Annotated in this window: 62 protein-coding genes, 1 other RNA gene and 2 pseudogenes (1 of these 65 running past the window's edge); 25 read left to right on the top strand and 40 right to left on the bottom strand. The window is 33.7% G+C overall.

Translation table 11 applies throughout. The features are described 5' to 3' along the window. From hisD to IEV15_RS09110, 3 genes are all read right to left on the bottom strand, one after another. Positions 1-184 carry the 5' end (the start) of a histidinol dehydrogenase gene (gene hisD, locus IEV15_RS09120; protein ID WP_188362216.1) on the bottom strand. 1,106 nt of this gene lie to the left of the window's left edge, so only the first 184 of its 1,290 coding nucleotides appear in the window; its start codon is at positions 182-184; the stop codon falls past the left edge of the window. Positions 185-269: 85 nt separating this feature from the next. Further along, entirely contained in the window at positions 270-1,127 is an 858-nt protein-coding gene (gene hisG / locus IEV15_RS09115) for an ATP phosphoribosyltransferase (protein WP_188362215.1), read from the bottom strand. A gap of 239 nt (positions 1,128-1,366) precedes the next feature. Continuing rightward, complete coding sequence (locus tag IEV15_RS09110; protein WP_188362214.1) at positions 1,367-2,185, bottom strand: prohibitin family protein; 819 nt, start codon at positions 2,183-2,185, stop codon at positions 1,367-1,369. Positions 2,186-2,295: 110 nt separating this feature from the next. Here IEV15_RS09110 and IEV15_RS09105 point away from each other — a divergent pair, with 110 nt between their 5' ends. Further along, on the top strand, positions 2,296-3,030 hold the full coding sequence (locus IEV15_RS09105; protein ID WP_188362213.1) for a YoaK family protein: 735 nt from the start codon (positions 2,296-2,298) through the stop codon (positions 3,028-3,030). Here IEV15_RS09105 and IEV15_RS09100 read toward each other — a convergent pair. From IEV15_RS09100 to IEV15_RS09040, 13 genes are all read right to left on the bottom strand, one after another. After that, positions 3,027-5,054, bottom strand: a complete 2,028-nt coding sequence (locus IEV15_RS09100) for a hypothetical protein (protein WP_188362212.1) — start codon at positions 5,052-5,054, stop codon at positions 3,027-3,029. The genes IEV15_RS09105 and IEV15_RS09100 overlap by 4 nt on opposite strands. A gap of 254 nt (positions 5,055-5,308) precedes the next feature. Further along, the gene (gene fabG / locus IEV15_RS09095; RefSeq protein ID WP_188362211.1) at positions 5,309-6,055 is read right to left on the bottom strand and encodes a 3-oxoacyl-[acyl-carrier-protein] reductase; all 747 of its coding nucleotides are present in this window, start codon (positions 6,053-6,055) and stop codon (positions 5,309-5,311) included. Positions 6,056-6,208: 153 nt separating this feature from the next. Beyond that, the gene (locus IEV15_RS09090; RefSeq protein ID WP_188362210.1) at positions 6,209-7,087 is read right to left on the bottom strand and encodes a pirin family protein; all 879 of its coding nucleotides are present in this window, start codon (positions 7,085-7,087) and stop codon (positions 6,209-6,211) included. 114 nt (positions 7,088-7,201) lie between these two features. After that, positions 7,202-7,735, bottom strand: coding sequence for a DUF1697 domain-containing protein (locus IEV15_RS09085; protein ID WP_188362209.1), 534 nt, complete (start codon positions 7,733-7,735; stop codon positions 7,202-7,204). A 47-nt stretch (positions 7,736-7,782) separates the two neighbouring features. Then, positions 7,783-8,211: a hypothetical protein gene (locus IEV15_RS09080; protein ID WP_188362208.1), complete on the bottom strand. Its 429-nt coding sequence runs from the start codon at positions 8,209-8,211 to the stop codon at positions 7,783-7,785. A gap of 77 nt (positions 8,212-8,288) precedes the next feature. After that, complete coding sequence (sucD, locus tag IEV15_RS09075) at positions 8,289-9,161, bottom strand: succinate--CoA ligase subunit alpha (protein WP_188362207.1); 873 nt, start codon at positions 9,159-9,161, stop codon at positions 8,289-8,291. Between the two features lie 99 nt (positions 9,162-9,260). After that, positions 9,261-9,623: a nuclear transport factor 2 family protein gene (locus IEV15_RS09070; RefSeq protein ID WP_188362206.1), complete on the bottom strand. Its 363-nt coding sequence runs from the start codon at positions 9,621-9,623 to the stop codon at positions 9,261-9,263. A gap of 1 nt (position 9,624) precedes the next feature. Continuing rightward, positions 9,625-10,554, bottom strand: coding sequence for a UDP-3-O-(3-hydroxymyristoyl)glucosamine N-acyltransferase (locus tag IEV15_RS09065; RefSeq protein ID WP_188362205.1), 930 nt, complete (start codon positions 10,552-10,554; stop codon positions 9,625-9,627). 56 nt (positions 10,555-10,610) lie between these two features. Further along, positions 10,611-11,177, bottom strand: coding sequence for an elongation factor P (efp, locus tag IEV15_RS09060; protein ID WP_188362204.1), 567 nt, complete (start codon positions 11,175-11,177; stop codon positions 10,611-10,613). Between the two features lie 88 nt (positions 11,178-11,265). Further along, positions 11,266-12,051 carry an acyl-ACP--UDP-N-acetylglucosamine O-acyltransferase gene (gene lpxA, locus IEV15_RS09055; protein ID WP_188362203.1) on the bottom strand — a complete coding sequence of 262 codons (786 nt, stop codon included), beginning with the start codon at positions 12,049-12,051 and terminating at the stop codon, positions 11,266-11,268. A gap of 10 nt (positions 12,052-12,061) precedes the next feature. Continuing rightward, the gene (locus tag IEV15_RS09050) at positions 12,062-13,450 is read right to left on the bottom strand and encodes a bifunctional UDP-3-O-[3-hydroxymyristoyl] N-acetylglucosamine deacetylase/3-hydroxyacyl-ACP dehydratase (RefSeq protein WP_188362202.1); all 1,389 of its coding nucleotides are present in this window, start codon (positions 13,448-13,450) and stop codon (positions 12,062-12,064) included. 11 nt (positions 13,451-13,461) lie between these two features. After that, a complete protein-coding gene (lpxD, locus tag IEV15_RS09045) occupies positions 13,462-14,481 on the bottom strand; it encodes a UDP-3-O-(3-hydroxymyristoyl)glucosamine N-acyltransferase (protein ID WP_188362201.1) in 1,020 nt (339 codons plus the stop codon). Between the two features lie 27 nt (positions 14,482-14,508). Then, positions 14,509-15,750 (bottom strand): HD domain-containing protein, encoded by a 1,242-nt coding sequence (locus IEV15_RS09040; protein ID WP_188362200.1) that lies wholly within the window; start codon positions 15,748-15,750, stop codon positions 14,509-14,511. A 158-nt stretch (positions 15,751-15,908) separates the two neighbouring features. Here IEV15_RS09040 and IEV15_RS09035 point away from each other — a divergent pair. From IEV15_RS09035 to IEV15_RS09015, 5 genes and pseudogenes are all read left to right on the top strand, one after another. Further along, positions 15,909-16,301: pseudogene (locus IEV15_RS09035) on the top strand (DUF1398 domain-containing protein). A 141-nt stretch (positions 16,302-16,442) separates the two neighbouring features. Continuing rightward, positions 16,443-17,996, top strand: coding sequence for a T9SS response regulator signal transducer PorX (gene porX / locus IEV15_RS09030; RefSeq protein ID WP_188362199.1), 1,554 nt, complete (start codon positions 16,443-16,445; stop codon positions 17,994-17,996). Between the two features lie 22 nt (positions 17,997-18,018). Further along, positions 18,019-18,423 carry a tRNA (adenosine(37)-N6)-threonylcarbamoyltransferase complex ATPase subunit type 1 TsaE gene (gene tsaE, locus IEV15_RS09025; protein WP_188362198.1) on the top strand — a complete coding sequence of 135 codons (405 nt, stop codon included), beginning with the start codon at positions 18,019-18,021 and terminating at the stop codon, positions 18,421-18,423. A gap of 88 nt (positions 18,424-18,511) precedes the next feature. After that, positions 18,512-19,705: an alanine dehydrogenase gene (locus IEV15_RS09020; protein WP_188362197.1), complete on the top strand. Its 1,194-nt coding sequence runs from the start codon at positions 18,512-18,514 to the stop codon at positions 19,703-19,705. Positions 19,706-19,767: 62 nt separating this feature from the next. Next, positions 19,768-20,151 (top strand): DUF4258 domain-containing protein, encoded by a 384-nt coding sequence (locus IEV15_RS09015; protein WP_188362196.1) that lies wholly within the window; start codon positions 19,768-19,770, stop codon positions 20,149-20,151. Between the two features lie 36 nt (positions 20,152-20,187). Here the strand turns inward: IEV15_RS09015 and IEV15_RS09010 are convergent, their stop codons facing one another. Both IEV15_RS09010 and IEV15_RS09005 read right to left on the bottom strand, forming a co-directional pair. Next, positions 20,188-21,363 carry a proline dehydrogenase family protein gene (locus tag IEV15_RS09010; RefSeq protein WP_188362195.1) on the bottom strand — a complete coding sequence of 392 codons (1,176 nt, stop codon included), beginning with the start codon at positions 21,361-21,363 and terminating at the stop codon, positions 20,188-20,190. 143 nt (positions 21,364-21,506) lie between these two features. Further along, positions 21,507-21,977: a DUF6252 domain-containing protein gene (locus IEV15_RS09005; RefSeq protein ID WP_188362194.1), complete on the bottom strand. Its 471-nt coding sequence runs from the start codon at positions 21,975-21,977 to the stop codon at positions 21,507-21,509. A 172-nt stretch (positions 21,978-22,149) separates the two neighbouring features. Between IEV15_RS09005 and aroB the strand changes: the two genes are divergently transcribed. The 5 genes from aroB to IEV15_RS08980 all read left to right on the top strand — a co-directional run bounded on the left by aroB (position 22,150) and on the right by IEV15_RS08980 (position 26,430). Next, positions 22,150-23,217: a 3-dehydroquinate synthase gene (gene aroB, locus IEV15_RS09000; protein ID WP_188362193.1), complete on the top strand. Its 1,068-nt coding sequence runs from the start codon at positions 22,150-22,152 to the stop codon at positions 23,215-23,217. A gap of 57 nt (positions 23,218-23,274) precedes the next feature. Beyond that, positions 23,275-23,454 (top strand): hypothetical protein, encoded by a 180-nt coding sequence (locus IEV15_RS08995; RefSeq protein ID WP_188362192.1) that lies wholly within the window; start codon positions 23,275-23,277, stop codon positions 23,452-23,454. Positions 23,455-23,509: 55 nt separating this feature from the next. Beyond that, positions 23,510-24,910 (top strand): arginine decarboxylase, encoded by a 1,401-nt coding sequence (locus IEV15_RS08990; RefSeq protein WP_188362191.1) that lies wholly within the window; start codon positions 23,510-23,512, stop codon positions 24,908-24,910. Positions 24,911-25,000: 90 nt separating this feature from the next. Next, the gene (locus IEV15_RS08985; RefSeq protein WP_188362190.1) at positions 25,001-25,975 is read left to right on the top strand and encodes a deoxyhypusine synthase family protein; all 975 of its coding nucleotides are present in this window, start codon (positions 25,001-25,003) and stop codon (positions 25,973-25,975) included. An 11-nt stretch (positions 25,976-25,986) separates the two neighbouring features. Then, positions 25,987-26,430, top strand: a complete 444-nt coding sequence (locus IEV15_RS08980; RefSeq protein ID WP_188362189.1) for a DNA primase — start codon at positions 25,987-25,989, stop codon at positions 26,428-26,430. Positions 26,431-26,465: 35 nt separating this feature from the next. Here IEV15_RS08980 and IEV15_RS08975 read toward each other — a convergent pair whose 3' ends face one another. From IEV15_RS08975 to IEV15_RS08960, 4 genes are all read right to left on the bottom strand, one after another. Further along, entirely contained in the window at positions 26,466-26,981 is a 516-nt protein-coding gene (locus IEV15_RS08975) for a DinB family protein (RefSeq protein WP_188362188.1), read from the bottom strand. A gap of 32 nt (positions 26,982-27,013) precedes the next feature. Further along, positions 27,014-29,587, bottom strand: a complete 2,574-nt coding sequence (locus IEV15_RS08970) for a phosphoenolpyruvate carboxylase (RefSeq protein ID WP_188362187.1) — start codon at positions 29,585-29,587, stop codon at positions 27,014-27,016. 121 nt (positions 29,588-29,708) lie between these two features. Then, on the bottom strand, positions 29,709-30,188 hold the full coding sequence (locus IEV15_RS08965; RefSeq protein WP_022828573.1) for an Lrp/AsnC family transcriptional regulator: 480 nt from the start codon (positions 30,186-30,188) through the stop codon (positions 29,709-29,711). A gap of 69 nt (positions 30,189-30,257) precedes the next feature. Further along, entirely contained in the window at positions 30,258-31,412 is a 1,155-nt protein-coding gene (locus IEV15_RS08960) for a M14 family metallopeptidase (protein ID WP_188362186.1), read from the bottom strand. Between the two features lie 306 nt (positions 31,413-31,718). Between IEV15_RS08960 and IEV15_RS08955 the strand changes: the two genes are divergently transcribed. After that, positions 31,719-32,132 (top strand): helix-turn-helix domain-containing protein, encoded by a 414-nt coding sequence (locus IEV15_RS08955; RefSeq protein WP_188362185.1) that lies wholly within the window; start codon positions 31,719-31,721, stop codon positions 32,130-32,132. A gap of 5 nt (positions 32,133-32,137) precedes the next feature. On the opposite strand, the gene IEV15_RS08950 is transcribed toward IEV15_RS08955, so the two are convergent. After that, the gene (locus IEV15_RS08950; RefSeq protein ID WP_229734124.1) at positions 32,138-32,650 is read right to left on the bottom strand and encodes a 1-acyl-sn-glycerol-3-phosphate acyltransferase; all 513 of its coding nucleotides are present in this window, start codon (positions 32,648-32,650) and stop codon (positions 32,138-32,140) included. 97 nt (positions 32,651-32,747) lie between these two features. Between IEV15_RS08950 and IEV15_RS08945 the strand changes: the two genes are divergently transcribed. Continuing rightward, positions 32,748-33,413, top strand: a complete 666-nt coding sequence (locus IEV15_RS08945) for a spermidine synthase (protein WP_188362183.1) — start codon at positions 32,748-32,750, stop codon at positions 33,411-33,413. On the opposite strand, the gene kdsB is transcribed toward IEV15_RS08945, so the two are convergent. The 3 genes from kdsB to IEV15_RS08930 are packed head-to-tail and all read right to left on the bottom strand — an operon-like array spanning position 33,405 to position 36,152. Then, entirely contained in the window at positions 33,405-34,130 is a 726-nt protein-coding gene (kdsB, locus tag IEV15_RS08940) for a 3-deoxy-manno-octulosonate cytidylyltransferase (protein WP_188362182.1), read from the bottom strand. The genes IEV15_RS08945 and kdsB overlap by 9 nt on opposite strands. Before the next feature lie 30 nt (positions 34,131-34,160). Then, positions 34,161-34,721, bottom strand: coding sequence for a DUF4126 domain-containing protein (locus IEV15_RS08935; RefSeq protein WP_188362181.1), 561 nt, complete (start codon positions 34,719-34,721; stop codon positions 34,161-34,163). Positions 34,722-34,730: 9 nt separating this feature from the next. Next, complete coding sequence (locus IEV15_RS08930) at positions 34,731-36,152, bottom strand: ATP-dependent DNA helicase (protein ID WP_188362180.1); 1,422 nt, start codon at positions 36,150-36,152, stop codon at positions 34,731-34,733. Positions 36,153-36,272: 120 nt separating this feature from the next. Between IEV15_RS08930 and IEV15_RS08925 the strand changes: the two genes are divergently transcribed. From IEV15_RS08925 to IEV15_RS08910, 4 genes are read left to right on the top strand one after another with little or no spacing between them, the layout of a single operon-like run. Next, positions 36,273-37,034: a hypothetical protein gene (locus tag IEV15_RS08925; RefSeq protein WP_188362179.1), complete on the top strand. Its 762-nt coding sequence runs from the start codon at positions 36,273-36,275 to the stop codon at positions 37,032-37,034. Next, complete coding sequence (locus IEV15_RS08920; RefSeq protein WP_188362178.1) at positions 37,018-37,836, top strand: DUF3822 family protein; 819 nt, start codon at positions 37,018-37,020, stop codon at positions 37,834-37,836. The genes IEV15_RS08925 and IEV15_RS08920 overlap by 17 nt, the downstream gene beginning before the upstream one ends. Beyond that, positions 37,833-38,417 (top strand): 16S rRNA (guanine(966)-N(2))-methyltransferase RsmD, encoded by a 585-nt coding sequence (gene rsmD / locus IEV15_RS08915; RefSeq protein WP_188362177.1) that lies wholly within the window; start codon positions 37,833-37,835, stop codon positions 38,415-38,417. The genes IEV15_RS08920 and rsmD overlap by 4 nt, the downstream gene beginning before the upstream one ends. After that, positions 38,407-39,009: a hypothetical protein gene (locus IEV15_RS08910; RefSeq protein WP_188362176.1), complete on the top strand. Its 603-nt coding sequence runs from the start codon at positions 38,407-38,409 to the stop codon at positions 39,007-39,009. Before rsmD ends, IEV15_RS08910 begins: the two co-directional genes overlap by 11 nt. A 79-nt stretch (positions 39,010-39,088) precedes the next feature. On the opposite strand, the gene IEV15_RS08905 is transcribed toward IEV15_RS08910, so the two are convergent. The 4 genes from IEV15_RS08905 to IEV15_RS08890 all read right to left on the bottom strand — a co-directional run bounded on the left by IEV15_RS08905 (position 39,089) and on the right by IEV15_RS08890 (position 41,800). Beyond that, the gene (locus IEV15_RS08905; protein ID WP_188362175.1) at positions 39,089-39,904 is read right to left on the bottom strand and encodes a T9SS type A sorting domain-containing protein; all 816 of its coding nucleotides are present in this window, start codon (positions 39,902-39,904) and stop codon (positions 39,089-39,091) included. Positions 39,905-40,158: 254 nt separating this feature from the next. Continuing rightward, positions 40,159-40,484: RNase P RNA component class A (rnpB, locus tag IEV15_RS08900), an RNA gene on the bottom strand. Between the two features lie 16 nt (positions 40,485-40,500). Continuing rightward, positions 40,501-41,274 (bottom strand): DUF3667 domain-containing protein, encoded by a 774-nt coding sequence (locus IEV15_RS08895; protein ID WP_188362174.1) that lies wholly within the window; start codon positions 41,272-41,274, stop codon positions 40,501-40,503. Between the two features lie 85 nt (positions 41,275-41,359). Continuing rightward, a complete protein-coding gene (locus IEV15_RS08890) occupies positions 41,360-41,800 on the bottom strand; it encodes a hypothetical protein (RefSeq protein WP_188362173.1) in 441 nt (146 codons plus the stop codon). Between the two features lie 321 nt (positions 41,801-42,121). Here IEV15_RS08890 and rlmH point away from each other — a divergent pair, with 321 nt between their 5' ends. Further along, on the top strand, positions 42,122-42,595 hold the full coding sequence (gene rlmH / locus IEV15_RS08885; RefSeq protein WP_188362172.1) for a 23S rRNA (pseudouridine(1915)-N(3))-methyltransferase RlmH: 474 nt from the start codon (positions 42,122-42,124) through the stop codon (positions 42,593-42,595). Here rlmH and IEV15_RS08880 read toward each other — a convergent pair. Continuing rightward, positions 42,589-43,302 carry a hypothetical protein gene (locus IEV15_RS08880; RefSeq protein WP_188362171.1) on the bottom strand — a complete coding sequence of 238 codons (714 nt, stop codon included), beginning with the start codon at positions 43,300-43,302 and terminating at the stop codon, positions 42,589-42,591. The two genes, rlmH and IEV15_RS08880, sit on opposite strands and share 7 nt — an antisense overlap. 3 nt (positions 43,303-43,305) lie before the next feature. Next, the gene (folP, locus tag IEV15_RS08875; RefSeq protein ID WP_188362170.1) at positions 43,306-44,127 is read right to left on the bottom strand and encodes a dihydropteroate synthase; all 822 of its coding nucleotides are present in this window, start codon (positions 44,125-44,127) and stop codon (positions 43,306-43,308) included. Between the two features lie 87 nt (positions 44,128-44,214). Between folP and IEV15_RS08870 the strand changes: the two genes are divergently transcribed. From IEV15_RS08870 to tpiA, 7 genes and pseudogenes are all read left to right on the top strand, one after another. After that, positions 44,215-44,760, top strand: a complete 546-nt coding sequence (locus IEV15_RS08870; protein WP_188362169.1) for a DUF1599 domain-containing protein — start codon at positions 44,215-44,217, stop codon at positions 44,758-44,760. A 52-nt stretch (positions 44,761-44,812) separates the two neighbouring features. After that, on the top strand, positions 44,813-45,919 hold the full coding sequence (locus IEV15_RS08865) for a BT_3928 family protein (protein ID WP_188362168.1): 1,107 nt from the start codon (positions 44,813-44,815) through the stop codon (positions 45,917-45,919). A 1-nt stretch (position 45,920) separates the two neighbouring features. Continuing rightward, entirely contained in the window at positions 45,921-46,124 is a 204-nt protein-coding gene (locus IEV15_RS08860; RefSeq protein WP_188362167.1) for a hypothetical protein, read from the top strand. Between the two features lie 8 nt (positions 46,125-46,132). Next, on the top strand, positions 46,133-47,197 hold the full coding sequence (locus tag IEV15_RS08855; protein WP_373282155.1) for an ABC transporter permease: 1,065 nt from the start codon (positions 46,133-46,135) through the stop codon (positions 47,195-47,197). Positions 47,198-47,226: 29 nt separating this feature from the next. Continuing rightward, positions 47,227-47,637 (top strand): annotated as a pseudogene (locus IEV15_RS08850) (GxxExxY protein). Between the two features lie 1,126 nt (positions 47,638-48,763). Then, positions 48,764-49,264: a TlpA family protein disulfide reductase gene (locus tag IEV15_RS08845; protein WP_188362165.1), complete on the top strand. Its 501-nt coding sequence runs from the start codon at positions 48,764-48,766 to the stop codon at positions 49,262-49,264. Then, complete coding sequence (gene tpiA, locus IEV15_RS08840) at positions 49,264-50,013, top strand: triose-phosphate isomerase (protein ID WP_188362164.1); 750 nt, start codon at positions 49,264-49,266, stop codon at positions 50,011-50,013. The genes IEV15_RS08845 and tpiA overlap by 1 nt, the downstream gene beginning before the upstream one ends. 344 nt (positions 50,014-50,357) lie before the next feature. On the opposite strand, the gene IEV15_RS08835 is transcribed toward tpiA, so the two are convergent. The 8 genes from IEV15_RS08835 to IEV15_RS08800 form a co-directional block, all read right to left on the bottom strand. Further along, positions 50,358-50,936, bottom strand: coding sequence for a fasciclin domain-containing protein (locus IEV15_RS08835; protein WP_188362163.1), 579 nt, complete (start codon positions 50,934-50,936; stop codon positions 50,358-50,360). Between the two features lie 349 nt (positions 50,937-51,285). Beyond that, the gene (locus IEV15_RS08830; RefSeq protein WP_188362162.1) at positions 51,286-51,783 is read right to left on the bottom strand and encodes a hypothetical protein; all 498 of its coding nucleotides are present in this window, start codon (positions 51,781-51,783) and stop codon (positions 51,286-51,288) included. Between the two features lie 47 nt (positions 51,784-51,830). After that, positions 51,831-52,439, bottom strand: a complete 609-nt coding sequence (locus IEV15_RS08825) for a hypothetical protein (protein WP_188362161.1) — start codon at positions 52,437-52,439, stop codon at positions 51,831-51,833. Positions 52,440-52,641: 202 nt separating this feature from the next. Continuing rightward, positions 52,642-53,175 carry a hypothetical protein gene (locus IEV15_RS08820; protein ID WP_188362160.1) on the bottom strand — a complete coding sequence of 178 codons (534 nt, stop codon included), beginning with the start codon at positions 53,173-53,175 and terminating at the stop codon, positions 52,642-52,644. 233 nt (positions 53,176-53,408) lie between these two features. Continuing rightward, positions 53,409-54,302, bottom strand: a complete 894-nt coding sequence (locus IEV15_RS08815; protein WP_188362159.1) for a tetratricopeptide repeat protein — start codon at positions 54,300-54,302, stop codon at positions 53,409-53,411. Positions 54,303-54,443: 141 nt separating this feature from the next. After that, entirely contained in the window at positions 54,444-54,971 is a 528-nt protein-coding gene (locus tag IEV15_RS08810; RefSeq protein ID WP_188362158.1) for a toxin-antitoxin system YwqK family antitoxin, read from the bottom strand. 50 nt (positions 54,972-55,021) lie between these two features. Continuing rightward, a complete protein-coding gene (locus IEV15_RS08805) occupies positions 55,022-55,534 on the bottom strand; it encodes a hypothetical protein (RefSeq protein WP_188362157.1) in 513 nt (170 codons plus the stop codon). A gap of 298 nt (positions 55,535-55,832) precedes the next feature. Continuing rightward, positions 55,833-56,927: a DUF695 domain-containing protein gene (locus IEV15_RS08800; protein ID WP_188362156.1), complete on the bottom strand. Its 1,095-nt coding sequence runs from the start codon at positions 56,925-56,927 to the stop codon at positions 55,833-55,835. Between the last annotated feature and the right edge of the window lie 101 nt (positions 56,928-57,028).

Below are 57,028 nucleotides of genomic sequence, written 5' to 3'. Positions count from 1 at the left end.
CGAGAAAATTTTCTAATTTAATTCCGTCAAACAACGAAGTATATTTTGCAACTGCTGTATCGCCTTTGGTTTGAATTTCTTTGAAAATGGATTTAACTGTTTCTTCAATTTCGGCGAATGATTGGGTGGGTCGTTGGGTTAACGTTGACCATTGGGATTGGGGTGGATTTTTATATTTTTTCATTTTTATTTTAACATTAAGGTATTAAGGGTGTTTTCATTAAGTTTCATTAAGACTAATTACTATTCACTAATTACTAATCACTTTATCACAAAACCATCTTTTCAATCGGGCAAACCAAAATTCCTTCTGCTCCGGCGGATTTAAGTTGATCGATGACTTCCCAAAAAGTATCTTCTTCGATGACAGAGTGAAGGCTGCTCCACCCCGATTCTGCTAACGGCATAATGGTTGGACTTTTTAAAACCGGAAGAATTTGGCTGACTTCTTGAATTTTATCATTCGGCACATTCATCAAAATGTATTTGGATTTTCTGGCTTTGAGTACGGATTGAATTCGGAATTGAAGCTTATTTAAAATTTCTTGATTTTCTTTTGAAATTGTTGGCGAAACGGCTAGAACAGCTTCACTTTTCAGAATGACTTCTACTTCTTTCAGGTTATTTTTGAATAAAGTACTTCCGCTGGAAACGATATCCACAATTGCATCTGACAAACCGATGTTCGGAGCAATTTCAACCGAACCGGAAATTTGGTGAATATCAATCGAAATGTTTTTCGACTTAAAAAAGTTTAAAACCGTTGTAGGATAAGATGTCGCCACTCGCAAATTATTCAAATCTTGAATAGAATTGTACTGAAAATTTTTAGGAACGGCCACTGAAACGCGGCATTTAGAAAAACCTAATTTCTCGGCAACTGTGATGTTCTGACCTTTTTCAACTAAAAGATTATCACCAACAATGGCGGCATCAACCACTCCATCGATGAGATATTGTGGAATGTCTGAATTTCGTAAAAACAAGATTTCTAACGGGAAATTTGATGCTTCAGCTTTGAGTTGGTCGTTGCCATTGTTAATGGAAATTCCACAATCTTTTAGAATTTGAAGACTTTCTTCGTTGAGTCGACCTGATTTTTGAATCGCAATTTTTAAGGTGTTCATTTTTTGTTTTTTTTTAAAATGAGTACACCAAAGCGGAGAGCAACAAAAAACCCGTTTGATGTACTCAAACGGGTTTTAGATATATGAATTAATTACATAACATCATTACTTCGCTTGAGCGGAGGTGTGATGATGATGATGTAATTGAATTGAAAACATTTTTTCTGTTTTGATGTTGCAAATGTAACGACTTAAATTTTTAGAAAACAAAAAATTTAGAAACTTTGTGATTTGTTGAACTACTGATTCCCCAAAATAATCGGCATTCCGTCTTTCCCAGAACCAATTACAATTACTTTCGAATTTTGAGACTTAGACAATTCAATGGTGGCTTGAATGCCTTTTTCTTGCAAAATTTTATCGGTTAGTGAAGCACTTAAAATTTGGTTGGCTTTCGCTTTTCCTTCTGCTTCAATACGTTGGCGTTCCGCTTCTTTTTGAGCTTTTTCTAAACGGAATTCGTATTCCAAACTTTCTTGTTCCTGTTTTAATTTGGTTTCAATGGCCGTTTTGATTGTAGAAGGCAACGTAACATCACGTACTAAAATTTCGTTCAATTGAATGTATTGATTGGCTAAAATCTTTTTCGTTTCCGTGAAAATCTCATCTTGAATAGCATCTCTTTTGGTAGAATACAGTTGTTCCGGAGTATATCTTCCCACCACACTTCTAGCGGCAGAACGAATAGCAGGACGAATCACTCTTTCGATATAATTTTCGCCTTTTTCCTGATGTAATTTTCCTGTAAATTCATATTGAGGATGAAACCAAGCCGTAGCATCGAGTTTGATTTCCAAACCATTGGATGACAATACCTGCATTTGTTCCGACAATTCTTGTTGGCGAACTTCATAGATAAACACTTTGTTCCAAGGAGCTACAATGTGAAAGCCTTCGCCCAAAGGTGGTTCATTAGTTACCACACCATCAGAAAATGTTTTATATAAAACGCCTGCTTCTCCCGATCCAATCGTAACAGTTGATTTAAAAAGAAAAATAAGTAAGACGATTATTCCAATAATCATTGGAATAATTTTAGGATTGAATTCTTTGTTCATGATATTTTTTTGATTTTGATAAAGATACAAAATGAAATACAATTTTAAAAAAAGTAAATGAAATTGAAAACTTAATGAAAAATGAATTTACCTTTGATTAAAACCTAATCATGTTCCGACACCTGGGAAATAGCCGAACTTTTAAACACAACCTACGCTTAGCGACCACGCTTTCTATGGTTGCAGGAATTGTAAACGTTTGTGGACTATTGGCTTTTGGTGTGTTGACAACGAATGTTACAGGACATTTTGCGTTTTTTTCTGAAGAATTATCAAGGAAGGATTATGCTACCGGATTGGTTTTTTTGCTATTCACATTGTGCTTTTTGGTTGGTGCTTTTATATCTAATTTATTGACAGAATTAGCTTTAAAGAAGAAAAGTAAAAATCCTCACTTTTATCCATTATTAGTAGAAATTTTACTGATTACGTTAGTAGGTTTCGCATTTTTTGAAAAAAATTTAACTATCATAAACAGTCAATTTTTTACGTATGCTTTACTTTTAGCAATGGGAATTCAAAATGCTTTGGTTACCAATGTTTCCAAATCTGTTGTGAGAACAACGCATTTAACAGGGCTATTTACAGATTTAGGAATCGATTTATCGCAACTCATTTTTAGAAAAAATGAAGGTGAAAAAGTAGTTTTAGAAAAGAATATCACGTTGCGAATTTCAATCATAACTTTCTTTTTTGCAGGCTGTTTGATTGGTGGAATTTTATTTCACTATTTCCAATTAAAAACACTTTTAGTAGCTAGTGTTTTATTGATTATGGCACTTTATTTTGACTTTTTACGCTTTCGATATTATATATTGAAACGCAAAATTTTTAGAAGAAATTAGAGTAATCCGTTATATTTTCGAATAAACCACTCCGAAGCTAAGGCAATTGAAATTAAAACTAACAACCAAACCCAATCGATAATAGGCGTCTTTTTTACTATTTCTTTTTGAACTGCATTGTATTCCTCATTTTGCATGAGTGATTCAATTAAAGTTTCAGTCTGACTAGGAAGAAAGACAGCTCCATTAGTTTGTATCGCCAACTGATTTAACTTGGCAAAATCAGGGTTTACAAATTGTTTTTCAATTTCAAAATCCAATACTTCAAAAAAGCCGGAATAGGATGTCTTGGAATTATTTTCGGTTACCGTAAACGAATAATTTCCGGCAGCAAGACCGTCTAAATTTACTTTATAGGAATTTGTAGCTTTTAATAAATCGTACGATTTGGTTTGATTCGAAGCTTTATTTTTTACTGTAATTGACAATCTGGCATTCTCATCAAACTCATAATTTTTGTTGAAAAACTGTGCATTTATTTCAATAGCATCTCCTGAGTTATAAAAATTTTCATGGGTAACCATTAATGATTTTCTGGCATTATTTGAAGCTAAAAACTGAATGGTTTTATCTATAAAAATATCGAACTTTTCAAAATTTTGATGATCAACATGACTTTGCAAACGCCATTTCCAAATGTTTTCACCAAACAAAAAAGCAGTTCTAACGCCACTATTTTCATCATAAGCCAATAAAGGAGTGTCTAAATCAACATTTCGAATTCTGGAACCCAACAAGGTTTCAAAAGTTCTTTTAGCTGTCATGTTTCCAAAAACATTTTGCAATGGTGGGAAGTTTTCAAAACCAATATTATCAGTAGCAAACAAGTTGAATTGTGATGAAAATGTAGCCAGATAATCTTCGCGTTGTTGAATCATTTTGAATTCAAAAACTTCTTGTGTTTGATTTAAAAAAGCATAATCTGTATTCACTCCGGTAATTATCCAAGCGTTCAAATTAGCTACTTTGTTTTTATCAAAAACAGATTTAAATTCCGCTGTTGGTTGATAAAGTAACAACACATTAAAATCTTGCAATGATTGAACTTGATTGGGTTTTAGGACCGTTACTTTTCGTTGTTGGTTGGTTTCAATTGATCGTTTTAAAGCTCCAATATCAGGATGATTGATCGACGAAATAATAGCAACTTCCGATTTTTGATCAATCACTTCAACTGCAAAGTTTTTACTGTTATTATAGGTGTTTTTTTCTGTTTCAGAAGAGGTAATGGATGCTTTAAAAACTTGCACACCTATTTTTTCTGCCGGCAACAAAACTGAGATTATTTGAGCTCTTTGATTGGGAGAAAAAGAAACCGATTGTCTGCTAACTATTGTATTTCCTTGTGAAATTGAAAAATTGGCTGTTACATTTTTATTTCCTGAATAGTTTAAAAAGACTTCAACCGGAAACTTATTTTTTAAAAACGCGTATTTGTTTACGTTGAGTTGGCTGATTTTTAAATCAAAAACGGCAGTCGTGTCTCCAATTACAACCGGAAAAACCTTTTTATTTTCATCAAAAGAATAGACATAATCATTGCCTTGCGTTTGATTTCCATCAGTCAAAACAATCGTTGGATGGTTGCTGTTTTTTAAATTATTTTTTAATCCGCTCGCAACAAGATCTAATCGGGTTTGATTTCCTTTAAAATCAATTTCTTCAGACGCCTCAAATTCATTAGAAAACCGATAGGGTTGTATGTCAAATTTCTCTTTGAGTTTAGCATTTGACACCAGCTCTTGATACACTTTTTGAACTGTTTCTTTGGAATTAAGAGCGTCAATTGAAGAAGAATTATCAACAACAATAGGTAACGGCATTTTTATGGTTTCAAATGATTTTTGAATCAATCGCGGATTTATAAGTAACAATAACAAACCCAAAATTGCACAAAAACGCAAAAAAGCCAAAAACCAATTTATTTTAGAATTGGAATTGGCTTTGTAAAAATATTGGAAATACGAAATAAAACCAGCTATCAAAACTGACAAGAGCAAAAGCAATACGGTGGAATTATTCATATTATTGTAGAAAATTATTATCTACTGGTTAACTATTTATTCAAAAAATTATTGTCATTATTACTGAGGAGCTTAAATATAAAAATAATTCCAGCTATAATTTTTGTAAACATTCCAATTGTCAAAATGAGATTTCCCGTTAATGGACCTATTTCAAAATGTATAATTTTTAATAAAGATCCAAAAATTGTTAGGATAAAACCTAGAATGAAAAGTACAATAATTTGTTTATTTTTCATGATTAAAAAATCAAATTAAGTCAACATTCCACCATCCACATTCATCACTTGTCCGGTTACATAAGCACTCAAATCGGAAGCTAAGAAAAGACAAGCATTAGCAACGTCTTCCGGTGTTCCGCCACGTTTTAATGGGATGGAATCTCTCCAACCTTGCACGACATCTTCGTTTAATTTTCCGGTCATTTCAGTTTCGATAAATCCGGGAGCAATGGCGTTGCAACGGATGTTACGCGAACCTAATTCTAACGCAATTGATTTTGTAAAACCTATCATACCAGCCTTTGAAGCAGCATAATTAGCTTGACCGGCATTTCCTTTCACACCAACAACTGAACTCATGTTTACGATAGAACCTTTACGGTTTTTCAACATGATTTTTTGAACCGCTTTAGTCATATTGAAAACCGATTTTAAGTTGATTTCGATTACTTTATCAAAATCTTCTTCAGACATTCTCATCAAGAGGTTGTCTTTTGTTATTCCGGCATTGTTGATTAATATATCGATAGTGCCGAACTCAGCAATTACATCTTCGGCTAATTTTTGAGCATCGTTAAAATCGGCTGCGTTTGATTTGTATCCTTTGGCTTTGATTCCTATTGCATTTAATTCATTCTCTAAAACCAAAGCAGATTCTGCAGACGAACTATAAGTGAATGCAACATTTGCTCCATGTTGAGCAAAAACTTTAGCGATGCCACTACCAATTCCGCGACTGGCTCCGGTGATGATGGCTACTTTTCCTTCTAATAATTTCATACAATGTTAGTTTGTTTTGTTAGATTTAAACCACAAATATAAGTAATTCTTTTGGCAGAATTGACTGGACTATCTGTGTTTTGTAGTTAAATAATATACAATTCTGTATATTTATTTTGATGTTGAATTAAAAATTAAATTTGAATTTGAATTTTAAAAACCTTCGGGTAAAGGAACATAACTATTGTCGTTTTGCACTCTTGGAAAGGTTTTATTCTTCCAATTTTCTTTTGCCTTTTCAATAGTTGATGCATCGGAAGCTACAAAATTCCAAAATATATGACGTTCTTGTTCAAATGGTTGTCCGCCAAAGAGAATGATGTGCGAGTTGGGATGAATCGTCAACGAACACGCGTCTTCCGTTTTGGAGACTAACATATTTCCTTTTTCTACGTGATTGTCACAGGCTTGAATGGAACCTTCAACGATGCAAATTCCGATTTCGCCTCGCACTTGTCCATTGATTTGAAGTAGGTATTTTTTTTCGGCTTTAATCTCCACCATAAAAAGATCTGAAAATACAGGAACGGGCGAAGTTTTTCCGAAAGCGGTTCCGGCAACGACTTTAAATTGCGTGCTTCCCTCCTGCCATTGTGGTAATTCGTTCGCATCAAAATGATGGAATTCGGGCGTCATAAATTCTTTTTCTTTGGGAAGTGCGACCCAAATTTGATAGCCGTGCATCGTAAAAACGTTTCCGTTTCTGAGTTCTTGTGGTGTTCGTTCTGTGTGTGTGACGCCGCTTCCTGCAACCATCCAATTCACCGATCCGGGTTGGATTTTGACTTTGGTTCCTAAACTATCTTCGTGCATAATCGCTCCTTCTAACAAAAATGTCAATGTTGCTAAACCAATGTGAGGGTGCTGATCAACATCCATATATTTTTCAGGCCCTAATTCTGTTGGTCCCATATGATCGATAAAAATAAAAGGGCCGACCATTCTTTTTTTACGAAAAGGAAGAATTCTACCTACCAAAAAATCGCCGATATCGCGACTTCGTTCTTCAATAATTAAATCAATATTTGACATGATGGAAGTTTTTATAAAAATAAAGAAAACTTAGGACATAAAAAAAGCTCTATCGATGTAGAACTTTTAAACCTTTAAATTCTTAAACTTTTAATCCCTTAAACTATTAACCTCCTAAAACAACTCAATCAACTTATTCACCGTATTCCAATTTCGACTTGTAGCCGTTACATTCAACTTTTTTTCGATGTATTTTTGAGTTAATCGTGTATTTCCCGCACCGGTTTCTAATTTCATGTAGATTCTATTTCCATCTATAAAAGCTTCATCGGGTTTGAATTGACTTATTTTTAATTCGTTCAATGCAGAATTGTTTAATTCTTTTGAAATAAAGGCCACGTATAGTTTCTTTGTATCCACCTCTTTTTTATTAAAGAAAGGATTATTAGTCAGGCATTTTTCTAAGTCAGTTTTACTGATTACTATGACCGGAACATCTAAACCTAATTGTTTTGCAATTTCTTGTTTAATAGTAAAACCAACACTTTGAGCATTTACATCATCCGATTCTAAAAACACATTTCCGGATTGAACGTAGGTTTCCACATTTTTAAATCCAACATTTTCAAGTAGGTTTTTTAAAATATCCATTTTAATCATGTTGTGACCGGATACGTTGATGCCTCTTAATAGTGCTAAGTGTTTCATTAGAATTGTTTATTGATTTATTAAAAATAGTAATTTACTTAATCTTTTTAAAAAGCCACATTCCACCTCGGCAACTTTCCGTTCTCCTTTAAAAACAATTGCAAAATTTGTCCTTCCACAAACGTTGGAATTACTTTGGTTTTGCTGTTATAAGTTTCATACCAAAAAACCTCAACCGCTTCAATTTTCTCTAGTTTTAATTGGGTTTTCCAAGAATATTTTCGTGCGGTTTTAGCAAATTGATGACCGTTTACGATTTTATCATACAGGCCACCATTTTTAGCTTTCAACGTTCCATCATTTTGAACTGTTCCGGTAGAACCGACCATGATTAATTCTCTATTTTCTTCTTGAATAGCATAAACCAAAAAAACGCCACTGGCATCATTCGGTGCATTACAAACCATTTCCAAATCATCGCTTGACGAAAATTGAAAACTGCCACTATTTTTAAATTTGCTTACTTCTTTATACATTTTATTCTTCTATTTTATATTAAAAAAAATAAGCCCTGACTAATCAAGGCTTATCATAACTTTATATTTTTGGATGATTATCCTAAAACTTCTTTTACTTTTTTACCAATTTCAGCCGGTGAATCTACTACGTGAATCCCGCTTTCTCTCATGATTCTTTTCTTAGCTTCGGCTGTATCATCTGCACCACCAACAATAGCACCTGCGTGGCCCATTGTACGTCCTTTTGGAGCCGTTTCACCAGCGATAAAACCAACAACTGGTTTGCGGTTTCCGTCAGCTTTAATCCATTTTGCAGCATCGGCTTCTAATTGTCCTCCGATTTCACCAATCATTACGATACAATGTGTTTCTGGATCATTCATTAATAATTCTACTGCTTCTTTGGTTGTAGTTCCGATGATTGGATCTCCACCAATTCCGATAGCGGTGGTAATTCCTAATCCTTGTTTTACAACTTGGTCTGCCGCTTCATAGGTTAACGTTCCTGATTTTGAAACGATACCCACATTTCCTTTTTTGAAAACAAAGCCCGGCATAATACCTACTTTCGCTTCTTCAGGAGTGATAACACCCGGACAGTTTGGACCGATTAAACGACAACCTTTAGTTTTTATATAAGCATATGCTTTAATCATATCAGCAACAGGAATTCCTTCTGTGATTGTAATAATTACTTTAATTCCGGCATCAGCAGCTTCCATAATGGCATCAGCAGCAAAGGCAGGTGGTACAAAAATAATAGTGGTATCAGCTCCGGCTTGTTCTACAGCATCTTTCACTGTATTGAAGACAGGACGGTCTAAATGGGTTGATCCTCCTTTTCCGGGAGTAACTCCTCCAACAACATTAGTACCATATTCAATCATTTGTGAAGCGTGAAATGTTCCTTCACTACCTGTAAAACCTTGAACAATTATTTTTGAATCTTTATTAACTAAAACGCTCATGATATTTTTATTAAATTATATTTAAAATGGTGATGCAAAAGTAGGTTTTTGATGCGAAATTCTCAAGTAAATTTTTATTAATTAAACATTTAATTTTAACTAAGGTAATTGACTCATTTGATAACCTTTAAAAAGTTTACCGTCTTGAACTTCCCAAACAACAAAAAAATTAGCTAAGACATTGATGTGATTTGGATTTTCTATTGTTGTGGCAAAATGAGTATATCGAACCGCAACCTCATTGTTTTCTGCTACAATATGATGAATTTGTACAATGGAAGAAACATAAGCAATTTTTAATTCTCCAGCCAATGCAAGTAAATCCTCTCGTGATTTTTTCACAAAACCTTTACTACTGTTCCATTCTAAAACAACATCAGGATGCAAAAAAGAATCCATTAATTCGGGATTAGATAAAGCATCTGAATTATAAAAATCTAATACAATTTCTTTAGCATTCATCTTATTTCAATTTTTCTAAAATTTCTGGTATCCTTTTTACGTAAGCCAATTCTTTTAACTTTTCTCTGGATTCTTCAATTGGTGTTCCAAAATAAGTTTTTCCACCAGGTACTGATTTAGTTACACCGGTTTGCCCCATAATTACAGCTTTGGTTCCTATAGTTATTCCACTTGTAGTACCAACTTGTCCCCAAAGTGTTACCTCATCTTCAATAATTACGCAACCGGCAATTCCGGTTTGAGCAGCAATCAGACACTTATTTCCGATAACAGTATCATGACCAACATGTACTTGGTTATCAATTTTTGTTCCGGCTCCAATTGTAGTATCTCCTGTAACGCCTCTGTCGATGGTACACAAAGCTCCTATTCCAACATTATCCTTCACCACTACTCTTCCTCCTGATAATAATTGATCAAAGCCTTCCGGACGTTTTTTATAATAAAAAGCATCAGCTCCGATAATGGTTCCGGCTTGAATAATTACGTTATCACCAATTATACAATGGTCATAAATAGTGACATTAGCATGAATCAAACAATTAGACCCGATTTTCACATGATTTCCAATGAAACAATTGGGTTGAATTACAGTTTCCGCACCAATTTGAGCGGAAGATGCAATAGATACATTTGAAAAAGTAAAAGGTCTGAAATGATTGGTCAATTTATTAAAATCACGAAAAGGATCATCAGAAATCAACAACGCTTTTCCCTCCGGACAATCAACTTCTTTGTTAATTAAAACAATTGTTGCCGTAGATTTTAAAGCTTTGTCATAATATTTTGGATGATCAACAAAAACAATATCACCGGGTTCAACCACATGAATTTCATTCATACCTTGAACCGGAAAATTTTCATCACCAACAAATTCACTACCAATAATTTGAGCTATTTCTTTAAGCGAATGTGTTTTTGGAAATTTCATAAAACTTGAAATTTGTTATTGAAATTGATTTTTGTAATTGAAATTGATTTTTGTAATTATTCTTTTACACGCTCCATGTAATTACCCGAAGCGGTATCTATTTTAATTTTATCACCTTCATTAATAAACAACGGCACATTTACAGAAGCTCCTGTTTCTACTTTTGCAGGTTTTGTAGCATTTGTAGCTGTATTTCCTTTAACTCCAGGTTCTGTGTAAGTTACTTCTAAAATAATTGAAGCCGGCATATCAACAGACAATGGCAAATCAGTTTCCGTATTGATTTGAACCATTACGTTGGTTCCTTCTTTCAATAAATCCGGTGCATCTAATACATCTTTATTCAATGTAATTTGCTCGAAACTTTCAGTATTCATGAAATAAAACTCAGTTCCTTCAGAATATAAAAACTGAAAAGTATGTGTTTCAACACGAACAACATCAATTTTATGACCGGCTGAAAAAGTATTATCTAAAACTTTTCCGTTAGTTAAACTTTTTAATTTTGTTCTAACAAAAGCCGGACCTTTACCCGGTTTCACGTGAAGAAATTCAATGATTTTATAAATATCGTGGTTGTGTTTGATACATAATCCGTTTCTAATATCTGATGTACTTGCCATTACTTTTTTATTTTGAATTTTAAATTTAATTTTTTTTGAACGTAGAAAAAACGTTCCTATTACCCATTGCCTTTTACCAATTAACTCATTAATAAACCCCTGTGTATCCTTTCATAACTCCTCTTGACGAGTTTCGAATAAATTGAAGAATCTCATCACGTTCCGGAGAAGCAGCCATTTCGGCTTCTATAATGCTTACAGCTTGTGATGTATTGTAATTCTTTTGATATAGTATTCTGTAAATTTCTTGAATCTCTCTAATTTTTTCTGAAGTAAAACCTCTTCTTCTCAAACCAACTGAATTAATTCCCACATAAGAAAGTGGTTCTTTTGCTGCTTTTGTAAAAGGTGGAACGTCTTTTCTCACTAAGGAACCTCCCGAAATCATAGCATGATCTCCAATATTTATAAACTGATGTACTGCTGCTAAACCGCCAATGATTGCAAAATTTCCAACTGTAACGTGTCCTGCTAAAGCAACGCCGTTTACTATAATCGCATTATCACCAATATGACAATCATGAGCAACGTGAGCCGTTGCCATAATTAAACAATTCTTACCAATGGTTGTCTGACCGGAAGCAACTGTTCCTCTATTAATCGTTACACATTCTCTAATTGTTGTATTATCACCAATTATGGCCAGTGAATCTTCACCGCCAAATTTTAAATCTTGTGGCACAGCAGAAATTACGGCACCTGGAAATATATTACAATTCTTTCCAATTCGGGCACCTTCCATGATGGTAACATTGGAGCCAATCCAAGTGCCTTCGCCAATTATTACATTATTATTGATAGTAGTAAAAGGTTCGATTACTACATTTTTTGCAATTTTTGCTCCGGGATGGACGTATGCTAAAGGTTGATTCATACTTACTTTATTAGTTCTTTTTTGCTATTTGTGCCATCAATTCTGCTTCAGCAACTAATTTTCCGTTAGCATAAGCGTTGGCTTGCATGTGACAAATACCTCTACGAATAGGTGATATTAAATCACATTTAAAAATTAAGGTATCACCGGGTAATACTTTATGTTTGAATTTCACATTATCAATTTTCATAAAATAGGTCAGGTAATTCTCCGGATCCGGTACTGTGCTTAAAACCAAAATTCCACCGGTTTGAGCCATCGCTTCAACAATCAAAACGCCAGGCATTACAGGAGCATCCGGAAAGTGGCCTATAAAAAACGGCTCATTCATTGTTACATTCTTCAAACCTACAACATGTTTATCTGATAATTCAAATATTTTATCAATCAATAAAAATGGTGGTCTATGGGGAAGCATTGCCATGATTTTATGTATATCCATCAAAGGTTCTTGATGTAAATCATAAGTTGGCACTTGATTGCGTTGTTCTATTTTAATAATCTTAGATAGTTTTTTTGCAAATTGTGTATTGACAAAATGTCCGGGTTTGTTTGCAATTACCTTCCCTTGAATTCGTGTTCCAATCAAAGCCAAATCACCCACCACATCTAATAGTTTATGACGTGCCGCTTCGTTTGGATAATGCAAGGTTAAATTATCTAAAATTCCGTTTGGTTTAACTGATATTTTATCTTTTCCAAAAGCAACTCTAAGGTTTTCCATTGTTGATGGCGATATTTCTTTATCCACATAAACAATAGCATTATTCAAGTCGCCACCTTTAATTAGTCCGTTTTCTAAAAGGGTTTCCAATTCATGCAAAAAACTAAACGTTCTCGCATTGGCAATTTCTTTTTTGAAATCAGATACACATTTCAAATTAGCATTCTGTGTCCCTAATACTTTCGTACCAAAATCAACCATTGCAGTTACTTGATAGGTATCACAAGGCATTACTAAAATTTCACTTCCTGTAGATTCATCAGTATAAGAAATAACTTCTTTTACTACATACACATTTCTTTCGGCATCTTGTTCAACAACTCCTGCTGTTTCTAGTGCTTCCACAAAATATTTTGAAGAACCATCCATGATTGGAGGCTCAGATGCGTTTAATTCAATTATCAAATTGTCAATATCACAACCCACACAAGCAGCAAGAACGTGTTCGGAGGTTTGAATTTTAACCGCATTTTTTTCTAAGTTAGTTCCTCGTTGTGTATTTACAACATAATTAGCATCAGCCTCAATGATTGGACTTCCTTCTAAATCAACACGAACAAAAGTAAAGCCATTATTTACTGGTGCCGGTTTGAATGTCATAGTAACTTCTTTACCCGTATGTAAACCAACACCTTTTAAAGTAATTTCGTTTTGAATGGTTTTTTGCTTAACCATAATTTTAAATTTTATTTTATATCTTTTTTAATTTGTTCTAAGTCATTAATCAGTTTTGGTAGGTTCTTAAAATGAACATACGACTTGGAAAAGTCACCATAATTGAATGCCGGAGAACCTTGAACTGTTTCTCCTTCTTTTAAGTTTTTACCAATTCCGGATTGAGCTTGTATTCTTACACCATCACCTATCACTAGATGACCTGCAATTCCTACTTGTCCGCCAATTAAGCAATTTTTACCAATTTTTGTAGAACCTGCAATACCGGTTTGAGCCGCTATCACTGTATTCTCTCCAATTTCAACATTATGAGCCACTTGAATTTGATTGTCTAATTTCACTCCTTTACGAATGATGGTTGACCCTAAAGTTGCTCTGTCTATTGTGGAACAAGAACCAATCTCTACATTATCTTCAATGATAACATTACCTATTTGTGGCACTTTATCATAAGTACCATCAGGTTTTGGTGCAAAACCAAATCCATCAGAACCAATAATTGTTCCCGAATGAATGGTGCAATTATTACCTATTTCGCTTTCTGAATAAATTCGTACACCGGCGAAAAATATACAATTATCACCAATTGTAACATTATCACCAATAAAACTATTCGGATAAATCTTTACATTGGTTCCAATTTTTACATTTTTACCTATATAACTGAAGCTACCAAGATACAAACCATCACCGTAAGTCACTTCATCAGAGATAACAGTGGGTTGCTCGATTCCTGACTTCATTAGTTTTACCTGATTGTAATATTCTAATAATTTAGAGAACGATTTATAAGCATCTTCTACCTTGATTAAAGTAACTGATAAATCAAACTCAGGAATAAATGTTTTGTTTACAATTGCAATAGATGCATTTGTAGAATAGATGTAGTTATTATATTTTGGATTAGCCAAAAAAGTCAACGAACCTTCTGAGCCTTCTTCAATTTTTGACAGTTTATAGACTTCTGCGTTGGGGTTGCCAACGACATCGCCTTCTAAAATGCTTGCTATTTGAGTTGCAGTAAATTTCATTCCGACAAAAATATAAAAAACTACCTATTATTTACTACTTTCTGTTAGTACTTTTGGAAAACAACTGTAGAATTTAGTCACAGGTTTAGAAAAAGCCTTTGAATTTAATTGATCCGAAGCAACAACAACATCTTCAACTGTTCGGTCTTTCTTCACAATTTTAATTGGTTCAATTACTTTATTATAACCTAATGTTTTGATTTTTCCCTTAAAAATAAAATAATCAGTCTCAGCCAATGAAATAGGATAAATACTTACAAGTTTTTGTTTTAACGGGGTAAGTGACTCTTTTTCAAACTTATCATTACTTACTTTTATTTTTAATAAATCACGATGAAGTAGCATTCTACTCAATGAGCTTAAAATGAAATCCGATTCGTGTTGCCAAACTTTAATAGCACTTATAATATCAAAATCGTCAAGTTGAGCAAATTGATCTAATGTAGCATTATTAAAATCAGAATATTCAATTCTATTCTGCAAAAAGAATTTTAATGGTTTGCTACATGATAAATCAGTTCCTTTTTGTAAAAGTTCTTTCGCTCGTTTAAAGACTCTAATCAACATGAGCTCAGCCACCAAACTGGTTTTATGAAGATAGGCTTGCCAATACATCAAACGTCTGGCCATCAAAAACTTTTCGATAGAATAAATTGCTTTTTCTTCCAAAACCAATTCGTCATTTACCACATTAAGCATTTGTATCAATCGATCAGAATTGATATTTCCCTCAGCAACACCTGAATAAAAACTATCTCGTTTTAGATAGTCCATTCGGTCCATATCTAATTGACTTGATATCAATTGTAGCATAAATTTTCGGTGATAATCTCCTTTAAAAATTTGAATTGCCAACGATAATTTTCCTTCAAGTTCTAAATTCAAACGATTCATGAACAACAAAGAAAGTTCTTCGTGATGTAACTTTTCAACAATACTTTGTTCTAAAGCATGTGAAAAAGGACCATGTCCAATATCGTGCAATAAAATCGCACAATACAATGCCGTTTCTTCATCTTTGGAAAGTGCGACACCTTTAAAACGAAGTACCTCTACCGCTTTTTGCATGAGATGCATTGCTCCTAAAGCATGGTGAAAACGGGTGTGATGAGCTCCGGGATAAACCAAATAAGATAATCCCATTTGTGAAACACGACGCAATCGTTGAAAATAAGGATGTTGCACCAAATCAAAAATAAATTCGTTTGGAATGGTTATAAAACCATATATCGGATCGTTAAAGATTTTAAGTTTATTGGTGTAACTCAAAGTGTAAGTAATTTGAGTGCAAATATAACGAAATTTTATAGGGTTGTAGTTTCAAAAAAACCACCATTAATTCTTTATAAATAGATACGATTCAAACCACAAAAAATGTATTTTTACATAACAATAAAAAATTTTATTCTCAATTAAATAAGTATAATATGTTTACAATAGAACAAATTAAAGCAGCTCATAGCAAGGTTAAATCAGGTGCTGATTTTCCTGCCTACATTCAAGACTTAAAATCTATTGGTATTACAAGTTACGATGCGTTTGTTTCAGACGGAAGAACCATTTATAAGGGATTAAATAACTTTCAAGTAGATTCAACTCCAAAATATGAATCTTTAAAAATTGCTACAACTTCCAACTAAGAACAATTTAGTGCCGATTTAAAGGCACACCAACAAGGAAAAACAAATTACATCACCTTTTGCAATGATTGTGCTAAATCTGGAATTGAAAAATGGGTAGTTTGCCTAGATAAAATGACTTGTACTTATTATGATTTGAAAGGAAATAAACTACTTTCTGAAGAAATACCCGGCATGTAATTGGGCCTCGTGTATTTCATAAAAAGCATACAACAAGGTCCACTGTGACTTTTAACTAATTTATAGTAACATTTACAATAACTTTGTAATTTCTTTCGTTGGTGATTTCCTAACTTGCCCTCATAAATAGATAACAAAACAATGAACAACATAAAAATTCTTTGGGTTGATGATGAAATTGATTTATTAAAACCCCATATTCTTTTTTTAGAATCAAAAAACTACAATGTAACTACCTGCAACAACGGTAGAGATGCCATTGATATTTTTGAAAATGACAACTTTGATATTGTTTTTTTGGATGAAAACATGCCCGGAATGAGTGGTTTGGAAACCTTATCAGAAATGAAAGAATTAAAATCTTCCATTCCCATGATTATGATTACAAAAAGTGAAGAGGAATATATCATGGAAGAAGCTATCGGTTCAAAAATTGCAGACTATTTGATTAAACCTGTAAATCCAAATCAAATTTTATTGAGTTTAAAAAAGAACTTAGATCATTCCCGATTAATTACTGAAAAAACCACTTTAGATTATCAAAAAGAGTTTCGCAAAATTGCCATGGATATGGCAATGGTGAACTCTTTTGAGGATTGGACTGATTTGTACAAACGGTTATTGTTTTGGGAATTGGAATTAGAAAACATTGAAGACCAAGGGTTGATTTCAATTTTAGAATCACAAAAGACAGAAGCAAACATGCAGTTTGGGAAATTCATCGAAAAAAACTACGAAAATTGGTTTGATGAAAAAGCTGACAAACCCGTGTTATCGCATAAATTATTTAGAGAATATGTGGTGCCGGAACTTGTAAAGAAAGACAACCCTGTTTTGTTTGTTGTTATTGACAATTTGCGTTACGATCAATGGAAAGCGTTTGAAAGTGTGATAAACAATCACTACAAATTAGAAAAAGAATATGCTTATTATGCGATGCTTCCTACAGCAACACAATATGCCAGAAATGCCATTTTTTCGGGCTTAACGCCTCTTGAAATGGAAAAACAATTTCCTCAATATTGGAAAAACGATGTAGAAGACGGCGGAAAAAACCTTTATGAAGGCGAATTTTTAGAAGCTCAACTCAAACGTTTAGGTTTAAACATTAAGAGTGACTATTTTAAAATAACCAATTTTAAAGATGGAAAAAAATTAGTCGAAAATTTCAAAGGACTAAAAAACAATGATTTAACCACGATTGTTTATAATTTTGTAGACATGCTTTCACATGCCAAAACTGAAATGGATGTGGTAAAAGAATTGGCTTCTAATGACAAAGCCTATCGTTCATTGACTTTAAGCTGGTTTAAAAACTCTCCTCTTTTAGAAATGATTCAATTGGCACAACAAATGGGTTTCAAACTCATCTTGACAACCGATCATGGCACCATTAACGTTAAAAATCCATCCAAAGTTATTGGTGACAAAAACACGAGTTTAAACCTTCGTTATAAAACCGGAAGAAGTTTGACTTATGAAGACAAAGATGTTTTTGTAATCAAAGACCCAAAAAAAGTAGGTTTACCGGCTATCAATATGAGTAGTTCGTTTATTTTTGCAAAAAATGATTTGTTTTTGGCCTATGTAAACAATTACAATCATTATGTGAGTTATTACCGAAATACCTATCAACACGGTGGTATTTCTTTAGAAGAAATGATTGTGCCCTTTTTGGTTTTCAATCCAAAATAACAAAAAAATACACGTTTAAGTAATGACATATTGTTTTGATTTAACCACAATTCATGAGGCGGTTCGGTTTTTTTTAAATGCAAAACCCCAACGGGTGGTTGTATTTCATGGCGAAATGGGTGCCGGAAAAACCACTTTCATAAAAGAAGTAGCAAAAGCACTTGGAGTTGAAAACACGACTTCAAGTCCTACTTTTTCATTAGTAAATGAATATGAAACGGCAGATGGATTAATGTACCATTTTGATGTGTATCGATTAAAAAACGAATTGGAAGCTTTGGATTTTGGTATTGAAGACTATTTGTATTCCGGACATTGGTGTTTTATTGAATGGGCGGAAAAAATTCCGAATTTGATTCCTGAAAACCACACCGTTCTTTCCATTGAAACTTTAGAAGATGGAAAAAGAAAACTAACCATTACTTAATTTTAAATTAGTTGACGTAGCAAAAATAAAATTGTTTACGAATAAAAAAAAATCCCTAAATTAGTCGTTAATTTCCATAACCTTACCTATGCCAATTACACCCTTCTCCAAACAACAATTACTTCCCCAGGAAGAGAAGCTTGAAATAGCCCGACACAAAAGCGAGTTGTTTATTGGCATTCCAAAAGAAACGTCGTACCAAGAACGTCGGATTTGCTTAACTCCTGATGCGGTAAGTTCGCTAGTCAATCACGGTCATAGAGTGATGTTGGAATCAGGAGCCGGAGAAAGTTCGAGTTATTCCGATAAAGAATACAGCGATGCGGGAGCGGAAGTTACACAAGACCCAAAAAAGGTTTTTAGTTGTCCGATGATTTTAAAGGTAGAACCACTTACCATGTCAGAAATTGAAATGGTAAACCAAGGCACCATTGTTATCTCAGCTATTCAATTAAAAACACGAAAAAAGGAATATTTTACAGCATTAGCTAAAAAGAAAATTACGGCTTTGGCCTTTGAATTTATAAAAGATGAAGATGGTTCCTATCCTGCGGTAAAATCGTTAAGTGAAATTGCGGGAACTGCCTCCGTATTGATTGCAGCAGAATTAATGATCAATCAACAAGTTGGTAAAGGCTTGTTGTTTGGAAATATTACAGGAGTTCCTCCCACAGAAGTTGTAATTATTGGCTCCGGAACTGTAGCCGAATTTGCTGCAAAAACAGCAATCGGACTGGGTGCCAATGTGAAAGTATTCGATAACTCTATTACAAAATTGCGTCGACTGCAAAACAACTTGAGCCAACGTATTTTTACTTCCACCATCCAACAAAAAAGTCTTTTGAAAGCTTTACGTCGTTGCGATGTTGCCATTGGAGCTATGAAAGGAGAAGACCGAACGCCGGTAGTTGTCTCAGAAACTATGGTAGAACATATGAAAAGAGGTGCCGTTATTGTTGATGTTTGCATCGATACAGGTGGCTGTTTTGAAACTTCTGAAATTACTACACATGAAAAACCAACTTTTGTAAAAAACAACATTATTCATTATTGCGTTCCTAACATTCCTTCACGATATTCTAAAACTGCCTCGTTATCAATTAGTAATATTTTGAGCCCCTATTTAATTCAAATTGCAGAAGACGGCGGATTAGAAAGTGCCATCCGATGCAACCGTGGATTAAAAAACGGGGTCTATTTTTATCATGGAATTTTAACTAACAAAGCCATTGGTGATTGGTTTGATTTACCCAATAGTGATATTAATTTAATTGTTTTTTAAGGCAAAATAAAGTTAGGTGACTTCAAGAATTGTAGTTATTTTTGCAGTCAAATTACAAGAAAATGAAATTTTATCAACGATTGGCCTTTTTCCTCTTCGGATTATTATTGGGCGTTATCTTTTTAGTTTACTTTTTAGGAGCCAAAGCAGAGTCGAGAGGTGTCACCTTTTGTTATTTACCTAATTGCAGAGTATTAAAAGATTTAAGATCAAAACCCTTTTATTATTCTGAAAAAGCTTCAGAAATATTGGCTGAAAAATGGATTGACTCCGTTGATGTTAAAAACACCTTACTACACGGCGATGTTGTTTTCAGCGAGAGTAATATAAAGATAGGAAGCGGAAAAAAATATGTGGTGAAAGGACAAACCAGCACTAAAGTTCCGATACAATTAGAACTCATAAATTATGAATCAAAAGTGGAATTGATTACCATAAAAAAATAAAAAAAATGACTTTCAGAAATTTGAAAGTCATTTTTTTTAATTGTCTTCTAATTTTCTGCGTTCGCGTTCCTTTTTAATCAGCATCAATTCTCTTCCGGTTTGACCGGCAACTGATGTGTTCTCTTCCGCTCTTCGAATCAAATAAGGCATCACATCTCGAACCGGACCAAAAGGTAAGTATTTTGCCACATTGAAACCATTGGCTGCTAAATTATAACTGATATTATCACTCATTCCGTATAATTGACCAAACCAAATTTTGGAATCATTTGAATCAATTCCATTATTTTTCATTAATTCCATCAACTTATAAGAACTCAACTCGTTGTGAGTTCCCGCAAAAAGAGCCATATTATCACTATGTTCAATCATATAAGCCACAGCGGCATCATAATTATCATCTGTAGCTTGTTTTGATGCACAAATTGGTGTTGGATAACCCATTTCCTGAGCACGTTCGTTTTCTTTTTCCATGTAAGCTCCGCGAACTAATTTCATACCAATATGAAAACCTTCTGCTAGAGCTTGTTGGTGTAATTTTTTAAGATAATCCAATCTGTCCCAACGGTACATTTGAAGGGTATTGAAAACTATTGCTTTTGAAGTATTGTATTTTCGCATCATTTCGGTCACTAAATCATCTGCGGCATCTTGCATCCAGCTTTCTTCGCCATCAATTAATAATGCCACTTCTTTTTGATGAGCCAAATGGCACACTTTTTCATAACGAGCCACTACTCTATTCCATTCTTCGGTTTCAGAGGTAGATAACGTTTTTTTTTCTCCTATTTTTTGATAAAGAGCAAAACGTCCAAATCCGGTAGGTTTAAAAACAGCAAAAGGAAAAGCCTCTTTTTCTTTGGCAAACTCAATGATTTTTAGCGTTTTTTCCATCGCGGCATCAAATTGACCTTCTTCTTCTTTACCTTCAACAGAATAATCGAGAACCGAACAAACGCCTTTGCTAAACATTTTATCCACAACCGGAAGGCAATCATCTTCGGTAACACCACCACAAAAATGATCAAAAACGGAAGCTCTGATTAATCCTTCAACCGGAAGATGTGCTTTTAGAGCAAAGTTGGTTACTGCAGTTCCGATGCGAACTAAGGGTTGACTTTCTATTAATTTAAAGAGAAAATAAGCTCTGTCTAATTCTGAATCGCTTTTAAGAGAAAAAGCAACTTGGGTATTGTCAAATAATTTATTCATTTTAGCCTTAATAATAATGCAAAGATAAGTAGTGTATTAAAATTAAAATAGCAACTTGACATAATAATTTACATTTAGAAATAGGCCCATAAAAAAAGGGCTTAACAAAATGCTAAACCCTTTTTATTTACTATATTAAGTACTTAATCTTGAATGTTATAAGCTCTAAACGAACCGTTTGTAACTACAACATCTTCTCCTTCAAAAGAAGTTCCGGAAAAAGTAAAGGTTCCTTGAATGTATTCTGAATCTACACTAGTGATAGTAATACTTCCTGCAGTTGCATCAAGATTAAGATCTTGTCCTAAGCTAAAGTTAGCATTATAGGATTCAACATCAAAAGGAGTATCTGTAATCGTAAAAGTTCCCTCTTCAGAAACTAATGGCATCCACAAAGAGATATCTACAAATGTATCATCAGAACCTTCAAAATATCTTATGTTTTTTGATAAAGAGGTTGTTGTAAATGGGTCAACAAAATTGTAATTTACTCCGTTGTGTGTAAATTTAATAAAAAGATTGTCAGAACTGTTTGAATCGTCACTGCTACATCCGGTAAATAAAACAAGTAAAGCTAAAAGTGGCAATGCAAAGAATTTAATTTTTGTTTTCATAATAGTAGGTTTGTATTTTTAAATTAGCTGTAAATGTATGAGAAAATAACCACATTTTCTAATAACAAAATAGAATTCGCAAAATTTAGAAGCATTACAGCTTATAAAACTCCATAAATTTTAGTTATTTTGTATTGGCTTTCATTAAGAACATCAAATCATTTTCGTTTTCATGGAAAACATACAAGCTTCAGATTACTCCATTTATTTTAACGACTCAGGATATCAATTTCTAAATCAATTTTTAGATGAGAGCAACTATTCCAAACATTTCATTTTAGTGGATACCAATACAAATGAGAATTGTTTGGCTCATTTTCTATCACAAATTACTGCTGAGCTAAATCTGGAAATCATTGAAATTGAACCCGGAGAAGAATTTAAAACTATTGAAACCTGTGTTCAATTATGGCATACTTTGACCGAGTTGGCAGGCGATCGAAAATCAATACTATTAAATTTAGGTGGTGGCGTAATTTCAGATATTGGTGGATTTATAGCGTCAACATTCAAAAGAGGTATCGACTTTATTAATATTCCAACTTCCCTTTTGGCTATGGTTGATGCTTCGATTGGCGGAAAAAACGGTGTTGATTTGGATCATTTAAAAAATCAAATTGGCGTCATAAACAATCCAAAAGCAGTTATAGTTGATACTACATTTTTAGAAACATTACCCAAAAATCAAATGCGATCCGGTTTAGCAGAAATGCTTAAACATGGTTTAATTTATGACCAATTGTATTGGAAAAAGTTCACCCAAATGAACCAACAAAATGCAGAAGATTTGGATACCTTGATTTATGAATCAGTACTCATAAAAAATGCCATTGTCACTCTAGATCCAACTGAAAACGGAATTAGAAAAGCCTTAAATTTCGGACACACTTTGGGTCATGCTATAGAAAGTTATTTCTTAGAAAACCCAAACAAAGAAAGTTTATTACACGGTGAAGCTATTGCCGTTGGAATGATTTTAGAAAGCTATATTTCGCAACAAAAAAACCTACTTCAAAAGGAAGACTACTTTCAAATCAAAGAAACCATTTTATCAATTTTTGATAAAGTAATTTTTGATGAAACGGACATCCAACCCATTGTTGATTTATTGATTCACGATAAGAAAAATGAATACGGAACGGTTCAATTTGTATTACTGAATGGAATTGGTGCAATAAAAATTAATCAAAACACTGAAAAAGAATGGATTATTAATTCATTTGAAGATTATAAAAGATAACATTTTTTTTAAGTAAAGGTTTGTAATACCGTTATATTATTTTTTACATTTGCCACAATGAAAAACAATCAAAATAGAAATGTATTTACCAAAGAAACCTTTGGACTTCATTGGACTTTTCAACGTTTTATGAAAAATTCCGTGACGCATAAAAACGCTATCAATTTTGATACTTCTGAAAGTTTGATACAATTACGCGAAAAACTGCAAATTGTTTTTGCAAATATTCGAGTTTGAAATTTAGATTGAATCTTTTTTTACATTACTTTTAATCTAAATTATTGACAGCTAAATGAACACAAAATACTTCGACTTAATCAATCAAACCTTCTACTTTCCACAAGAAGAATTTACTTTAAATAAAGATAACCTACAGTTTCATAACATCGATTTGATGAAAATTGTAGAGCAATATGGTACTCCATTAAAATTTACTTATTTACCACAAATTTCTAACAACATCAACCGTGCAAAAGGCTGGTTTAGAAAAGCGATGGAGAAAAATAAGTACGATGCCAAATACTATTATTGCTATTGCACCAAAAGTTCGCATTTCAGTTTCATCATGAATGAAGCTTTTAAGAACAATATTCACATTGAAACTTCTTCAGCTTTTGATATTGACATTGTAGAAAATTTGATGGCGGAAGGTAAAATCAATAAAAACACCTACGTGGTTTGCAATGGTTTTAAGCGTGAGCAATATATTGATAACATTGCCCGATTAATTAATAACGGTCATAACAAAACAATCCCTGTTATTGATAATTATGAAGAATTAGATTTACTACAAGAAAAAATTGACGGTAAATTTAAAATCGGAATTAGAATTGCTGCCGAGGAAGAACCAAAATTTGAGTTTTATACTTCTCGTCTAGGTATAGGGTACAAAAACATTGTTCCTTTTTACAGAAAACAAATTGAAGAAAATAAAAATGTAGAACTAAAAATGCTGCATTTTTTCATCAATACCGGCATTCGTGACACGGCTTATTATTGGAATGAGTTGTTGAAATGTATGAAAGTTTATGTGGCGTTGAAAAAAGAATGTCCAACCTTAGACAGTTTGAATATTGGTGGTGGTTTCCCTATTAAAAATTCACTCGCTTTTGAATACGATTACCAATATATGATTGACGAAATCATCAATCAAATCAAAATATCTTGTGAAGAAGCAGAAGTGGATGTGCCAAACATATTTACTGAATTCGGTTCGTTTACTGTTGGTGAAAGCGGCGGTGCAATTTATCAAGTACTGTATCAAAAACAGCAAAATGACAGAGAAAAGTGGAACATGATTGATTCCTCTTTTATCACTACATTACCTGACACTTGGGCCATCAACAAACGTTTTGTAATGTTAGCCATCAACCGTTGGAACGACACTTACGAACGGGTTTTGTTGGGTGGATTGACTTGTGATAGTGATGATTATTACAACTCGGAACAAAACATGAATGCGGTTTATTTGCCAAAATACAATAAAGAAAAACCATTATATATTGGATTTTTCAACACCGGAGCCTATCAAGAAACCATTGGAGGTTTTGGGGGATTGCACCATTGCTTGATTCCGCAACCCAAACATATTTTAATCGATAGAGATGAAAACGGAATTTTGGCTACTGAAGTTTTTTCAGAACAACAAAGTGCCGAACAAGTATTATCGATATTAGGATACGAGAAAAAATAACATTTTTGACACAAAAAAGTGTTTGTCTTTTAAGAAAAAAAAGTTTTTCTTTGACCAACAATTAATTGCATACAAACTAAGAAATAGAAAATGAGTAAAGGTCCTATTAGTCAATTTATTGAAAAAAATTATCTTCATTTCAATGCTGCAGCACTTGTTGATGCCGCAAAAGGATATGAACAACATTTGCTTGAAAACGGTAAAATGATGATTACCCTTGCCGGAGCGATGAGTACGGCTGAGTTAGGAAAATCATTAGCCGAAATGATTCGTCAAGACAAAGTACACATCATTTCTTGCACCGGAGCCAATTTGGAAGAAGATATTATGAACCTAGTTGCTCATAATTCCTATAAAAGAGTACCAAACTACAGAGATTTAAGTCCACAAGACGAATGGGACTTGTTAGAAAATCATTATAATAGAGTTACTGACACTTGTATTCCTGAGGAAGAAGCTTTCCGTAGATTACAATCACATTTGTTCGATATATGGAATAATGCTGATTCTAAAGGAGAACGTTATTTTCCGCATGAATTTATGTATCAAATGATTAATTCGGGTGTTTTAAAACAATACTACGAAATCGATCCTAAAGATTCATGGATGGTTGCAGCAGCTGAAAAAAACCTTCCGATAGTTGTTCCCGGATGGGAAGACAGTACAATGGGTAATATTTTTGCTTCCTATTGTATCAAAGGTGAATTCAAACCGACTACTATGAAAAGTGGTATTGAATACATGATGTGGTTGGCCGATTGGTATCCTAAAAACTCCGAAGGAAAAGGTGTTGGCTTTTTTCAGATTGGTGGAGGTATTGCCGGCGACTTCCCTATTTGTGTAGTACCAATGTTATACCAAGACATGGAGATGCACAACATTCCGTTTTGGAGTTATTTTTGCCAAATATCCGATTCAACCACTAGTTATGGTTCCTATTCAGGAGCAGTACCTAACGAAAAAATTACGTGGGGAAAATTAGATATAAACACCCCCAAATTTATAATTGAATCGGATGCAACGATTGTTGCACCTTTAATTTTTGCTTACTTACTTGATTTATAACAGATTTTTTTATGAGAAGAATTATTGTTGACTATGCCAAACTAACGAATGATATCTTATCCATGCTGGTGGAGAAATTTCCTGATGGTTATGAAGATACAGACATTATCCGTTTTAGAAATGCCCAAAACGAATTGATTGAAGCTGTTGAAGTTAGAACGGAAGACACTATTTATTTAGTAAAAGTGAGTAAAAAACTCGCTACCCGTATTGAAAACTTTGAAGAAGATGATGATTTGGATGTGGAAGTAGAAACAATTGCACCGGTTAAAGGTTTAGATCTAGACGATGACATTGACGAAGTAGATGTAGATGAAGAAGATGACGATGCTCCATCTGATGATGACACAGAAGTAGATTTATTAAAAGATGCAGGTGGTTCTGACGATGACGAAGATGATGATGATTTTGACGAAGAAGCTTCCGATGAAGATGACGAAGAAGAAGATTATTAAAAAATATAAGGAGCTCGATGGAGCTCCTTTTTTATTTATAAATACCTCTCTTTTATAATTCTCTCATGATGTTTTTGATGTCCCAAAATAATAAATCCAATAGCACGAACGGAAACCGGATTTTCTGAAGCAGTTCCCATACGAATTAATTGTTCGTCAGTAAAAGTGCTAAACAAACTCATAGTCGCTTTTCTAACGATTACAAACTCTTCCAACAAATCATTCACACTTCTTCTATTGGCATGAGCTGTTTCAACATAGTCATTTTCTTCAAAACCGGGTAAAGGAGTTGTATCATTTCTGGCAATTCGCAACGCTCGATAGGCAAAAATTCGTTCGGCATCAATCAGATGTTGTAGTATATCTTTAATAGTCCATTTATCTTCGGCATAACGAAATTCGTGTTTGTGAATAGGGATAGCAGTAAAAAATGCTACACTAAATTCGATGCCATCTTGAAATCCACTTCTTAATTCCACTTCTTCCAGAGCTTCAATGTAAGTCTTATAATAAGGTGCGTATTCATTTGTTTGTAAAGATGATGAAGTCATAATTGTATATTTTAAATTTGATAAATTTTAAATTAAGCCGAATTTCTACTTGCATTAATATTTCCAAATAGCGAACGTGTTACAATCTTTTCATATACGGCAATTAGCTTTTCGTTTTGATTTTTTTGTCTTTTTAGTTCATTGATTTTTAACAACGCATATTGTTGAATGGTTAAAAGCGGTAATACAATTTGCTCTCTAATTTCAATAGAAGCTTTACCATCGGGATAGTTTTCCATCAATTCCTTGAATCCGGAGAGTTTTAACAACAATCTTTTGGTTTCCAAAAATTCATCATAAATGATTTGCCAAAACACTCCAAACTCTTCATCCTTTTGCATGTAGGCTGTTAATGGAAAAAAAGATTTACACAATGACATCATACTGTTTTCCATCAACGTTTTAAAAAACAACGAATTTTGATACAACATCACTACTTTTTCCCATTGATTGGTTGCTTCAAAATGTTGCAAAGCTGTTCCTACTCCAAAAAATCCGGGAACATTTTGCTTTAATTGACTCCAAGAGCCCACAAAGGGAATAGCTCGCAAATCATTAAAATCTAATTGTTCCGATTTGTTTCGCTTGGAAGGACGACTCCCAATGTTGGTTTTTGCGTAATAATTAAGCGTACTCATTCGTTCCAAATACGGAATGAATTTAGGATGTTGCTTGAATTTTTTATACTTATCATAGCTCAATTCTGATAATTCATCCAACACCTGATTTTCAGATTCCGACAGAGCGATTTCACCTTTGCTAAAAACTTGATTTGTAGCTCCCGCACTTAATAAATTTTCTAGATTATAACGACACGAATCCAAAGTACCAAAATTCGAACTAATGGTTTGACCTTGCACCGTAATTTGTATTTGTTGGTTTTCAATATTGGAACCCAATGAAGCATAAAACTTGTGGGTTTTTCCGCCTCCGCGTGCCGGTGGTCCACCTCTACCATCAAAAAACAATACTTTTATTCCGTATTTTCTAGAAATGGCTGTCAACATTTCTTTGGCTTTGTAAATACTCCAATTGGCCATTAAATACCCACCATCTTTAGTACCGTCTGAAAAACCTAACATAACGGTTTGTGTATTATTTCGGTTTTGCAAATGTTGTTTATAGGAAGCGTTTGTATATAATTGTTCCATTATTTTGTCCGCCGAATGCAAATCGTCAACCGATTCAAAAAGTGGTATCACATCAACAGAAGGGTTTTCCCAGCCACACAAATGAAACATAGCAAAGGTTTCCATCACATTCAATGCACTTTCATTATTGCTGATAATATAGCGATTGCAGCCCAATTCACCATTTCGTTCCTGAATGGTTTTCATGGCATGAATAGAACTCACGGTTGAGCGAGTAATCTCATCATCAAAATCGGCTTCCAATATATTGCTTCGCAAATTGGATAATACAGCAATTTTCTCCTTTTCCTCCAAATCAAAATAATTTTCAGGAAAAAGTGCTTTTTCTTTCGCTACAATATCTTGAAATACTTGTTTGTGAATTTTGCTGTTTTGACGAATATCTAAAGTAGCAAAATGAAACCCAAACAAGTTGAGTCTGTTCAACAATAAATCAATTTCGTCCAAATAAAGCGATTGGTGTTCTTGTTTTATAAGCTGCTTAATTCGCTGTAATCCTTCATAAAATTCTTCTTGTGTCAAGTAAATTTCACCTTGAGAATAAAAAACAGAACGATACAATTTACTTTCTAAATCAGCGATAATTGTATCTACTTCTTTAAAAGTAAGTTTTCTTTTCAGCTTACGAATGTCGCTGTAGTAGCATTTCAAAATAGAAGTACGCAAGCGTTCAGCTACTTTTAATGTAATTTCTGTTGTCACAAATGGGTTACCATCTCTGTCGCCTCCGGGCCAAAAACCCAAATTAAATATAGCATTATTAATTTCTTCCCCGCTATAAATATTCTTCTGTAAGTACTGAATCATATTTCCTGCTGTGGTGTAAAATACATTTTCAAGGTACCAAATCAAGCTAATCGCTTCGTCAAAAGGTGTCGGTTTTTCTTTTTTAATGAAAGGTGTTTTACCCAATTGAGCTAACAATTGTTTAATTTGAATTAAATCATTCACTCGCAAAGCTTCGGTTAAATCGGTAATAATTCCCAAAACAGCACCCGGATAAAACTGCGTTGGATGTGCTGTTAAAACCGTTCGAACTTTAAAGTTTTCTAAAAAATTTCTAAGTTCTTTTGATTTTGAACGTTGTTCTGCTTTTTCTTTCATATCGCGAAGTGAACCACGACCTTCCATATTGTTTACCGTTGGAAATGCAGCATCTTCAATTGCATCAAAAAGCACAATTTGTCGTTCTACATATTGAATAAAGCGAAACATCAGTTCGATTTTTTCTTCTTCGGTGGGATTATCCATGTATTTGGAAGCAAACGATTCAAAAATTTCATTTGGACTTTGTTGGCTTTTGAATCCGTTTTCACACACTTCAGAAAAAAGAGGCAATAAAACACCTGTATTGTCTATCGCATCAAAAGGTAAAGTGATAAAGACACTGTTATAAATTTGGTATTTAGATAAAACATTTTGACGAAATCGTTCAATTCTTGGTAGCGTGTACATGGGTTGAATTTTGCTTACTAAATTAGTGAAATATTCTATTAATTGTGTTTAACTACTATTATGATTGCATAAAAAAACCCTCTCGTTTAAAGGAGAGGGTTTGTAATAGTGTCATTATATCTTACATGTTTTGGAAAATGGTGTGCATCAAACGTTTTTTATCGTTGATACTTTCTTCCAATGAAATCATGGTTTCTGTTCTGTAAACACCCTCAATATCATCAATCATGAAGATAACATCTTTAGCATGTTTGGTATCTTTAGCTCGGATTTTACAAAAAATATTGAACTTTCCGGTAGTTACATGAGCTACAGTTACAAAAGGTATGTCATTAATACGCTCCAAAACAAATTTAGTTTGTGAAGTATTATTTAAGAAAACTCCAACATAAGCAATGAAAGAATAACCTAATTTTTCATAATCCAAAGTCAAAGAAGAACCCATAATAATTCCAGCATCTTCCATTTTTTTAACTCTAACGTGAACGGTACCGGCTGATATTAAAAGTTTTTTAGCAATATCTGTAAAAGGAACTCTTGTGTTATCGATTAACATATCAAGAATTTGGTGATCTACTTCATCTAAACGAAACTTACTCATGTTTATGTCTATTTATTATTAAATTTAGTGCAAAAGAAATATATTTTATTCAATAAAAAAACGTAATTGTTATTTTTTTAATAAACCATTAACAAATACGTTGGTTTTTCCTAAAACAAAATTCGCTTTTTCATCAATTTTCGGAAAAGTACCTCTCTCACTTTCAAATTCTTGGCCTTCTGCATCCCATTCCAAATGACCGTTAAAATCATTTAATTCTCCTACTGAAGAAATATAGGCATTAAAAACCAACTCATTCTCAACCAATTCTTCCCTAAATTGAGCGGCAAAATTCGTTATAATTTCTGAATTATCATAATCAATCTTGACATTTCTATAAATAAAATCAAAAAAACTGACGTTATTTTGTGATATATTTAAATAATTCGCAGTTTTACTATCAACTAAATCGTTTTCGTAAAGTAATTGAAAACTTACCAATAGGCTGATAAAAATATAATACCGTGTTTTCTCTCTTTGGTAGTCATTTTGAAAATGTCCGGCTTCAAAAAGTACCGTCGGCACTCCTAACTGCTGAAAGGTATCTCCAACACAATTCCTATTAAAAGAATCATCAAATCGACCCACTTGGTTAGGAATATGATATTGCAACACGTCATTAATTCCGGCAATCAAATTTATGGCCTTTTGCCGCGTATCATTAATCTCTCGTTCTTCATTAAAAGCCGGAGCTAAAAAAGAAACAGTTGCAGGATTCTTAGTTTTTCCTGCCGCAAAAATAGTGCGTTGGTCATGAAGATTATAACAAAAATCCGGTTTGAACTCCTGAAAGCAGTTCATTAATAAATTACTTTCCGGTTGCGACAAATTCAAAAAATCACGATTCAAATCGACACTGTTCGCGTTTTCTCGGGTATACACTTCCGCTCCATCAGGATTCAACATCGGGATAAAAAAGAACGTAAATTTTTCTTTCCAACGCAAAGCTACTTTTTCATCTGAATCTAAAAAGTTGAACAAATCAAAAACTGCTTTTGTAGTAGTACTTTCATTACCGTGCATTTGCGACCAAAGCAAAATCTTGAAATTTCCTGTTCCGGTTTTGTATCCATAAATCGATTTTCCTAAAACAGATTTTCCCAAAACGGAGATGGAATTTTTGAATTGGTGCTTTTCAAAAAGAGGCTCAATATGATTCAACGTAACATATCTGCCTTGAATGGTTTGTTCTTTATATTTCTCAAAAAGAGATGGATAATTCATGTGCTAATTTTTAACGTTACAAAGGTAAACATCTTTGAAATAACAATTGTAAATCAATGCAAAAGTTGTAAAGTTTAACTTTGTAAACACAATTTTTAGTGTTTTTTATCTTTAAAAATTACAATTGTTTATCTAATATTATTCTACAAACTAAATAATTTGTTTCCAATATTTTAAATACAATTACATAAAGCATAAGTACGAGTTAAATAACTAATAAACTGTTAATTTTACAAATGTAACATTCCTATTCTAAAATCAATTGATTACATTTGTAACATACTTTTTTTACAACACAAATTTACTATGTTAAACACACATGATTTTGTTCAAAAGCTGGAAATTCTGCTGGACTATTATCAACTGAATGCCTCATCGTTTGCCGATAAAATTGGTGTACAGCGTTCTAGTTTGTCACACCTCCTATCCGGAAGAAACAAACCGAGCTTAGAATTTGTATTGAAAGTTTCTGAAAGTTTTCCTGAAGTTGATTTATATTGGTTTTTACTTAACAAAGGAATTTTCCCAAAGTCGACTGATGCAGCAACAATAGAAACTGTAAAGCAAGTAAATACGGAGCCTGAAAAAGAATCCTCATCTGACTTACCAAAACCGCTTATCCCCCAAAACAAAGGGATCGCGAGTAACAATAAAGAAATTGAAAAGATTGTAATGTTCTATAAAGATGGTAGTTTCAAAAGTTACATTCCTGAAAACTAAACACATTAAACCATAAAACTATTCTCCGGATACTTACCAACTACACCTTTATAATAGTGTTCCAAAATGGGCATATCCACTTCAATTTCACCGATTGGATAATAGGGCTTATTGATGGTAATTTGCTTTTTACTGAAATCAAAAGCCACAGGAATTATCGGAACATTTGCTTGAAGTGATATATAATAAAACCCTGTTTTCCATTTTGTTACTTTTTTTCTGGTTCCTTCGGGAGCAATAGCTAATCGAAAGGTTTCTCGATCAGCAAATACTTTTGCAATAGCATCTACTTTGTTCAATCCGCCTGTTCTATCCAAAGGAACTCCACCTAACCATCGGAAATAAAACCCAAACGGAAATTGAAACAATTCTTTTTTACCCACAAAATTTATTTCAATCCCTAAATAACTTCTTATAAATAATCCAATGTAGAAATCATGCCAACTGGTGTGAGGCACCACAATGATGACGCATTTTTTGATAGCCGGATCCAAAGTTCCTTCTATCTTCCACCCCATTACTTTGAATAAAATAAATTGACTCAACCGTTTTTTCACCTAACAATAATTTTAGTAAAAATACGATTTAACTCTTATTTTTACTAAAAAATTTAAAATGCTAAAAAAACTAATCAGCTACTTTTATCCCATCAACATTTATAAAACTACTTCAGAGTTGAGTAAAACGTTGGAAGTAACTTTAGTTAATGGCGAATTGGTTTTAGATAGTAAAAATACCAATTACTCCTATGGAAGTCTGCAACGTGTTTTGCGAAAAGGTTTAAAATATATCGGATTTGAAAAAATAAAACCCATGAATCACATTTTGGTTTTAGGGGTTGCCGGAGGAAGTGTCATCAAAACCTTGGTAGATGAAATTGGCTGTAAAGGAAAAATTACCGGAATTGAAATCGATGACAAAGTAATTGAATTAGCCAATGATTATTTTCAGTTAAACAAAATTGAAAATTTCAATATAATACACCACGAAGCGTTTGAATTTGTTTTGAAAACAAAACTGACTTATGATTTAATTATCGTCGACATTTTTCAAGACACAATAATGCCAAGTTTTCTATTTGAAACTTTTTTTCAAAATCGGCTAACCGAAATTTTGAATCCCGGTGGTTTTATTCTTTTTAATACAATGTTGTTAAAAGAAATTGATAAGGTTAGAAATCAAAACTACCTCCGCTTTTATGACCTTTCAAAATTTAAAGTAGATGCATTGCCACGAGTTGAAGAACACAACGAATTAATTGTAGTTGAAAAACTAAAGTAATTTACGCGCTTTTTCTAAATCTTCCGGAGTATCAATTCCAATTCCAACATGGGAAGTAGTTACCATCTTGATTTTCTTTCCATATTCTAAATAGCGAAGTTGTTCTAATTTTTCGGAGGCTTCCAGTGATTTCATAGGAAGTTTATAAAAATCTAACAAAGCTTGTTTTCTGAAAGCATAAATGCCAATATGTTGAAAATAATGAACCCCGACGTTTTTTTCTCTGGGATACGGAATTACCGAACGCGAGAAATACAACGCCAATCCGTTTTGATCTACAATCACTTTAACGTTATTTGGATTTTCTATAGCATCCCAATCTGTAATTTCACGCATCAAGGAAGCCAAGTCAATTTGTTTTGCATGATCGCTTTTAAAAACTTCTAAAACGGCAGCTAAAGGCTCTTTGTTAATAAAAGGTTCGTCTCCTTGAACATTCACAACAATATCTACATCCAAATGTTCCACAGCTTCTGCAATGCGATCACTCCCACTCTCATGTTCCTTTATACTCATTATCGCTTTTCCACCATTAGAAACAATTTCCTGAAAAATCAAATCGGAATCTGTCACCACAAACACATCATCAAATAATTTAGTGTTGACAGCTGCTTCATACGTTCTGGTAATCACTGTTTTTCCGCCTAAATCCTGCATTAATTTTGCCGGAAATCGGGTTGATGCGTAACGAGCTGGAATGACGGCGATGGTTTTCATTTATTTTGAGTTGCTAAGTTAGTAAGCATTTTAAGGTATAAACCTTTTAAACAATTTTATACCAACAAAGAAAATAAAAACAACTAAGATAATTGCTAAAACGGGAAGAAATATAGACACAAAAGACATGGCGGTTGCTGTTCCGGTTTCTACTGTGGAAAGGAGTGGATTGCCCAAACCTCCCGTAGTTGTTGTAGAAGCCAAACGTGTTGCTGCTGTAGATGAATTGATTACTGCCGCAGTTCCGCCTCCTGCAATGATGGCCAACCCCCAAGTTAACATCGGACTTAAATCAGCCAAAGTAGAAGCCATGGCTATCGTTCCTGCAATCGTAGCCAATGGAATAGCTATGGAATCGAGAATATTGTCAACAAACGGAATGTAGTAAGCCAAAACTTCAACAAGCATGGCTATTCCTAATGTAATTAAGGCTGGCGTTTCTCCTAACCATTGCCAAGAATCATTTATTGGAATCCAATTTAAATTTGACGCTAAACTCAAAATAAATAAAGGAATAAAAACCCTGAATCCGGCAGAAGCTGCCAATCCAATTCCCAAAAAAATACTCAAAAAAGTTTCCATCGTTACCATAACTCAAATTTATTCAAAATTTTCATCTTTAAATCCTATAAGATATAATTTTTCTTTGGCTCGAGTAATTGCGGTATACAACCATCTGATGTAATCCCTGTCAATTCCATCCGGCAAATAGGGTTGTTCTACAAACACATTGGTCCATTGACCTCCTTGTGACTTGTGACACGTTATCGCATACGAAAACTTTACTTGTAACGCATTGAAATACTCGTTCTCTTTCACTTTTTTTAATTTTTTATACATCGCCCCTTCATCTTCATAATCTTTCAATACCTCCTGATACAATCTATTGGATTGCTCTTGTGTTAATGATGGCGACTCACTGCTAATGGTATCCAACAATAAAATGGTTTCAAACGGTTTTTGATTCGGATAATCTACCATTCTGATTTTTACTTTGGCAAAATTAAATCCATACAATTCTTGAATTTTATGAATTTCTAAAATCTCAACAATATCACCATTGGCAATAAAAATGGCTTCATCGGAATCTTTCAACCAGAAATAATTATTTTTTACCACCATCATTAAATCTCCTGTTGAAAGTTCAGAATCCCTAAGAAGAATTTGCGTTCGAATTTGTTGGTTGTATTGATTGGCTCTTTTGTTGGAACGAACAATAAACGTTGTTTCTTCCAAACCATTATTACTATAGGAAGAATGAATCGCATCTTGAATTTCATAACCGTCCGTTAAACGAACAATATCTTTGAATCCTTTCAAATTGAACGCAAACGAATTAATTTCAAAACCCTCCAACACTTCCCTTAAATTAGTTGCATTAAATAAAACACCGGAGTTTACTTCCTGACGCATGACTTCATCTAATTCTAAATGATGTACTTCTTTATTATAATACATCCGTAAGGTATCTTCTGCTAAAGCCGGACTGATGGTCAAATTCACAGGAGGAAGCTGAGCGGTATCCCCTATCAAGATCAATTTACAATTATCACCCGAATACACATAAGAAAGTAAATCGTCCAACAGCGAATTGCTCTGACTGTTTTTCGAATCTTGTGGTGCATCCGAAATCATTGAGCTTTCATCTACAATAAATAGCGTGTTTTTGTGTTTATTTTGTTGTAGCGTAAAACTAATCCCACCTGACGGATTCTTTTTTGGAAAGTAAATCTTTTTATGAATAGTAAATGCGGGCTTTTCGGAATAATTAGCAATAACCTTTGCTGCTCTTCCGGTTGGAGCCAACAAAACAAATTTTCTATTTATAAATTGCAGTTGGTTTACTAAAGTTGAAATTAAGGTTGTTTTTCCCGTTCCGGCAAATCCTTTAAGGAGAAATAATTCGTTTTTTGACTCGCTTGTAGCAAAAATTGCAATTTTTTGAAAAAAAATATCTTGCTTTAAAGTAGTTTGAAAAGGGAAATTTTTATGTAAAATACTGTAAAACAAGGATGAATCCATTTTGTCTAATTTTAAGAAATTATTAAAATTCAAATATACATATGAAATTTGCGGCAAATGCTTTTGAGAAAAAAAAAAAATTGTAGATTTGCCATATAGACTAAATAAATTTTCTAAAAAATGATAACATTCATTATTATTGTAGTTGTTCTTATTCTTGCCATTTTAGGGTTGGTAAAATTTATCGACAAAAAGGTAAATTCAAAAGTAAAGCCGGTAATTTCTATTGCTCTTTGGCTTATTTCAGCAGTTTTCGCTTATTTAATTTATCAATCCATTCAGGCTCCTATCAAGTTTGATAAACTTAAAGAAAAAAGGTTTCAAGCTGCAGTAAACAAAATGATTGACCTTAAAGCTGTTCAATTGGCTTACAAATCAATCAACGGTAAGTACGCTGACAACTTAGACACCTTAGTTGCCTTTATTGAAAATGAGAAATTTGTCATCCTTGAACGTAAAGATACTTCGATTGCAGATATCAAAAAAAATAGAGCTTTTGGCTTGAGTGTGGGTTCAGATGGTGTTGGAGGTTATTTTAAAGATACGGTTAAAGTTAGAGAAATCGGCAAAGTAAGTATCAAAGACTCTTTATTTAAAGATTCTGATCGATACAAAAGATTAAACATAGTTCGAGTGGACGGTATTGAAGCTACAATTGATTTAAAATCAGGTTTTATTGATAGAAATGATGCTAAAGTTCCCGTATTTGAAGCTAAACTTAACAAAGCTGATTTGTTGAAAGACCAAGATCAAAGCTTAGTAAAGAGAGAAAAAAATGTAGTTTCAGTAGATGGTATTAATGGTGAATTTATTATGTTAGGTTCATTAGAAGAAGTTAGTATGTCAGGAAACTGGCCAAAAAAATATGGTAATAACGAATAATACAATCACCGACAAAAATTACAAAAGGCTGTCCATTCAGATTTCACTGAATGGGCTTTCTTTTTGTTGCCGTGACCTATTGAACAACGCAATTACTTCCTATAAAGAAATTGATTTTAAAAAATATCCTAAGACCTATTCCATTGAGAATTGTCTATGGAAAACATTTTTAGATGAAAATGATTTAACCAAAAACTATGATGAAGTCGTGGTACTTCATGATAACACTTTAAACACCTTTGTCCCCCTTCCCCTATTTGATGAGGAATACAAAGGAAGTTACCTGCAGTATAACACCAAAGTTTTTGAAACCGATTATTTTACTTTTGATCCCATCAAAAATTATGATATGGTCAATGTTTATGTGCCTTATGTCAACATCAACAATTATTTGATTGACCAATTGGGTGCTTTTGAATACTTACACAGTTCCAGTATTTTAGTCAATAAACTTTTAGAAAACTCTAAGAACGACGAATCGGTTACTATGTTTATTCATTTTATGCACAATCATTTTGAAATTGTTGTCATTCAAAATCAAAAATTATTATTATTCAACACTTTTGAATTCAATACGCCTGACGATTTCATCTATTATTTATTGTTTACCGCAGAACAACTGCATTTAAACCCCGAATCGTTAAAACTTAATTTATTAGGTACTATTAATGAAGATGATGAATTATATAAAAAAGCCTATAAATACATTCGAAATGTTTCTTTGTATGAAATAGATATAGATGCTAATACTACTTTTTCAGCTGAGGAAAGAAGAAAAAACTTTATCCTTTTTCATTCATGAGAATCATTTCCGGCAAATACAAAGGCCGAAGAATTGCAGCTCCCAAAAATCTTCCCGTTAGACCCACTACGGATATGAGCAAAGAAGCGTTGTTCAACATTCTGAACAATCACTTTAATTTTGCTTCGTTAAAAGTATTGGATTTGTTTGCCGGAACCGGAAACATCAGTTATGAGTTTGCTTCAAGAGGTAGCGAACCCATTATTGCCGTTGACGGAAATTATGGCTGTGTTTCTTTTATCAAAAAAACAACAGATGCATTTGAGTTCAACATCACCGCCATTAAAAGTGATGTTTTTCAATTCTTAGAAAAAACTAAAGGAGATTTCGATATCATTTTTGCCGATCCTCCTTATGATTTAGACCAAGCAAAATTTGAAAAAATCAACGAACTGGTTTTTCAAAACGAACTACTCTCCGAAGACGGTATGTTGATTATTGAACATTCAAAACACACCAAATTAAATCACCTACAGCATTTTTCTTTTGAAAAAGCCTATGGTGGTTCTGTTTTTACCTTTTTTGAAATTGAAAATGAAACGGATGACGACTTTGACGAAACCGACGATAGTGAAGAATAAATTCCAAATCCTTTTAGCACTTAGCTTTTTATTGCTTTTAAACTCCTGTTATTTTCCGTCTTATCGTGCTGTGGCAGAAACCGGTTTGTATGATATTTCGTTTACCGAAGGCAAATGGTTTTTAAATTATGTCACCATTGATGGCAAACCCTTTTCTGATTTCTCGAACTATTCCGAAAAAGAGTTACAAAATTGTTTGAACGATTCGCTTTACTTAAGTTACGGAAAAAGGAAATCCATTTACAATGTTCCTATCTTAACAGCAAAAAATTCAAAAGAAAGTTTATCGCTTTTAAGAGCCACAAACACGATTGATTATGTGATTCAAATTACAGGTTCTATAGGTGATAACGACATCAGTGGCATCAACATTAAACCGATGAAAAATGCAGAAAAATCAACTGCTTCTATCACATTCAAAGTGTATGAAGTAGCGACTGAAAAAATAATTTATTCCCACACCACCTCAGGTGAAATTGTAGTTGAAAACAATCGAGAAGATGTGCTTTTTGGTAAATCAACCCAAACTATTTTGAAAAAATGTTTGGAAAAAGGCATGACACAATTCAAAAAAAGTGGTGGTTGTAGATAAAGAAGTTTAAAACCTCTCCATTACAACCACCTTTATTATTATGAACTACTATTCTAGATATAATAGAAAGCTTTACATTTTAATTCACAATCAATTTAATTGTTTTTTGTCCTTCATTGTTACTCAATTTAAGAATGTAAAGTCCTGTTTGATCTAAATCAAAAGACACTTCAGAAGAAATAGCTTTTATTGATTTCACTAAAGCACCTGTAACAGAATAGACTAAAATAGTTGATTCTGTGTCAATATTATTTAAGTAAACTGTTTTGTCTTTTACATAATAATTGATGTTGGACAATGTTGTGTCTTGCACATTTAATAACAATAACCAATCAGCCATTGACATTGTAGTGTTAACTGTCGCACCGTTGACTTCAATTTTATAAATTCCAAATCCATTTGTATCACAATAAATAAATATTCTTTTTGCACCATTTGTATTGTTTGCTTCTAAAATGAATGCTCCCGGATTACTGGAATTTGGAGCACTTGCAAGAACATTCTCTCCATCGCTAATAAGAAGCGTTCGATTAGACGTGTTTTGCTCTCTTGCCCAAACCGTTATGGTGCAGTTACCTGAAACATCAAAAAAGAAAAACCGCATGGCTGGCAAAGCTCCAACGGCAACTGAACCGCCATTCATATTTGCTCTTCTGCCTGATTGAAACCCATCAGAAAAAGTAGAAGCTCCGGTAGATTGAGATGAGAAATTGTTTGATGTAATGTGGCCAAATCTACCTAAATGATCCACAATATCTTCTGTTCCACCCGGAACTCCTGGAAAATTATCCGGTAAGATGGTCATGTTTGTTAAAAAATTCCAAACTTTTGTTTGAGCTTCTGATGTCATCACACATAAAAGTGTCAATAAACTAAAAAGTAATTTTTTATTCATAATGTTTTATTTTTTAATTGTAATCGATTACGTAAATTTAATAAATTATTTTAATTAGTAACATTTTTTGTGATATTAATTTTTTTTATGACAAAATAAATGCAATACTTCAATAATTCTAACATAAAATGAAAGAATTAGTAGTGTATTATTTACCGAATAATTGTAGTAAAAAATGAATCTTTAGCATAGAAAGAGTAAAAAGATAAATTGAATAGAAGAATTGAGAAAGTGTACTTTCAAACTGTATCCTTAAAAAAAGCAGACCTATAAGCCGGATTCTGTATTCGCCGAAACGAACCCTTATCATTTATCTTGCCAAGCCATTACTGACTTGATCTAGCTGCCTACCCTTCAACATCGAACGAGTAGCTCTTATCCGCCGAAACGGAGCGTTGATATACATGGCATTGCACCGCATAGAGTTTACCTGGTTTCACTACAGCCGAACTGTACATACTTTCTGTTGCACTGGTCCTCATTCGCCGAAGCGAACGGACGGGAGTTACCCGTTATGCTACTCTTTGGTGTCCGGACTTTCCTCCTTCGCCAAGGCGAAAGCGATAAGGCGGTCTGCGGGGCAAAGATACTTCTTTTTAAGGAATTGGAAATTGATTAGTAAGATATAGGTAAACAAAAAAAACTATCACAAACACTAAAGACATAGCGAAGTAAAAGAAGGCTAAAACCGGAACAAAAAGTAACGTCTTCAAAACCATTTTCTTAGCCGGCAAATGGAAGATGCGTTTCAGAAAATAAATGTGTAAAACAATGTAAACCAAAATAGAAATAATAGAATAATAATTTATTTGTGGTTTCACTAAAAGCAAAATAGGAATAGCCAAAAAAGAAATGATGGCACATTGCGAATACGTATAACCATAAATCACCAAATGCTCAGCATAATTGTACTGCTTCAAATTGTAAAAAACAATTTTAGACATCAATGCTATTATTGGTAAGGAAATCAAATAAATTAAGTTGTTATAATCGGCAACCTTTGCCATAACATCTTTCATATCTAGTTTGTCATTGGCTGCACCGTACTGCGAATAATCAATTTCACCAAAATAACCCCGAACCATCAATAAAGAAAAAACACCACCCATGGCAATTGCTAAAACGAAGTAAGAAATCGGATTCACATATTTTCCTCTCTCACCATTAATATACCCATTAACCACCGCCGAAGGATTGGAAAATAGTGTACGGAAAGTGACCACAAATTTGTTATCTAAACTTAAATAGCTATTTGACAAATCCGCTAAAATTTGTTTGATGGTGATGCGGTTTACCACTACTTTTCCACCACAATCAGAACAATAGTTTACCGCTGTTGAAAATTCGTTTTGACAATTTTTACAATGCATGGGTTTAAATTTTATTTAAGTATTGATTTACAAATGGTTAATTTCTGAATTTATCATCATCACTAATTATGGAACATAATTTATTTTACCAATTACAAGATGTCTTAATACTAATATTATTTTTCAAAATATTTGAATCTATTTTTTCTCTTATTAAAATCCATATTTTATTGTTTTTTTTAACATAGTCCATTTTCAATTTATTATCATCGACTAAGAAAAACAATTCTGAGTCAGGTAATTTACTTAAAAAAACAAGTGATGGTAAAGCACTTACATTATTACCATTACATAAAATTGAAATTTTACTAACCACATTTTCATTTATAAAATTATAGTTAGTTTCATCTATTTCAAAATAAAATTCTCCATTATTAAAACAATATATTGGATTATTGATTATTAAATCTTTACTATCTCTAGTGTGTAAGATAATAACTAAATCGTCATTTTTTTCTTTACATGAAATTATTAAACTATTACTTATTATTATAAGTATTAAATTTAACCTCTTTATTGCCTTCATTGTAACATAATTTATTTACTTTATCTAAAGTTGAAACTTCGAGTTTTAACATACTTCCCCGATCCCCCCACTGCCGCACGAATTCCTTCGTGTGGCCCACGCTTACGCTTGTGTCTCGCTCGTGCAAACAATCAAATTCCTATCCTTTTTGACAAGAGACCTTTAATACCTCCTTCAAATCTACTAATTCATCAAATAACCTAATTTCAAATTATATACCTTTAACTCATCCTCAAACATAAAAAGTACACAACATTAGTGTATCTCAATTTTTCTCTAAAGTAAAAAAAAATACTTTGTACTTTTGAAAAAAAATCAGCAATGAACATCAAATTAATTGCCATTGGTAAAACCGACAATAAGAATTTACAAACTTTAATGGAGGAATACCAAAAACGGTTGTCCTTCTACATCAAGTTTGAATTGGAAGTTATACCCGATTTGAAAAATGCAAAAAACCTTTCGGAAGACCAGCAAAAAGAAAAGGAAGGCGAACTGATTTTAAGCAAGCTCACTCCTACGGACTATTTAATACTACTGGATGAAAACGGAAAATCCTTCAGCAGTATGGAGTTTTCCGCCGAATTACAAAAGAAAATGAATGCCGGTATTAAAACGTTAGTTTATGTAATCGGTGGTCCCTATGGTTTCTCTGAAAAAGTGTATCAAAAAGCCAATCAAAAAATGGCATTATCAGCCATGACGTTCTCCCACCAAATGGTGCGTTTATTTTTTATTGAACAAGTATACCGAGCTTTTACCATTCTTAAAAACGAGCCCTACCACCATCAATAACAATTGCAATCCGGTAACTTCTTTTTATTGTAAATAAAATGGGTTGTGGCAATTTGTGTCGTTTCATTTTCCAATTCCGTTAGCAACACTACATTGGACAAATAGGTATCAAAAGATACTTCCTCATCAAAATTCAAGTATATCAAATTCCGTTTTCCTTCCCCCGAAAATGCGATATAGTCTTTTAGAAAAGCTAACAATTCGCTTTGGCTCACTTCATTTCCGTCAACAGTAATGGACTTGTCTTGCTTAAAGTTGATGTAATACGTTTGAAAATGCATGTGGTACTCCGGATTTTCTTTCACATAAATACTTGAAAAATAAGAATCATAGGTATAACTAATCGATTTAAAGGAAATAAAAGCTAACGACCGCTGAATACTATCGGTATAGGAATAATAATTGCCCGCAATATCTTCCGTATGAACATCATCGTTTTTGCGTTTGTTTTGTAATTTGATTATTTGCGGAATTGCCAATCGCAACGGCAAACGCTTGTCCACATTAAAAACCCAGTTGGTAGTACTAATGGTATTGTTTCGATTCACTTGCACCATCGTATCTTTGTCTTTCACTTCAAAAAACAGATACACCGGTGTGTGATCCACCATCGTAGAATCAATAGTTCGACTGGCTTTGGCTAACTGAACATCTTTTTTGCAACCCATCATTGCAAAAGCAAGAATAACTAAAAAACTAATTCGCATAATTTATTGTAATAAAGTAACTAATTTGACACATTCAACGGCTTCTTTTACATCGTGAACTCGGAGTATTTTGGCTCCTTTCAACAACGCAGCTGTATTTAAAACAGAGGTGCCGTTCAAAGCCAACTCGGGGGTGGTTGCTAAGGTTTTATATATCATTGATTTTCGGGAAACGCCAATTAATAGGGGCAATTCAAAAGCAGCAAACAGCTCCAGCATTTTCAGCAACTCAAAATTCTGTTCCACTGTTTTTGCAAATCCGAATCCCGGGTCAATAAGTAAATCGTTAATCCCCAATTTTCGAGCTTCCAAAATGCGTTCTGAAAAATAAAAAAGTACGTCTTTCATTAAATCATCATACTGCGTTAAAGTAGTCATGGTTTGTGGCGTGCCTTTCATGTGCATCATGATATACGGAACTTGATAATGAGCCACCACTTGCATCATGTTGACATCCAACATTCCTGCAGATATATCATTAATCAAAGCCGCTCCGTTTTCCAAAGCTATTTTGGCAACTTCACTTCTAAAGGTGTCGATGGAAAGTAGCGTTTCCGGAAAATGCTTTTGTAGCAATACCAAAACGGGCAACAAGCGTTCAATTTCTTCTTTTTCTGAAATCAAAGCCGCATTCGGTTTGCTGGAATAAACACCAATGTCTATAAAATCAGCTCCATCAGTCACCATTTTTTCTACATGATTCAGAATGGCATTTTCGTTGGAATAACGTCCACCGTCATAAAATGAATCAGGCGTAACGTTCAAAATACCCATTACTTTTGGGGTGGCCAAATCGATAAGTTTACCGCGACAGTTTATTAACATCTCGTTTGAAAAAAGGATTTAAAAAGTAGCTCGTTCTTTTACTTAAAATTGTATTTTTGAAAAACTATTACAAATATACAATCAATAATGAGTAACACGGCACAAGAATACGACAAAGTCATCGCCATTTGCAGAGATTTATACAGCAACAAACTAAAAGATTACGGGAGTGCTTGGCGTATATTGCGATTGCCTTCACTAACCGACCAAATTTTTATAAAAGCACAACGCATCAGAAGTCTTCAGGAAAACAGCTCCCGAAAAATTCAAGAAGACGAAACCGGAGAATTTATCGGCATTATCAATTATTCCATTATGGCTTTGATTCAATTGGAGTTAGGCGTGGTGGACCAACCCGATTTAAACCGCGAAGAAGCTCTTTCGCTTTACGACGCAAAAATCAAATTAACCAAACAATTAATGGAAGATAAAAACCATGATTATGGAGAAGCTTGGCGTGACATGCGGGTAAGTTCTTTAACCGATTTGATTCTGCAAAAACTATTACGCGTAAAACAAATTGAAGACAACAAAGGAAAAACACTCGTATCAGAAGGCATTGACGCCAATTACCAAGACATGATTAACTATGCGGTATTTGCTTTGATTCATTTGGGTTTTCACAATAAATAAAAACACGTTTGGAATTGTCGCATTGACAAATTAACTAATTGACACATAAAAAATGAAGTTACTTACACAAATTTCCCGAATACTCGTTGGTGTTTTATTCATCATCTCCGGATTAATTAAGTTAAACGACCCCGTTGGTTTTTCGTTTAAACTGGAAGAATATTTTGCAGAAAACGTACTGAATGTCCCTTTTTTTATTCCCTATGCCTTATTGATTGCCGTTGTGGTGGTCATCTTTGAAGTAGTACTGGGAATCATGTTGTTAATTGGTTTCAAAACCAAATTCACGGTTTGGAGTTTGTTGTTAATGATTGTGTTTTTCACGTTCCTTACCTTCTACTCCGCTTATTTCAATAAGGTTACCGATTGTGGTTGTTTTGGCGATGCCTTAAAACTAACTCCTTGGGAATCGTTCACCAAAGACATTGTCTTGCTGGTGCTAATTTTAATTTTATTTTTCAATCAAAAATACATCCAACCACTTTTTAATAAATTAACCCAAAACGGAATCGTTTTCTTGGCTTATGCAGGATGTTTGTTCTTTGCTTACCATGTGTTGATGCACCTTCCTGTGAAAGATTTCAGAGCGTATAAAGTGGGTACCAACATCAAAAAAGGAATGGAAATTCCCGAAGGTGCGGAAAAGTCCGAATTTGAAATGGTCTTCATTTACAAAATCGATGGCGTAGACACCGAAATCAGTTATGATGAAGTTATGGCAGGAAATGTTCCTGAAAATGCCGAGTTCGTTGACCGAAAAGACAAGTTAATCAAACAAGGATACGTTCCTCCAATCCACGATTACACTATGGAACTTGATGGCTCTGATTATACCGAAGAGTTATTGGAAGAACCAAAGCTTATCCTTTTAATCTCCTACGATTTAGCAAAAGCGGAAGCATCGGGAATGGCTTTATTGGAAGAGTTCCATCAAAAGGCCTTGAAAAAAGGCTACAAAGTAATTGGTATGACCGCTTCTGACCAGCCGTTGATTGAAAAAGCTCAAAAGCAACACAACCTTACGTTTGATTACTATTTCTGTGATGCTACTACGCTAAAAACTATTGAAAGAGCTAATCCGAGTATTGTTGTTCTGGAAAAAGGAACCATAGTGGAAAAAAGACATTTCAACGACATTGACAAAGTAAATTTAAAATAAGATGAAACCCATTTTCACACTAGGAAACATCATCGCTTCCTTGTTCATGATTTATATTGGCATTCGTTTGCTGACCATTCATGAACAAAGCGACTTTTTACCTAAATATGTTACCATTATTTTAGGGATTCTTATTTTATTTTTAGCGATTGGAGGTTTGATTGCACGAACAGTAAATCATTTTAAAAAAGACAAACAACCTTGATTCGTTATTTGTTTCATAAAATCGGTTATGCGTTACTCACCCTTTTTGGGGTGATTACCGTAATCTTTTTTCTGTTTACCGTGTTACCCGGCGATCCGGCTCGAATGATGCTGGACCAAAACGAAAACTCCGAACAATTGGCGTTAGTAAAAAAGAAATACGGTTTCGACAAACCCGTGATGACACAATATTTATATTACCTAAACGACTTGTCGCCCCTTTCCTTTCACAGTAAAAACGAATCCGATTACACCTTTTTAGCTGAAGGAAAATACAACGCCCAAAAGCTAGTAACCATCAGTGCTACCACCTTAGCAATAAAAACCCCTTACTTGAGAGAAAGCTTTCAAAAAAGCGGAAAAAAAGTAACCGCCGTTATCGGCAACACCTTACCCAACACATTTGTACTAGCGGTTTTTGCCATTGTCATTGCTATAGTTGTTGGTATTTTTCTCGGAATTATTTCAGCACTTTACAAAGACACGCTGCTCGACCGTATGATTGCTTTATTGAGTACCCTAGGTATGAGTATTCCCTCCTTTTTCAGTGCCATTCTTTTTGCGTGGTTGTTTGGTTTTGTGTGGCACCACTACACGGGACTCAACATGACCGGAAGTTTATACGAAGTCGATGATTTTGGCGAAGGAAGCACCATCCAATGGAAAAACATCCTACTACCGGGAATTGTGTTAGGCATACGTCCATTGGCAGTTGTCATTCAATTGATGCGAAATTCCTTATTAGAAACATTCGGACAAGACTACATCCGAACCGCCAAAGCCAAAGGACTAAACACCTACCAAATCATCAAAACCCATGCCTTAAAAAATTCACTAAACCCTGTTGTAACAGCCATCTCCGGTTGGTTTGCCTCGATGTTAGCAGGAGCCGTTTTTGTAGAATACATTTTCGGTTGGAACGGTTTAGGTAAAGAAATTGTAGAAGCCTTAAACAATTTGGATTTACCTGTTATCATGGGCTCTGTGATTGTTATTGCCACAACCTTTGTTGTCATCAACATCCTTGTTGACATGATCTACGCTTACCTTGACCCTAAAATTAGATTGTTTTAATTTTTTTTTACCACATAAAGACATAGTTTATGATAACTCAAAAATATTTAGATGAATTGACTTATGAGGTTATTGGTTCAGCAATAGAAGTTCACAAATTTATGGGTAGAGGTTTGTTAGAAAGTGTTTATCATCAATGTCTTGTGGAAGAGTTAAAACATAGAAATATAAATTTTATAACAGAGATGAAAGTTCCGGTAATTTACAAGTGAAAATCATTAGATTTAAATTTCAGATGTGATTTGTTCGTTGAAAATTGTCTAGTAGTTGAAATCAAATCGATTGTTGATATCAATAAAGTTATCGAAGCTCAACTTTTAAATTATATGAAACTATTAAAGGCACCAAAAGGAATTTTGATTAATTTTAATTGTAGTAATATTTTTAATGAAGGACAAAAAACATATGTCAATGAATATTTTAAAAAACTACCACAATAGTAATTCTGTCAAAAATCATATTAGATTTCGTTCTAAGTTTGTTTAAAAGTATTTTTAACCACATAGAAACATAGTTTTTCATAGTTATTGAAGACGCTTCGCTCAATTAGAGTAACACATAGTAAGCTATTCGAAACCAAGCATTGGCTCTATGACCTTTTGTCCTATGTATCTATGTGGCTTAATTTTTTTGTTGTTTATTTTTTCTTTAACCACATAGCGTCATAGTTATTCATAGTTGTTGAAAATACTTCACTCAGTTACAGGTAAACACAGCTATGAGAAACCAAGCATTGGTTCTATGTCCTTTTTTCCTATGTATCTATGTGGCTTAATTTTTTTGTTGTTTATTTTTTCTTTAACCACATAGCGTCATAGTTGTTCATAGTTGTTGAAAATACTTCACTCAGTTACCGGTAAACACAGCTATGAGAAACCAAGCATTGGTTCTATGTCCTTTTTTCCTATGTATCTATGTGGCTTAATTTTTTTGTTGTTTGTTTTTTCTCTAACAACATAAGAACACATAGTTGTTCATAGTTGTTGAAAATACTTCACTCAGTATACCGGTAAACACAGTTATGAGAAACCAAGCATTGGTTCTATGTCCTTTTTTCCTATGTATCTATGTGGCTTAATTTTTTTGTTGTTTATTTTTTCTTTAACCACATAGCATCATAGTTGTTCATAGTTGTTGAAAATACTTCACTCAGTTACAGGTAAACACAGCTATGAGAAACCAAGCATTGGTTCTATGTCCTTTTTTCCTATGTATCTATGTGGCTTAATTTTTTTGTTGTTTGTTTTTTCTCTAACAACATAAGAACACATAGTTGTTCATAGTTGTTGAAAATACTTCACTCAGTTACCGGTAAACACAGTTATGAGAAACCAAGCATTGGTTCTATGTCCTTTTTCCAATGTAGCTATGTGGTTCAATTTGTAATCAATCATGCTCCTTGTTAAACCCACCTTCATGAAGTAGCCATTTCAAAAATCATAATCTTAGTGTCTTCTTTTCTTCGTGGCAAAAAAAATTCTACATTTTCGTTGTAAAAAACCCATTAATTTATATTTTCTTTATACCTTCATAATCGAACTTTAATTAAATTTGTAAATAAAAAACATGAAAAAAATAATCTTCGCACTTTGCCTCTTACTCGGAATTACCTCCTGCACAAAAGCCCAAAAAACAGAATTCTCCCCTGAAGCCCTAGCCGAAGAAATGCTCACGCAAAATGGAGAACAAATCACATTTGAAAAAATTTTAAAAACCTATCAAGGCAAAACCATCGTCATCGACATTTGGGCTTCCTGGTGTCCTGATTGTATCAAAGGTATGCCTAAAGTAGAAAGCTTACAAGAGCGTTTTCCCGAAGTAGTTTATGTGTTCTTATCCTATGACAAAACCCCGGATACCTGGGCAACAGGTATTGAAAAATACAACGTAAAAGGCGAACATTATTTAATTCGCTCCAACTGGAAAGGCGGTGGCTTTAAAGATGCAATTGACATTGATTGGATTCCGAGATACATGGTCGTAGATCCAACAGGTAAAATAGCCTTATACCGTGCCATTGAAGCCGATGATGAAAAATTGATTGAAACACTTAAAAACCTAAACTAATGAGACAACGTATTGTAGCCGGAAATTGGAAAATGCACAAAAACGCTGAAGAAACAGAAGATTTACTCAATGAATTGATACAAGCCATACCGACAGACTGCGAAACCCGTGTGATTGTGGCACCCACATTTATCAATTTGGCAGCTGCGGCAGATCATTTAGAATTTACCAACATTGAAGTTGCGGCACAAAACATGCACCAAGCAGAAGGTGGTGCCTTTACCGGCGAAATTTCAGCCAACATGCTAAAAAGCGTAGGCGTTTCTACAGTTATTCTAGGCCATTCCGAGCGTAGGGCCTATTTTCATGAAACAGATGCATTGTTAGCCAACAAAGTAGATACCGCTTTAAAACACGAAATGGAAGTTATTTTCTGTTTTGGTGAAGAATTAAAAGACCGCTTAAACGGCAACCATTTTAATGTTGTAGAAAACCAATTGAGAGACGGCTTATTTCATTTGAACGCCGCAGCTTGGAAGAACATTATTTTAGCCTATGAACCCGTTTGGGCCATTGGCACCGGCGAAACCGCAACACCGGAACAAGCACAAGAAATGCATGAATTTATTAGAAATACCATCAATAAAAACTACGGTAATGCCGTTTCAGAAAACGTTAGCATTCTTTACGGAGGAAGCGTAAAACCGGATAATGCCGCCGAGATATTCTCTAAACCCGATGTAGACGGCGGACTCATTGGAGGTGCCGCTTTAAAAAGTGAAGATTTTACAAAAATTGTATTGGCATAAAATAGATTACTTATAAACTATAAATCCTGTTCTTCTGGACAGGATTTTTTTATTTAAAATAAATCACGGTTTATCATGCGAAGTTCACCTATTCTCTTGTTCTAAAATTGCTTTAATTTTCTCGCAATCCCGATTAATATCGGGAGCAAAGACGCAAAGCGATAACTTTAAATTCTCGCAGCTATTCAAGTAACCATATACCTTCAACCCTAAAAATAATTACACAAAGCCTCACCAGTATCGTCTCCCCCTCCTTTGGAGGGGGCTGGGGGGAGGATAACAACAAAAAAAAGCCATTACATCACTGCAACGGCTTTTTCTGGAATTAAAAATCAACACTCTTATTATTTTGGCATCACAACAGAATCAATCGCATGAATAACACCATTTGAAGCAGCAACATCTGCAATAACAACAGTAGCAGTACCACCATTTGCATCTGTTAAAACTACATTTCCACCAACTAAACTCAACGTGATTTTTCCACCTTGAACCGTAGTAACTTCAAACTTACCGTTATTAGAATTAATAGCATCAATTACTGCAGCCGCTTCAAATTTACCGGCTACCACATGATAAGTCAAAACCGCAGTCAATTTATCTTTACTTTCCGGTTTCAAAAGCGATTCCACAGTTCCCGCAGGTAGTTTGTCAAACGCAGCATTGGTTGGAGCAAAAACAGTAAATGGACCTTCGCCACTCAATGTCTCTACTAAATTAGCAGCTCCTACAGCAGCAACTAACGTACTAAAATCAGCATTTGCTGAGGCAACACCAACAATATTCGGCGTTTCTTCTACAACTACAGCTTCTTCTACTAGTTCTTCTGCTGTATCAACCGTTTCTTCATTTTTCTTTTCACCACAAGAAGCCATCATAGCTCCTACTAATGACAACATGGTTAAGGATTTAATTAATTTCATTTTTGTTTTTTTTAAATTAGTATTTATTTCCAGTAAAGATACATTTTATCAAACAATTGTTTAACTAAATTAACAAAACATTAAACAAAGTAATAGAAGAAATAGAGCTATAGGTGTAATGCAAGTTAAGAAATGGTCTACACTTGGTGAAAAACCCTGAGATACGCTCAAAAATTTATGAAAGAGGATTAAAACCTTCATGAAACACTGTGAAACAAAAAGTACAGACGAAGATCTCTACCTATAATCGTAGTCCCCGCATATTTTCGAGTCAAAAAAAATCCGTCCTCATCTGTTTCAATCCGTCCAATCCGTGGCAAAAAAATACGCAGGCTTATCCTAACATAACCTATTCCTTCACCCCCAAACTCCGATCATAAACCCCCGGCCTCGCATGATCGCCTTCCTCAAAATCAAAAGATACATAACGAATCCCTTTCAATTCTGTAAACGAATACGTCGTTGTCACCATAAAACTTTCCGCTCCCATCGAACCCATTTGCTGCGTCAATACGGTACTATTTGGAATGGATACATAAGCCGTATCATTTGAAGTCCGAATAAACTGCACCTGAACTTTCGGCCAAGAAGTATTTATGATTTCCTCAATCGCCTTTCCCGTCAAGGTCGTATTGTCAACCTGCCGCAATTGCTTTAAACCAAGTTGCTGAGTTTGCTCATTGTAATCATACGTCCATATCGCTGCTGTGGCATCAAATACCACCGATGGCTCGGAACTGACTGCCTCAGATTCCTCCACAGTAGCAACAACCGAATCATCTTGCTGTTTCTTAACACAACCAAGTAGCACTAAAAAGAGTCCGAATAAAATTAATTTTGTTTTCATACTGTGTGTGTTTTTTAGTGAACAATGTCGACAAAACAGGTCTGTAACTAACGCTTTCTTTCTCTCAACAATCCGAGCATTTGACCAATTCCTATACCAAAATACGTCCTGTCTTTGTTAATTTGCAGCATAGGCGACAATGTTAGTCCGTAAAACCGCGAGAAAGGAAATTCTATTTTAGGATTTAGGATGAGACTTACGGTGTTATATTTACTATAATTCCAAGAATAATTTTCTCCTAAAAAGCCACTATCATTGACTCTTTCCCAATTCTCAGGTTCTCTGATAACTGTATAACCAATTCCAAAAGAAGCATTCAATCGGATTGTTCCCTTTTTGTTGAGTTTATAAATTCTTCCAACACCTATTTGATAATTTTCCATTTGATCATAGGGATTGTCCAATCCAAAAAGAAAAATACTTGATAATCCCGAGGAATAATCATCCGGTTGTGATTTTGGTTTTCGCAGGTTTCCGGTATAACCCACTTTGAAGGAGTACTTTTCTTGATAGACATAATTCAAGTTCATGTCAAAACCGATATAATTACCCAAATTCAATTCGCCCGTAGTATAAATAGCATTATTTACATCAAACTGTGCAGTTACACTGGAGATGCTAATCAAAAATGATAATAGTAGTAATAATTGTTTCATAATAATCGTAATGTGACTCCTAGGTTAGTATACATAGATGCGTTTCCTACTATAGAGTTGCTTACTAAATTACTAATTCTAACAAAAAAATACAACTCTCGGTTTTAGACTTCATATCAAGAATAAAAAACAACCTCCGTTCAACAAGAGTTTACTAATCGGCTTTGCAAACCCAACAAAACGCTAACTTCTCACAAATACCTTATAACTCCGCTTGAGCTGCTTTACTGTGTTTAGAAGCTCTTTCCTTCAATTGAATTCTAACATCAGACAAATAGCTGTAAATTATGTGATAACCTGGAATGTTATTGTCATCGCCTTCAATACTACATTCAATAGTATCAGTACTCCAAATCCATTTTTTACCATATTCAAAAGAAGTAGCACCATAAGCATTCTTCAAAATATAATATAGGCCAAATTCTTTTTGCGTTACAACATGAATTCGTTCAATCGTATCATTGGTGACATTTAGATAAATGAAAAGAATTTTAGCAGAACCAATAGTATCCGTCTCTTTTCCAACATAAACATAATTTGAACTTGAATTAAAACTCAATTTAAACAATGCTGAAGTACTGTTATCTTTCAATACAAATTCAGGATGATCCTTGATAGTTCCTCCTAATTTAATGTTCCTAAATCCATTTTGAGAACTCAAAAAATTGCAGTCTTGCGAAAAGAGAGTGGCACTAAACAATAAAAATGTCAAAACAAAAATGATTTTTTTCTTCATGATTCTAAAATAGTTACTAGTGTCTGTTTGTTTAAAATCCTATCTCCCAAACTGATTTTAATGAATTAAAAAGTAAATGTATTGGTTTATGTTTTACTAACAGAAATCACCCCGATAACTATGGTTTTACCAAGGGCTTACCTAAACATGACACTTTTACTGTTAACGTTACATAAATGGTTCATCGAATCACTTGAACCCCCGGAACACCAAACCGATTTTGGCAATCTACTTTATTTTTTTAATTCTGCTATTTGTTGTTTCGCAAATTCTATTGCTCTCTCGTCACCAAATTCAATGGTTTTCTCATAATACACAATTGCATTTTTCTTATCTCCTTTAAGTTTGTAGCCTTGTGCGATATTTGAAAGAACAATATAATCTTGTGGATTTAACTTTTCTGCTCTTAATAGAGGCTCAATTCCTTTATCATATTCTCCGGTCAATAAGTAGGTAATTGAAAGATTGGATAAGCTTACAACGTGATTTGGATAGTATTTAAGAGTTTCCTCGGCTATATTTCTCATATTTACCAGCAATTCATCCTCTCCGGTAGTATAAAGTTGCACTTGATAATCTTGTAATGAAGAAAGCAAAAAGTCTTTTCCGTTTTCTTTTTTTTCATTGTTAGTCCAAGTCCAATTATTGTAATTTATCGAGGAATATTGAATTGTTTTTATTATTTCTGAAGTGAAATTTTCCCAATCTGATACTAGTCCCAGTACATATATTTTCCCAAATCTCATATCAAGTCGATTTGGATAAAGTTGAATCCCTTCATCAATTTTATCAAGTCCTTTTTTTAATTCACTTTGGTCATAATGAATTTGACTTCCTAAATAGCCGGAGGTTTCGTTTAAGCTGTCTTTCAAAACAAGACTTTCTCCTTGGGGTGCTTCGCTGCTTAAAGCAAGAAGTTCCTTTCTGGACTTCCCAAAATGATAATTGAAGAAACTTGTAAAAAGTTCAGCATCTTTTGGATTTTCATGCTTCCATTGGGTTAAAACCTTTAATTGGTTAATAGTATCATTTTTCTTATAGTATTTTTTAAATTCTGATTGATAATCTTGACTAAATCCTATTTGAGAAATTAAAATCGCAATCAATATACCTACTATTTTTTTCATCCGTGCTTGTTTTGAAATTAGCATTAACATTATCCCTCCAAATATAAACAACTTCTCAATCCCTTTTAAAAATTAAATCAACGAGAGTTTCATTCATGCTTTTCAAGTCCAAAGAAAATCAAGCTTGTATTAGCGGTTTTTTTAATCACGCATATCCCATTCATCAATAAAACTACTTTTCTCAATTTCAGCTATGTCATTTGAAGACGGTTTTATTTCCGATCCGTCTTTGTCATAAAATTTCCATTGGTCGGTTACAAAACCAAACTTAATTTTAGCACCCCCTTCACAACTCGTTTTTTTATGTTTTTCACCAATTTGATAGGTTCCTTTGGCTTTTAAAGTTCCATTATCGTGATAGTAAACCCATTCTCCAATTTTGTAGCTGTAATATTCGTCACAAAGTCCACCTGTACAACATTGAATATAAGTACCCAATTTATAATTTCCAGAAGATTTCAGTTTTCCATTCTCATAGAATTCACTCCACAATCCAATTCGGTAAGAATTGTGTTCGGCGAAAAAAGCTTCAACATTACCTACATTTTTTACAAATCCGTTATTATAGTAGGTAACTTTAATGTTTGTTTGTGGCAAATCAGATGCCACTCTAGCCGATTTACAACTAAAAATTAAAAATAGAAATAGGAAGTAATATCGTACTTTCATTTGTGTTTAAATTGATTAAAACGATTCTCAGCTATAAACAATTAGCTCTTTTACTCCACTTTAAATGTTCCCTCTATTAAATCAAATCCTTCTTGGTTCTTTGAAATATCTTCTATAGCTTCTTGTTTTATTATTGAATAGGTGTTCTTACCTTTTACAAAAACATAAATTGTACCTTTATGTTCCAAACCAAATGTATTAAATTTGAAATCACTTGAAAGCGATGGGATTCCATTAAAATTGTTATCTCGAACGGATTGAAACTTTAAATCTTTTAATATTTTTTGTTGTTTATACTCCTCCTGTATAATTTCAAGATACTCTTTTGAATCCGGAATTTGGGTCACCCATGTAAGGGTGAGTAATCCACTAGCATCAAACCCTTCTTTTTCAACCGACAAATAATAGCCCGTACCATCTAAATCACCTTCTTCGGTTATGCTCCAACCTGACGGATAGGTAAAAGAAACACCGTCCCGTGAAAAATTCCCGCCGGGTTTTTCAGACCCACAACTAATTACTGCTATGAAAAAAACACTTACTATACTTTTCCAAAATTTCATAATGACTTCTTTTTTTTTTAAATTATCGCTAACGCTAGTTCGACTAAAAAACCTCATCCGAACCAACAAAAATTAATTATTAAGTATATATATTGGTTTTAACTTAATCTAAAACCTTTTTAAAAAGGCAATCGGTTTTCTTCAAATAATAAAAGTTCATTTAACAAACTCCTAAAGCCTCTGCATCAACACTTTGCTAGGAGGGTTTCTCACTCTGTTCAACAATCCCGACCTAGAGGGATTATTATTGCCTTTGCAAGCCCAACAAAACTCTAGCCATTGCTGGCTCAACTTTTTGTCAATAGTTAGGTCTAAATCGTTCAAATGATTGCCAATACTTGTCTTTGTAAATATCGTATTCAATTTCAAATTTGTTGTTGTCTTGTTGCGTTTGGAAAAATACTTTTGCAGGTTTACGAAAGTCTTTGCAGGCAAAATAAATATCTCGTTCGCCGTTTGCTGTTTGTCTGCCAATGTATAAATAACCGTCTTTGTCTGAAAGTTGTTGTAATATTCTTTCTTCAATTTCGTTTAAAGTTTGGTAGTCACTTTCATTAGGCATTCCGTTATTGTTACTTCCGTCATACTTAAAAGTAATTACAGCAATCCAAGGGTGGGAAGCCTTGCTATCCCAATTAAGAAGTTGGGTATTTATTACTGCAATTAACTTGTTTCCACTTTCTAATTCAGCTTCCAAAATGGAGTGTTCATCTTCACTTGTATCATAACGAACTCCGTCATATTTTTCAATAAATTCTTTTTGTCGCCAAGTCAAAAAGTCTTTGAGTTTAGCAATCGGAACAAGTTCCTTTTCTGCTTCTTTTTTGCCTATTATTTTAAGGTTGTCTATATTATTCACAAAGTCCAGTTCGCCCAAATAATTGTCTAAGAAAATATAAATTCCGTTTCCAATTTGTTGTTTATTTTCTTCTGTCTGCTCGTTGTGAATTATAGTGATGTCAATTTCATCTGGATAGTCAGAGTGATCGTTGGAATAGTAAAATATATTGTCGCTGTCAAATTTATATCCCGCCATATTAATCGCTACGTTTTCAATGTCTAAAGCAGGTTTAAGGGCTGTAAATTTCCAGCCGTTTATTTTCGGTGCTTGCTCAACAAGTTCTTCTATGAAAACAATGTTTTTCGTGTTGCCGTCTGCTGTCAATACTAATTCAACAGTATTGTCATCATACATTCCTGTTAAATAAAAATAACCCTCCTTTAGTTCAGCAAGTTTTGGCGAAAGTTTGTCAAAGAAGCCTTTTTCTATGTGTTTGTGGGATTTGACTACATTAAAAAATGTTTTTTCATTGTTTTGAAACCAATTCCAAAAGTCGCTGTAACTTTTAATTGGTATTTCTTTCTTTCCGAATATATTTTTTAAAAAACTCATTTGTCTGTTAAGTTAAATTTTAATGTGATGAGGTCTGTTAGCCTTGCCACCAACCTTATGGGACTAAGGAGGGTTTGGGACTAAATTAAGATTTATTTTTC

This window comes from Flavobacterium orientale, from assembly GCF_014638005.1.
In the GTDB taxonomy this organism is placed as follows: Bacteria; Bacteroidota; Bacteroidia; order Flavobacteriales; family Flavobacteriaceae; genus Flavobacterium; species Flavobacterium orientale.
This window is presented reverse-complemented; position numbering and strand designations above follow the sequence as displayed.

What these genes read in the sequence shown, in the direction of transcription:
- hisG (WP_188362215.1), bottom strand. Translation starts at nt 1,127, where the DNA reads ATGAACACCTTAAAAATTGCGATTCAAAAATCAGGTCGACTCAACGAA.
- IEV15_RS09110 (WP_188362214.1), bottom strand. Translation starts at nt 2,185, where the DNA reads ATGAACAAAGAATTCAATCCTAAAATTATTCCAATGATTATTGGAATA.
- IEV15_RS09105 (WP_188362213.1), top strand. Translation starts at nt 2,296, where the DNA reads ATGTTCCGACACCTGGGAAATAGCCGAACTTTTAAACACAACCTACGC.
- IEV15_RS09100 (WP_188362212.1), bottom strand. Translation starts at nt 5,054, where the DNA reads ATGAATAATTCCACCGTATTGCTTTTGCTCTTGTCAGTTTTGATAGCT.
- fabG (WP_188362211.1), bottom strand. Translation starts at nt 6,055, where the DNA reads ATGAAATTATTAGAAGGAAAAGTAGCCATCATCACCGGAGCCAGTCGC.
- IEV15_RS09090 (WP_188362210.1), bottom strand. Translation starts at nt 7,087, where the DNA reads ATGTCAAATATTGATTTAATTATTGAAGAACGAAGTCGCGATATCGGC.
- IEV15_RS09085 (WP_188362209.1), bottom strand. Translation starts at nt 7,735, where the DNA reads ATGAAACACTTAGCACTATTAAGAGGCATCAACGTATCCGGTCACAAC.
- IEV15_RS09080 (WP_188362208.1), bottom strand. Translation starts at nt 8,211, where the DNA reads ATGTATAAAGAAGTAAGCAAATTTAAAAATAGTGGCAGTTTTCAATTT.
- sucD (WP_188362207.1), bottom strand. Translation starts at nt 9,161, where the DNA reads ATGAGCGTTTTAGTTAATAAAGATTCAAAAATAATTGTTCAAGGTTTT.
- IEV15_RS09070 (WP_188362206.1), bottom strand. Translation starts at nt 9,623, where the DNA reads ATGAATGCTAAAGAAATTGTATTAGATTTTTATAATTCAGATGCTTTA.
- IEV15_RS09065 (WP_188362205.1), bottom strand. Translation starts at nt 10,554, where the DNA reads ATGAAATTTCCAAAAACACATTCGCTTAAAGAAATAGCTCAAATTATT.
- efp (WP_188362204.1), bottom strand. Translation starts at nt 11,177, where the DNA reads ATGGCAAGTACATCAGATATTAGAAACGGATTATGTATCAAACACAAC.
- lpxA (WP_188362203.1), bottom strand. Translation starts at nt 12,051, where the DNA reads ATGAATCAACCTTTAGCATACGTCCATCCCGGAGCAAAAATTGCAAAA.
- IEV15_RS09050 (WP_188362202.1), bottom strand. Translation starts at nt 13,450, where the DNA reads ATGGTTAAGCAAAAAACCATTCAAAACGAAATTACTTTAAAAGGTGTT.
- lpxD (WP_188362201.1), bottom strand. Translation starts at nt 14,481, where the DNA reads ATGAAATTTACTGCAACTCAAATAGCAAGCATTTTAGAAGGCGATGTC.
- porX (WP_188362199.1), top strand. Translation starts at nt 16,443, where the DNA reads ATGAACAACATAAAAATTCTTTGGGTTGATGATGAAATTGATTTATTA.
- tsaE (WP_188362198.1), top strand. Translation starts at nt 18,019, where the DNA reads ATGACATATTGTTTTGATTTAACCACAATTCATGAGGCGGTTCGGTTT.
- IEV15_RS09020 (WP_188362197.1), top strand. Translation starts at nt 18,512, where the DNA reads ATGCCAATTACACCCTTCTCCAAACAACAATTACTTCCCCAGGAAGAG.
- IEV15_RS09015 (WP_188362196.1), top strand. Translation starts at nt 19,768, where the DNA reads ATGAAATTTTATCAACGATTGGCCTTTTTCCTCTTCGGATTATTATTG.
- IEV15_RS09010 (WP_188362195.1), bottom strand. Translation starts at nt 21,363, where the DNA reads ATGAATAAATTATTTGACAATACCCAAGTTGCTTTTTCTCTTAAAAGC.
- IEV15_RS09005 (WP_188362194.1), bottom strand. Translation starts at nt 21,977, where the DNA reads ATGAAAACAAAAATTAAATTCTTTGCATTGCCACTTTTAGCTTTACTT.
- aroB (WP_188362193.1), top strand. Translation starts at nt 22,150, where the DNA reads ATGGAAAACATACAAGCTTCAGATTACTCCATTTATTTTAACGACTCA.
- IEV15_RS08995 (WP_188362192.1), top strand. Translation starts at nt 23,275, where the DNA reads ATGAAAAACAATCAAAATAGAAATGTATTTACCAAAGAAACCTTTGGA.
- IEV15_RS08990 (WP_188362191.1), top strand. Translation starts at nt 23,510, where the DNA reads ATGAACACAAAATACTTCGACTTAATCAATCAAACCTTCTACTTTCCA.
- IEV15_RS08985 (WP_188362190.1), top strand. Translation starts at nt 25,001, where the DNA reads ATGAGTAAAGGTCCTATTAGTCAATTTATTGAAAAAAATTATCTTCAT.
- IEV15_RS08980 (WP_188362189.1), top strand. Translation starts at nt 25,987, where the DNA reads ATGAGAAGAATTATTGTTGACTATGCCAAACTAACGAATGATATCTTA.
- IEV15_RS08975 (WP_188362188.1), bottom strand. Translation starts at nt 26,981, where the DNA reads ATGACTTCATCATCTTTACAAACAAATGAATACGCACCTTATTATAAG.
- IEV15_RS08970 (WP_188362187.1), bottom strand. Translation starts at nt 29,587, where the DNA reads ATGTACACGCTACCAAGAATTGAACGATTTCGTCAAAATGTTTTATCT.
- IEV15_RS08965 (WP_022828573.1), bottom strand. Translation starts at nt 30,188, where the DNA reads ATGAGTAAGTTTCGTTTAGATGAAGTAGATCACCAAATTCTTGATATG.
- IEV15_RS08960 (WP_188362186.1), bottom strand. Translation starts at nt 31,412, where the DNA reads ATGAATTATCCATCTCTTTTTGAGAAATATAAAGAACAAACCATTCAA.
- IEV15_RS08955 (WP_188362185.1), top strand. Translation starts at nt 31,719, where the DNA reads ATGTTAAACACACATGATTTTGTTCAAAAGCTGGAAATTCTGCTGGAC.
- IEV15_RS08950 (WP_229734124.1), bottom strand. Translation starts at nt 32,650, where the DNA reads ATGGGGTGGAAGATAGAAGGAACTTTGGATCCGGCTATCAAAAAATGC.
- IEV15_RS08945 (WP_188362183.1), top strand. Translation starts at nt 32,748, where the DNA reads ATGCTAAAAAAACTAATCAGCTACTTTTATCCCATCAACATTTATAAA.
- kdsB (WP_188362182.1), bottom strand. Translation starts at nt 34,130, where the DNA reads ATGAAAACCATCGCCGTCATTCCAGCTCGTTACGCATCAACCCGATTT.
- IEV15_RS08935 (WP_188362181.1), bottom strand. Translation starts at nt 34,721, where the DNA reads ATGGTAACGATGGAAACTTTTTTGAGTATTTTTTTGGGAATTGGATTG.
- IEV15_RS08930 (WP_188362180.1), bottom strand. Translation starts at nt 36,152, where the DNA reads ATGGATTCATCCTTGTTTTACAGTATTTTACATAAAAATTTCCCTTTT.
- IEV15_RS08925 (WP_188362179.1), top strand. Translation starts at nt 36,273, where the DNA reads ATGATAACATTCATTATTATTGTAGTTGTTCTTATTCTTGCCATTTTA.
- IEV15_RS08920 (WP_188362178.1), top strand. Translation starts at nt 37,018, where the DNA reads ATGGTAATAACGAATAATACAATCACCGACAAAAATTACAAAAGGCTG.
- rsmD (WP_188362177.1), top strand. Translation starts at nt 37,833, where the DNA reads ATGAGAATCATTTCCGGCAAATACAAAGGCCGAAGAATTGCAGCTCCC.
- IEV15_RS08905 (WP_188362175.1), bottom strand. Translation starts at nt 39,904, where the DNA reads ATGAATAAAAAATTACTTTTTAGTTTATTGACACTTTTATGTGTGATG.
- IEV15_RS08895 (WP_188362174.1), bottom strand. Translation starts at nt 41,274, where the DNA reads ATGCATTGTAAAAATTGTCAAAACGAATTTTCAACAGCGGTAAACTAT.
- IEV15_RS08890 (WP_188362173.1), bottom strand. Translation starts at nt 41,800, where the DNA reads ATGAAGGCAATAAAGAGGTTAAATTTAATACTTATAATAATAAGTAAT.
- rlmH (WP_188362172.1), top strand. Translation starts at nt 42,122, where the DNA reads ATGAACATCAAATTAATTGCCATTGGTAAAACCGACAATAAGAATTTA.
- IEV15_RS08880 (WP_188362171.1), bottom strand. Translation starts at nt 43,302, where the DNA reads ATGCGAATTAGTTTTTTAGTTATTCTTGCTTTTGCAATGATGGGTTGC.
- folP (WP_188362170.1), bottom strand. Translation starts at nt 44,127, where the DNA reads ATGTTAATAAACTGTCGCGGTAAACTTATCGATTTGGCCACCCCAAAA.
- IEV15_RS08870 (WP_188362169.1), top strand. Translation starts at nt 44,215, where the DNA reads ATGAGTAACACGGCACAAGAATACGACAAAGTCATCGCCATTTGCAGA.
- IEV15_RS08865 (WP_188362168.1), top strand. Translation starts at nt 44,813, where the DNA reads ATGAAGTTACTTACACAAATTTCCCGAATACTCGTTGGTGTTTTATTC.
- IEV15_RS08860 (WP_188362167.1), top strand. Translation starts at nt 45,921, where the DNA reads ATGAAACCCATTTTCACACTAGGAAACATCATCGCTTCCTTGTTCATG.
- IEV15_RS08845 (WP_188362165.1), top strand. Translation starts at nt 48,764, where the DNA reads ATGAAAAAAATAATCTTCGCACTTTGCCTCTTACTCGGAATTACCTCC.
- tpiA (WP_188362164.1), top strand. Translation starts at nt 49,264, where the DNA reads ATGAGACAACGTATTGTAGCCGGAAATTGGAAAATGCACAAAAACGCT.
- IEV15_RS08835 (WP_188362163.1), bottom strand. Translation starts at nt 50,936, where the DNA reads ATGAAATTAATTAAATCCTTAACCATGTTGTCATTAGTAGGAGCTATG.
- IEV15_RS08830 (WP_188362162.1), bottom strand. Translation starts at nt 51,783, where the DNA reads ATGAAAACAAAATTAATTTTATTCGGACTCTTTTTAGTGCTACTTGGT.
- IEV15_RS08825 (WP_188362161.1), bottom strand. Translation starts at nt 52,439, where the DNA reads ATGAAACAATTATTACTACTATTATCATTTTTGATTAGCATCTCCAGT.
- IEV15_RS08820 (WP_188362160.1), bottom strand. Translation starts at nt 53,175, where the DNA reads ATGAAGAAAAAAATCATTTTTGTTTTGACATTTTTATTGTTTAGTGCC.
- IEV15_RS08815 (WP_188362159.1), bottom strand. Translation starts at nt 54,302, where the DNA reads ATGAAAAAAATAGTAGGTATATTGATTGCGATTTTAATTTCTCAAATA.
- IEV15_RS08810 (WP_188362158.1), bottom strand. Translation starts at nt 54,971, where the DNA reads ATGAAAGTACGATATTACTTCCTATTTCTATTTTTAATTTTTAGTTGT.
- IEV15_RS08805 (WP_188362157.1), bottom strand. Translation starts at nt 55,534, where the DNA reads ATGAAATTTTGGAAAAGTATAGTAAGTGTTTTTTTCATAGCAGTAATT.
- IEV15_RS08800 (WP_188362156.1), bottom strand. Translation starts at nt 56,927, where the DNA reads ATGAGTTTTTTAAAAAATATATTCGGAAAGAAAGAAATACCAATTAAA.